38 protein-coding genes (1 of these 38 running past the window's edge) are annotated in these 57,671 nt (G+C 63.2%); 21 read left to right on the forward strand and 17 right to left on the reverse strand.

The window, feature by feature from the left end:
* Positions 1–131 precede the first annotated feature (131 nt).
* The 3 genes from GGR38_RS21480 to GGR38_RS21490 all read left to right on the forward strand — a co-directional run bounded on the left by GGR38_RS21480 (position 132) and on the right by GGR38_RS21490 (position 3,338).
* Positions 132–452: a TolC family protein gene (locus tag GGR38_RS21480; RefSeq protein ID WP_281379482.1), complete on the forward strand. Its 321-nt coding sequence runs from the start codon at positions 132–134 to the stop codon at positions 450–452.
* A gap of 2 nt (positions 453–454) precedes the next feature.
* Positions 455–892: a PaaI family thioesterase gene (locus GGR38_RS21485; RefSeq protein ID WP_183628640.1), complete on the forward strand. Its 438-nt coding sequence runs from the start codon at positions 455–457 to the stop codon at positions 890–892.
* Between the two features lie 385 nt (positions 893–1,277).
* Positions 1,278–3,338 carry an alpha-glucuronidase family glycosyl hydrolase gene (locus tag GGR38_RS21490; RefSeq protein ID WP_246405160.1) on the forward strand — a complete coding sequence of 687 codons (2,061 nt, stop codon included), beginning with the start codon at positions 1,278–1,280 and terminating at the stop codon, positions 3,336–3,338.
* A gap of 130 nt (positions 3,339–3,468) precedes the next feature.
* On the opposite strand, the gene GGR38_RS21495 is transcribed toward GGR38_RS21490, so the two are convergent.
* The gene (locus tag GGR38_RS21495; protein WP_183628642.1) at positions 3,469–6,420 is read right to left on the reverse strand and encodes a TonB-dependent receptor plug domain-containing protein; all 2,952 of its coding nucleotides are present in this window, start codon (positions 6,418–6,420) and stop codon (positions 3,469–3,471) included.
* 289 nt (positions 6,421–6,709) lie between these two features.
* Between GGR38_RS21495 and GGR38_RS21500 the strand changes: the two genes are divergently transcribed.
* A complete protein-coding gene (locus tag GGR38_RS21500; RefSeq protein ID WP_343059195.1) occupies positions 6,710–7,972 on the forward strand; it encodes an MFS transporter in 1,263 nt (420 codons plus the stop codon).
* On the forward strand, positions 7,969–9,633 hold the full coding sequence (locus tag GGR38_RS21505) for a glycoside hydrolase family 43 protein (protein WP_183628644.1): 1,665 nt from the start codon (positions 7,969–7,971) through the stop codon (positions 9,631–9,633). The genes GGR38_RS21500 and GGR38_RS21505 overlap by 4 nt, the downstream gene beginning before the upstream one ends.
* On the opposite strand, the gene GGR38_RS21510 is transcribed toward GGR38_RS21505, so the two are convergent.
* Both GGR38_RS21510 and GGR38_RS21515 read right to left on the reverse strand, forming a co-directional pair.
* Positions 9,588–10,634, reverse strand: a complete 1,047-nt coding sequence (locus GGR38_RS21510) for a LacI family DNA-binding transcriptional regulator (protein WP_172342746.1) — start codon at positions 10,632–10,634, stop codon at positions 9,588–9,590. The genes GGR38_RS21505 and GGR38_RS21510 overlap by 46 nt on opposite strands.
* A gap of 81 nt (positions 10,635–10,715) precedes the next feature.
* Entirely contained in the window at positions 10,716–13,229 is a 2,514-nt protein-coding gene (locus GGR38_RS21515; protein ID WP_183628646.1) for a glycoside hydrolase family 9 protein, read from the reverse strand.
* A 182-nt stretch (positions 13,230–13,411) separates the two neighbouring features.
* Here GGR38_RS21515 and GGR38_RS21520 point away from each other — a divergent pair, with 182 nt between their 5' ends.
* The 7 genes from GGR38_RS21520 (at position 13,412) to GGR38_RS21550 (ending at position 22,239) form a co-directional block, all read left to right on the forward strand.
* Entirely contained in the window at positions 13,412–14,512 is a 1,101-nt protein-coding gene (locus GGR38_RS21520) for a glycoside hydrolase family 43 protein (protein WP_343059196.1), read from the forward strand.
* A 4-nt stretch (positions 14,513–14,516) separates the two neighbouring features.
* Positions 14,517–15,968 (forward strand): xylulokinase, encoded by a 1,452-nt coding sequence (gene xylB / locus GGR38_RS21525; protein WP_183628650.1) that lies wholly within the window; start codon positions 14,517–14,519, stop codon positions 15,966–15,968.
* The gene (gene xylA, locus GGR38_RS21530) at positions 15,968–17,275 is read left to right on the forward strand and encodes a xylose isomerase (protein WP_183628652.1); all 1,308 of its coding nucleotides are present in this window, start codon (positions 15,968–15,970) and stop codon (positions 17,273–17,275) included. The genes xylB and xylA overlap by 1 nt, the downstream gene beginning before the upstream one ends.
* A gap of 261 nt (positions 17,276–17,536) precedes the next feature.
* Entirely contained in the window at positions 17,537–18,226 is a 690-nt protein-coding gene (locus GGR38_RS21535) for an acetylxylan esterase (RefSeq protein WP_183628654.1), read from the forward strand.
* 29 nt (positions 18,227–18,255) lie between these two features.
* Positions 18,256–19,698 (forward strand): family 43 glycosylhydrolase, encoded by a 1,443-nt coding sequence (locus tag GGR38_RS21540; RefSeq protein ID WP_221227203.1) that lies wholly within the window; start codon positions 18,256–18,258, stop codon positions 19,696–19,698.
* Positions 19,699–19,746: 48 nt separating this feature from the next.
* On the forward strand, positions 19,747–21,438 hold the full coding sequence (locus GGR38_RS21545; protein WP_183628657.1) for a carboxylesterase/lipase family protein: 1,692 nt from the start codon (positions 19,747–19,749) through the stop codon (positions 21,436–21,438).
* Between the two features lie 66 nt (positions 21,439–21,504).
* Entirely contained in the window at positions 21,505–22,239 is a 735-nt protein-coding gene (locus tag GGR38_RS21550) for a FadR/GntR family transcriptional regulator (RefSeq protein WP_425497080.1), read from the forward strand.
* A 40-nt stretch (positions 22,240–22,279) separates the two neighbouring features.
* Here GGR38_RS21550 and GGR38_RS21555 read toward each other — a convergent pair whose 3' ends face one another.
* The gene (locus tag GGR38_RS21555) at positions 22,280–23,416 is read right to left on the reverse strand and encodes an aldose epimerase family protein (RefSeq protein ID WP_183628661.1); all 1,137 of its coding nucleotides are present in this window, start codon (positions 23,414–23,416) and stop codon (positions 22,280–22,282) included.
* A gap of 188 nt (positions 23,417–23,604) precedes the next feature.
* Between GGR38_RS21555 and GGR38_RS21560 the strand changes: the two genes are divergently transcribed.
* Positions 23,605–25,941, forward strand: coding sequence for a glycoside hydrolase family 95 protein (locus tag GGR38_RS21560; protein WP_183628663.1), 2,337 nt, complete (start codon positions 23,605–23,607; stop codon positions 25,939–25,941).
* A gap of 76 nt (positions 25,942–26,017) precedes the next feature.
* On the opposite strand, the gene GGR38_RS21565 is transcribed toward GGR38_RS21560, so the two are convergent.
* The 3 genes from GGR38_RS21565 to GGR38_RS21575 form a co-directional block, all read right to left on the reverse strand.
* On the reverse strand, positions 26,018–28,681 hold the full coding sequence (locus GGR38_RS21565) for a glycoside hydrolase family 3 C-terminal domain-containing protein (protein WP_425497081.1): 2,664 nt from the start codon (positions 28,679–28,681) through the stop codon (positions 26,018–26,020).
* Positions 28,682–28,738: 57 nt separating this feature from the next.
* Entirely contained in the window at positions 28,739–30,283 is a 1,545-nt protein-coding gene (locus GGR38_RS21570) for a tryptophan halogenase family protein (RefSeq protein WP_183628665.1), read from the reverse strand.
* A 73-nt stretch (positions 30,284–30,356) separates the two neighbouring features.
* Positions 30,357–33,209: a TonB-dependent receptor gene (locus tag GGR38_RS21575; protein WP_183628667.1), complete on the reverse strand. Its 2,853-nt coding sequence runs from the start codon at positions 33,207–33,209 to the stop codon at positions 30,357–30,359.
* A 368-nt stretch (positions 33,210–33,577) separates the two neighbouring features.
* Between GGR38_RS21575 and GGR38_RS21580 the strand changes: the two genes are divergently transcribed.
* The 4 genes from GGR38_RS21580 to GGR38_RS21595 all read left to right on the forward strand — a co-directional run bounded on the left by GGR38_RS21580 (position 33,578) and on the right by GGR38_RS21595 (position 38,440).
* Positions 33,578–34,261: a SapC family protein gene (locus tag GGR38_RS21580; protein ID WP_183628669.1), complete on the forward strand. Its 684-nt coding sequence runs from the start codon at positions 33,578–33,580 to the stop codon at positions 34,259–34,261.
* Between the two features lie 2 nt (positions 34,262–34,263).
* Positions 34,264–35,286 carry a cupin-like domain-containing protein gene (locus tag GGR38_RS21585; protein ID WP_183628671.1) on the forward strand — a complete coding sequence of 341 codons (1,023 nt, stop codon included), beginning with the start codon at positions 34,264–34,266 and terminating at the stop codon, positions 35,284–35,286.
* Between the two features lie 176 nt (positions 35,287–35,462).
* Positions 35,463–36,536: an alpha/beta hydrolase gene (locus tag GGR38_RS21590; RefSeq protein WP_183628673.1), complete on the forward strand. Its 1,074-nt coding sequence runs from the start codon at positions 35,463–35,465 to the stop codon at positions 36,534–36,536.
* Positions 36,537–36,559: 23 nt separating this feature from the next.
* Positions 36,560–38,440, forward strand: a complete 1,881-nt coding sequence (locus GGR38_RS21595) for an NPCBM/NEW2 domain-containing protein (protein ID WP_183628725.1) — start codon at positions 36,560–36,562, stop codon at positions 38,438–38,440.
* 132 nt (positions 38,441–38,572) lie between these two features.
* Here GGR38_RS21595 and GGR38_RS21600 read toward each other — a convergent pair whose 3' ends face one another.
* Entirely contained in the window at positions 38,573–40,147 is a 1,575-nt protein-coding gene (locus tag GGR38_RS21600; RefSeq protein ID WP_246405154.1) for an alpha-N-arabinofuranosidase, read from the reverse strand.
* A gap of 316 nt (positions 40,148–40,463) precedes the next feature.
* Between GGR38_RS21600 and GGR38_RS21605 the strand changes: the two genes are divergently transcribed.
* Complete coding sequence (locus GGR38_RS21605; protein ID WP_183628675.1) at positions 40,464–41,516, forward strand: LacI family DNA-binding transcriptional regulator; 1,053 nt, start codon at positions 40,464–40,466, stop codon at positions 41,514–41,516.
* A 9-nt stretch (positions 41,517–41,525) separates the two neighbouring features.
* Here the strand turns inward: GGR38_RS21605 and GGR38_RS21610 are convergent, their stop codons facing one another.
* Positions 41,526–43,439, reverse strand: a complete 1,914-nt coding sequence (locus GGR38_RS21610; protein ID WP_246405156.1) for a sialate O-acetylesterase — start codon at positions 43,437–43,439, stop codon at positions 41,526–41,528.
* 323 nt (positions 43,440–43,762) lie between these two features.
* On the opposite strand from GGR38_RS21610, the gene GGR38_RS21615 reads away from it, so the two are divergent.
* Complete coding sequence (locus GGR38_RS21615; protein WP_183628677.1) at positions 43,763–45,703, forward strand: glycoside hydrolase family 127 protein; 1,941 nt, start codon at positions 43,763–43,765, stop codon at positions 45,701–45,703.
* On the opposite strand, the gene GGR38_RS21620 is transcribed toward GGR38_RS21615, so the two are convergent.
* The 6 genes from GGR38_RS21620 to GGR38_RS21645 form a co-directional block, all read right to left on the reverse strand.
* Complete coding sequence (locus tag GGR38_RS21620) at positions 45,685–47,004, reverse strand: spinster family MFS transporter (protein ID WP_183628679.1); 1,320 nt, start codon at positions 47,002–47,004, stop codon at positions 45,685–45,687. The two genes, GGR38_RS21615 and GGR38_RS21620, sit on opposite strands and share 19 nt — an antisense overlap.
* The gene (locus tag GGR38_RS21625) at positions 47,001–47,924 is read right to left on the reverse strand and encodes a TauD/TfdA family dioxygenase (protein ID WP_183628687.1); all 924 of its coding nucleotides are present in this window, start codon (positions 47,922–47,924) and stop codon (positions 47,001–47,003) included. Before GGR38_RS21625 ends, GGR38_RS21620 begins: the two co-directional genes overlap by 4 nt.
* Positions 47,921–49,549 (reverse strand): thiamine pyrophosphate-requiring protein, encoded by a 1,629-nt coding sequence (locus GGR38_RS21630; protein WP_183628689.1) that lies wholly within the window; start codon positions 49,547–49,549, stop codon positions 47,921–47,923. The genes GGR38_RS21625 and GGR38_RS21630 overlap by 4 nt, the downstream gene beginning before the upstream one ends.
* Positions 49,546–50,523: a TauD/TfdA dioxygenase family protein gene (locus tag GGR38_RS21635; protein ID WP_183628691.1), complete on the reverse strand. Its 978-nt coding sequence runs from the start codon at positions 50,521–50,523 to the stop codon at positions 49,546–49,548. The genes GGR38_RS21630 and GGR38_RS21635 overlap by 4 nt, the downstream gene beginning before the upstream one ends.
* A 75-nt stretch (positions 50,524–50,598) precedes the next feature.
* On the reverse strand, positions 50,599–53,031 hold the full coding sequence (locus GGR38_RS21640) for a TonB-dependent receptor (RefSeq protein ID WP_183628693.1): 2,433 nt from the start codon (positions 53,029–53,031) through the stop codon (positions 50,599–50,601).
* Positions 53,032–53,153: 122 nt separating this feature from the next.
* Complete coding sequence (locus GGR38_RS21645; RefSeq protein WP_183628695.1) at positions 53,154–53,930, reverse strand: IclR family transcriptional regulator; 777 nt, start codon at positions 53,928–53,930, stop codon at positions 53,154–53,156.
* A gap of 83 nt (positions 53,931–54,013) precedes the next feature.
* Here GGR38_RS21645 and GGR38_RS21650 point away from each other — a divergent pair, with 83 nt between their 5' ends.
* On the forward strand, positions 54,014–54,421 hold the full coding sequence (locus GGR38_RS21650) for a YybH family protein (protein WP_183628697.1): 408 nt from the start codon (positions 54,014–54,016) through the stop codon (positions 54,419–54,421).
* A complete protein-coding gene (locus GGR38_RS21655) occupies positions 54,418–55,767 on the forward strand; it encodes a spinster family MFS transporter (RefSeq protein ID WP_183628699.1) in 1,350 nt (449 codons plus the stop codon). Before GGR38_RS21650 ends, GGR38_RS21655 begins: the two co-directional genes overlap by 4 nt.
* Here the strand turns inward: GGR38_RS21655 and GGR38_RS21660 are convergent.
* Both GGR38_RS21660 and GGR38_RS21665 read right to left on the reverse strand, forming a co-directional pair.
* On the reverse strand, positions 55,752–56,213 hold the full coding sequence (locus tag GGR38_RS21660; protein WP_183628701.1) for a DUF3237 domain-containing protein: 462 nt from the start codon (positions 56,211–56,213) through the stop codon (positions 55,752–55,754). The genes GGR38_RS21655 and GGR38_RS21660 overlap by 16 nt on opposite strands.
* A protein-coding gene (locus tag GGR38_RS21665; protein WP_183628703.1) for a CocE/NonD family hydrolase crosses the window boundary here: on the reverse strand, positions 56,210–57,671 show its 3' portion. 224 nt of this gene lie beyond the right edge of the window; only the last 1,462 of its 1,686 coding nucleotides appear in the window; the start codon falls outside the window, past its right edge — the gene reads right to left on this strand; it ends in the stop codon at positions 56,210–56,212. Before GGR38_RS21665 ends, GGR38_RS21660 begins: the two co-directional genes overlap by 4 nt.

Here is a 57,671-nt window from a genome sequence, read left to right on the forward strand (position 1 = left end):
CCAGCTTCTTGCGCCGCACCGCCCATGCGATGATACCCCGCACTTGGTTGTAGCGCGGCGTTTGATAGATGGCGGCGTGGCCACCCTCGACCGGCAGAATCGCGGGCAGCAGTTTAACCCCCATATAGGGCGTGAAGATCACCGCCTATCGCCTTGCCGTCCTGCGGGCGTCTCAGGATGTCGAGGACGCTTTTTCCACGCTGGTGCAGCAGGAAGCGCGCGCGGCATCGCTCCATGATGGCGAAGCCTCGCTGACGCGGGCGCGCGACGCCTCGATGGCGGCCTATAAGGGCGGGATGGTCAGCCTGATCGAGGTGCTCGATGCCGACCGGCGCCTGCTCGAAACCAGCGACGGCGCGCTTCAGGCTCGGGCGGCGGCAACGCGCGGCGCCATCGCCTCGTTCCGCGCGCTGGGCGGCGGATGGACCCCGCCCGCAACTCCGGAGACATAACCATGACCAAATCACCAACCGGCCTTGAGCAGGTGCAGGCCCTGCTGGCGGCAGGTAAGCAGCCGCCGCTGGGCGAAAAGTTGGGCATCGCGCTGGTCGAAGCCGGTCATGGCCATTGCATCTTCGAGGCCACACCCGACGGCAGCGCCTATAATCCGATGGGCACCGTGCATGGCGGTTTTATCGCCACCATGCTCGACAGCGCCTGCGGCATTGCCGCCCACACAGCGCTGCGGCCCGGCTATGGCTATACCACGCTGGAGCTCAAAGTGTCCTATCTGCGCCCGCTTCATGCCGACAGCGGGACGGTCTGGGCCACCGGACGCCTGCTCTCGATGGGGCGGCGCGCCGGTTTTGCCGAGGCCACGCTTCACAATGCCGAAGGGCAATTATGCGCAACCGCAACGTCCACATTGCTGCTTTTCGAACAGAAAACCTAATGGCCCACACCTAACGTCAAAAGCCGGAAAATAACTTAGATTGCTCGGCAGTCCTCGATTATCCTGCGCGCCCTCTGGTGGCCTCTTTCGCCCGCCCAGCATTTATTGGAACGGCATCCTGATCGGGAACAACGGGGTTCCGAAACCCCCTCCCCATCCCTGCCGATGCCATGGTGAAACAGCAATCCAGACGACGGAAGAAGATGCTGGCAACAGCGCCATGATAGCGCTATCTACCAGCCGGGAGAGCAAAGCCTGACGGCATGGCCAAGGTCATGCGGCGCCATTTTGCTCATTCTCCTTGTTCAAACATGCAGGCTCTTTCATGATCCTTCGTATGCCCCTTGGCCTGAGCGCCGCCCTGTCCGCCATAACGCTGTCCGCCATGGCCATGCCCTCCATCGCCCGCGCCGAAGACGGCCATCAGCTTTGGCTGCGCTATCCCCCGGCCACCGGCACGCCCGACCGCGCGGTCACGATTACCGCGGCTGATCCGCTAGGCAGGCCGCAGCTCAAACTGGCCATTGCCGAACTGAAGCGCGGCCTGGCGCCGCAAGGCGTCCAAGGCCCGTTCCGTCTGATGACGCCCGCCGACGGTTCATGGCCCGCCCGCTATGACCATCTGGGCGCCGAGGGCTTTGCCCTCTCCAGCCGCAAGGTGGGCGACCGCATAGACACACAGATCGCGGCCAAAACCGATCTGGGCCTGCTCTACGGCGTATTTCATTACCTCCGGCTTGCTCATAGCGGGGCGGATCTGGCCCGGCTGGATGTGGTTTCCTCGCCCCGGATCGCCCTGCGCGTGCTCGATCATTGGGACAATCTGGATGGCACAGTCGAGCGCGGCTATGCCGGGGCCTCGATCTGGGATTGGTGGCGCCTGCCCGACTGGCGCGATCCGATCTATACCGACTATGCGCGGGCCAATGCCTCGGTCGGGATCAACGGCGCAGTGCTCAACAATGTCAACGCCAAGGCCGACAGCCTGACCGCACCCTATATCGCCAAGGCGGCGGCGCTGGCCGATGTGTTCCGGCCATGGGGGATCAAGGTCTATCTCTCGGCGCGCTGGTCGGCGCCCATCGAACTGGGCGGGCTGAAGACGGCTGATCCGCTCGATCCGGCGGTGGCCGCATGGTGGCGGGCCAAGGCCGATGAAATCTATCGCGCCATCCCTGATTTCGGCGGTTTTCTGGTCAAGGCCAACAGCGAGGGCCAGCCCGGCCCGGCCGACTATCATCGCACCCATGCGCAGGGGGCCAATATGCTGGCCGCCGCGCTTAAACCCCATGGCGGCGTGGTGATGTGGCGGGCGTTTGTTTACGCTCATGACAATCCCGAGGACCGCGCCAAACAGGCCTATAATGATTTCAAGCCGCTGGACGGCCAATTTGCCGACAATGTGCTGGTGCAGGTCAAAAACGGCGCCATCGATTTTCAGCCGCGCGAACCGTTCCATCCGCTGTTTGGCGCCATGCCGCGCACCAATCTGATGATGGAATTCCAGATCACCAAGGAATATCTGGGCCAATCGACGCATATGACCTACCTCGGCCCGCTGTTTTCCGAAGCCTTGCAGGCCGATACGCTGGCGCAGGGCAAAGGCTCCACCGTGGCGCGCGTGGTGGACGGTTCGCTGGACGGACATCGGCTGACGGGGATCGCGGGCGTGGCCAATATCGGCGCGAACCGCGACTGGTCAGGCTCGATCTTCAATCAGGCGGACTGGTACGCCTTTGGCCGTCTGGCGTGGAACCCCGATCTCTCGCCCGAGAGCATCGCGCGCGAATGGGCGGCGCAGACCTTCTCACCCGCGCCCAAGGTGGTGGAGGCCGTCACCGCGATCATGATACCCTCACGCGAGGTGGCGGTGGACTACATGACCCCGCTGGGCCTTGCCCATCAGATGAGCGTCTATGGCCATTACGGCCCCGGCCCATGGGTGAACACACTGGCCCGGCCGGAATGGAACCCGGTCTATTACAACCGCGCCGATGCGCAGGGCATCGGCTTTGACCGCACCGCATCGGGCAGCAAGGCCATCGCCCAATATTCCCCCGCCATCGCGGCCAGACTGGCACGGCCCGAAACCACCGATGACAAGGATCTGCTGTGGTTTCACCATCTGCCCTGGACCTATCGCATGAAGGATGGGGCCACGCTGTGGGATGATCTGGTGCGCCATTATGATCGCGGCGTGTCCGGGGTGGAAAACATGCAGGGCCAATGGCAGGCGCTGAAACCCGCAATCGACGCGGAACGTTTTGAAAAGACAAGCGTGTTTCTGACCATCCAGCGCCGTGATGCGCAATTGTGGCGCGATGCCTCGATCGCCTATTGGCAATCGCTCAACCACCTGCCCCTGCCCGCAGGCAGCGCGCCGCCCGCGCATGATCTGGGCTGGTACAAGGCGCTGACCTTTCCCTACGCTCCGGGCAATCCCTGAAGCCCAAAGGACGCCATGACGCAAAGGACGGCAAACCTTTACGCCATGGCGCCTTTTGGCGGGCGGAAACCGGCTCGCCCGCCGCGTGATCCGGCCCGAAGGGAGGAGGGGCAGACCGGATATCGGATCGTCAGTATTTGAAACGCACGCCCGCGCGGAACACCCGCCCGATCTGGTCATAGAGCGCGGGATTGTTGAAGATGTAATTGCGTGCGGGCGTGCGGTTGGTCAGATTGTCGACCTTGAAATAGGCCGTAATCCCCTTTGTAATGTTCACCGATCCGCCCATATCCAGATAGAAGGCTCCGGCCATGAAATTCTGGTCGATGGTGGGGTTGTTGGCGGTCGATACAGGGCAACTGCCGGGGTTGCACACCACGTAGTTGTTGGCAAAAGTGCCGTCGCTGAACCAGCGCTCCTGCACCATCAGCGAGAATTTGTCATTGTCATAGCTTTGCACCGCCAGCCATTTCCAATGCGGCGTGTTGCCCAGATTGGACCCCGCGCTGTCGATGGGGATCGTGCCCGGCAGGCCGGTGTCGGTGATATAGTTGATCACATGGGTGGCCAGCGCGCGCAGCGTGAAATTGCCCGGCAAGCCCAGCGGGTTGCGCCAGCGATAGCTGGCCTCGATGTCAAAGCCCTCGGTGCGGATCGAGGCCAGGTTGAAGGGCTGGACATTGATGTAATTGCCGCCCGCCGGATTGTTCAGGTTGAAGGAGTTGCAGGTCTGGGGCAGCACGTTCTGATAGCAATATTGCACCATGTCATTGGCGCTGATCGAGGAGATCACGCCGTTGAGCTTGAGCTTGTAATAGTCGAACGAGATGTTGAGCCCCGGCATCCATGACGGATTGGCCAGCGCCACGCCAAAGGTGGTGTTACGCGCGATTTCCGGCTTCAGGTTGGGGTTGCCCACCACGCTCTGGATCACCAGCGTGGTCGTGTTGTGGAAGGGATCGAAGAAATTGGGCAGCGTCGTGGTGACGGGCGCGGCAAACATTTCCGACAGGTTGGGGGCGCGCACATCGCGCGATGTCACCCCGCGCAGCCGCAGGCCATCGATGGGCAGATCCCATGTGCCGCCCACTTTCCACGCTGTGACCGTGCCCGATGTGCTGTAATTGGTAACGCGCACAGCGCCATTGACGCTGGCATGGCCCATGGCGTCGGAATTGATGACTGGCAGGTTGGCCTCAAAAAAGCCTTCCTTCACGCTATAGGCGCCGCCGCCATTCTTGTAATTCCCCGCATACCAGTTGTTGCCCCCGGCCACCAGAACCGGATCGACCGGATAATTCCCCCCGCCGGGCGTATTGGCAAAGCCCGCGCCATAGGGATCGGCCGCCACACGATAGAATTCATGGCGGAATTCGCCGCCAAAGGCGATGGAGAGCGGCCCGGCCCACAGTTCCACCGGCGAGCCGGAAAAGCTGATGCTGGCCACATCCTGCGTCTGGCGGGTGCGCTGATAGGGGCCATATTGCGGCACGACATAGGCCAGCGCCGCAGCCGAAGGCTGTCCGCCCAGAATGTTGAGCGGTTGGCATCCATTGGCCCGCGCCACCGGATCGCGGCAGACAATCGCACCATTCAGCGTGATCGCGTCAATCGCCTGATTGAAGCGCTGGGTGAGCAGAATGTTACGCACATCGACATCGCTGTAATTGGTGCCGTGTTCGCCATAGATGTCGTATTTCCAGTCCTTGCCCGCCAGCGTGAAGGCCCCCTTGCCGCCCAGCACAAAGCGATACTGCCGCCTTTCGGTATAGACCTGTGTATTGCCCAACGCCGCATTGCTGGTGCCGAAGACGAAGCTGGCGATCCCGGCATTGGTGCAGGCATTCTGCACCAGAGCGGGCACAAAGGGGTTGGCGCACTGGATGGTCAGGCCCGGCTTGTTCATCCCGTTGACCGGCTGGTTATGGGTGTTCACCTTGCCGATATTGACGGTCAGATAGATCTCGTTGCGATTGTCGAGTTCAAAGCCCACCCGGCCATAGGTGTTCAGGCGCTCGATGCTGGATTGCAGCGAACGGCCCGTATCGACATTGCCCGACAGATCACCGCCCAGACAGTAGCCTGGATAGCAGCCCGCCACCGTGCCTGCCTTGTCATGCTGAGGCACGCCTCCCGAGCCGTATTGGAACTGGAACGGATTGCCGCGCGCGTCAAAGGCGATGCCCTGCAGCGGCCCCGCAGTGATCAGGCCGTATTTGGTGAAAGAGATCGATTGGGCCAGATCGCGCACGATATATTGCGGCGATCCGTCATTCAGAACGCCGCGGTTGATCTGCGTCGTCTGTGCAAACCAGTCGCGGCCATTGGCCAACCCAATGCCGAAATTCCCGCCGCCGATGCCTGCCTCATTGCTGTATTCCACGCTGCCGACCACATGCAGGCGGTCCTGAAGGAAGCTGGTGCCTCCGGCCAGTTGCACCTGATACTGCGCATCGTCGCCATAGGTGGTGATGCCGCCCTGCACATTGCCCTTCAGCCCCTTGAAATGCGCGTCGGTGATGAAATTGACGACGCCGCCCACCGCATCGGAACCATAGGAGGCCGATGCGCCGCCATTGACCACATCGACCCGTTGGAGCAGCAATTGCGGAAACAGGCTGATATCGGGAACGCCGGTGACATTGGCGCCCACCACGCGCTGTCCATCCAGCAGGGTCAGCGTGCGGATGGCGCCCACGCCACGCAGCGAGAAGGAGCTGAGCCCTTGCTGACCGCTGGAGGTGCTGAACGTATTGACCTGGGTGCCGGTCGAGCCCTGAAGCGAGGGCAGTTGCGCAATGGTGGTAAAGACATTGGGCTGGGCATTGGCGGCAAGACTGGTTGCATCGAGAATAGTGGTGGGCGTGGGCGCCTTGAAGCCGCTGGCGGTGATGCGGGTGCCGGTGACGATGATCTCACGGTCGCCTTTGGCCGCATCGGGCGCCGAATCGGAAGGCGCGGCCGGGACCGCCTGCGGATCGGCCATAGCCGCAACCGGCGACAGGCCGATGGCAAGCGCGGCCATGCGCAAGGCCGTGCCGCACAAGAGTGTATTGTGACGCTTCGCTCTTTTCAGGCTCATGTACCCCTCCAAGTCATTTATTTTTTGCTGATGGTATTTGGACGAACGTTGTGCGCGGCGCCGTGAGAATGGATATTCCAGCCTCTCTTGACACCCCAAGATAGTTAACGTTAACATTATTCGTACCGCGCAAATTTATGGCTGTCAACCAGGCGAATTTTGCGTTGTATTTTGGAAAAATCTCTCGATAAGGGAAAGTGATATCGCCATATAAAGGACGAAAACGAGAGGAACTGAGGAATTTTATGTTTACGTTATCAATCAATCTGGCAGCAGAGAAGCCAAGGCCGTGATTCCCGCCCTGCTCCGCAAATCGGCATGGCGCAAAACGCGCTGGATGGTGCTCGCCCTGTTTGTGGGTGCGATGATCATCAACTATCTCGCGCGTTCGGTCATGGGCGTGGCCGCGCCTGTCGTGCTGGCGCAGCAGGGCATATCCAATGCCCAATACGGATGGATCACCGGCGCCATGCAATTGGGCGTCATGCTGCAACCGATCGCGGGCTTTGTGCTGGACCGGTTGGGGCTGAAGCTGGGTTTTGCGCTGTTTGCGATTGGCTGGTCCATCGTTACGCTGGGCCATATGCTGGCGCGCGGCTGGATCGGCTTTGCCGCGCTGCGCCTCGTTCTGGGCTTTACCGAAGGTTCGGCCCAGCCTGCCGGGCAAAAGCTGGTGGCCGAATGGTTTCCCGCGCGCGAACGTGGCCTTGCCGGCGGCATCTACAATATCGGCGCCTCGTTCGGCGCGGTGCTGGCGCCGCCGCTGGTGGCATGGGCGGTCTATGCGGGCAGTTGGCGACTGGCCTTTGCCGTGGCGGGGGGGCTGGGGCTGATATGGTCGCTGCTCTGGCTGCACTGGTATGCGCCGCTGAGCCGCCATCGCGGCGTCAGCGCGCAGGAACGCGCCGCCATTGCCGAAGGGCAGGAAGCCCACCTGCAGTCAGACGCCCCGCCCGCCCCCATTCGCCAGCTTCTGGCACGCCGCAATCTGTGGGGCATTGCCCTGCCGCGCCTGCTGGCCGATCCGGTGTGGGGCATGCTTTCGCTGTGGCTGCCGCTTTATCTGGCGCGCGAGCGCGGATTTGACATGGCCCATCTGGCGCTGTTCGGCTGGTTGCCCTTTCTGGCCGCGGATCTGGGCTGCCTCTTCGGCCCGGCGGTGGCCAGCCGGCTGCAGCGGCGCGGCATCGCCCTGATCGATGCGCGCCGCCTCACCTTTACGATGGGCGCGCTGATGATGACGGGCATCGGTTTTGTCGGCCTTGTCGCCAATCCCTATGCGGCCGTGGCGCTGCTGTGTCTTGCCGGTTTCGCGCATCAGACGCTGTCGGTCACCATCATCACCATGGCCTCTGACCTGTTTCCCCGCAACGAGGTTGGCACGGTGGCCGGTTTTGCCGGTCTTTCGGCCAATCTGGGTGTGCTGATCTTTTCGCTCCTGCTGGGCAGTCTGGTTGACCGGCTCGGCTATTCCCCGTTTTTCATGCTGCTTGGCTGCCTTGATCTGCTTGGCGCCGGGCTGCTCTGGACTTTGGTACGCAAGCCATCATGAACAGCTTTGCCAATCCCGTGTTGCGCGGTTTCAACCCCGATCCGTCCATCCTGCGCGTAGGCCGGGATTTCTATATCGCAACCTCCACCTTTGAATGGTTTCCCGGCGTTCAAATCCACCACAGCCGCGATCTGGTCCACTGGCGCCTGGCCAGCCGCCCGCTTTCCCGCGCCAGCCAGCTCGACATGCGCGGCAATCCCGATTCCTGCGGTGTCTGGGCGCCGGACCTGACCTATGCCGACGGGCGCTTCTGGCTGGTCTATACCGATGTAAAGCGCTACGGCCTGACCACGGTGAACGGGGCGCATGGCGCCTCGATGCGCGATTTTCACAATTATCTGGTCGTCGCGCCCAACATCGATGGGCCATGGTCCGATCCAGTCCATCTCAACAGCAGTGGGTTTGATCCGGCGCTGTTCCATGATGATGACGGGCGCTGCTGGCTGCTCAACATGCTGTGGGACCACCGGCCCGACCGGGGCCGTTTCGGCGGCATCGTGCTGCAGGAAATCGACAAGGAAACGTTGCGCCTGAAGGGCGAGCGGCGGCTGATCTATCGCGGCACGGAGCGCGGCTTTACCGAAGGGCCGCATCTCTACAAACGCGATGGCTGGTATCACCTGCTGGTGGCCGAAGGCGGCACGGGATGGAACCATGCCGTGGTCATGGCGCGCAGCCGCTCGATCGGCGGACCTTATGAAACCCACCCTGACGGCGCGGTGCTGACGGCGGCAGGGCGGCAGGAAGGCGCGATCACCCGCGCGGGCCATGGCGATCTGGTCGAGCTGGAGGATGGCAGTCCGTGGCTGGCCTATCTCTGCGGGCGGCCTCTGCCCGGACTGGCGCGCTGTCCGCTGGGGCGCGAAACGGCGATCCAGCCGATGCGCTGGGACGAGGATGGCTGGCTGCGCAGCGTGACGCCCGGCGCGCAGCCGGACCCCAATCCGCCATTGCCCTCCCTGCCGCCGTGCCCCTGGCCGGAGCAGCCATGGGACGGCCAATTTGCGCCCGGCCCCCTGCCCGACGATCTGCAATGGCTGCGCAGCCCCGACAGCGGGCGACTGTGGAGCCTCGATGCGCGTCCGCATTGGTTGCGGCTTTATGGACGGGAATCGATCAAGAGTCATTTCGAGCAGGCGCTTGTCGCACGCCGCTTTCAGCATTTCCGCTTTACGGCCTCCACCTGCATCGATTTCGATCCGGCCCATTTCCAGCAGAATGCTGGACTGGTATGCTATTACAACAGCACGAAATTCTACTATCTCCACCTGACCCGCGATACGGGCGGGCGCGAATTGCGGATCATGTCGGCCATTCCCGGCACCGGCGCCCATGACAGTCTGGTCGCCTCCGAATTGCCCGCCGGGCCGATCGAATTATGCGCCGAAGTGGACCACCAATGGCTGCGCTTCGGCTGGCGGGCGAAAGGTGCGGATGCATGGGAATGGGCGCCGCAAAGGCTTGATGTCAGCGTGCTTTCCGATGAGGTCTCGCTGCCCGGCTATCCCAATTTCACCGGCGCCTTTGTCGCCATGGCGTGTCAGGATCTGTCGGGCGCGGGGCGCCATGCCGATTTCGCCTGGTTCCGCTATGATGCGCGGGATGACGCGCCCGATCAGTCCGGCTCCGCCACCGAAATGCGCGCGGTGGAATCGCGATAGACGATTGAATGATCCAGCACACAGTCGCTGACCGCGCCCGGCCTCAACAGGGCCGGGCCGGCCTCCTGCGCCACATAGGCCAGCGCCTCGGCGGCCAGACGGCGCAGCGGCTGATGCACTGTGGTCAAGGTCGGCCACAGGGTGACGGCGGCGGCCGTATCGTCAAACCCCACCACTGTCAGCGCGCCGGGGACATCAATCTGGCGGCGGTGCGCCACCGATACCACGGCGGCGGCCATATCGTCGTTGCTGGCGAAAATGGCCGTGGGCGGCGATGGCGCGTCGAGCAGCAGCTCGCCTGCAGCAAGGCCCGAAGTATAGCTGAAATCGCCCTGCGCCACCCGCACCTCGACCCCGCCTATTTCGCGCACGGCGGCATAGAATCCGGCCATGCGCTCGGCGCTGGCGGCCTGATCGGGGTTGCCCAGAATAAAGCCCAGCCGACGGTGGCCCAGATCGAGCAGGTGATGCGTCATTTCATAAGCCGCGCGGTGATTGTCGATCCGCACACAGAGCGCGTCCGAAATCTTGTAGGCCCCCACCGCCGCAATGGGCCGCCCCAACGGTTCGAGCACCGAGAGGATCTTGCGCGATTCGCCCAGCGGCGGGGCAAGGATAAAGCCCGAAAGCCCCGCCGCAGCGAATTGTTCGAGGGCCTCAGGCCCCGGCGCCTTGCCCGCCTCGCCCTTGAGCAGCGAGAGGCGGGCGCCGCGAATGGAGGCCTCCTCAAAAATGCCGGTCAGAAACTCGCTCATAAAGGCGGCGCTGGGGTTGGAATAGATCACCCCCACTTGCAGCTCGGTCGAGGTGACCAGACTGCGCGCGGCGACATTGGGCGTATAGGACAATTCCCGGATCGCCTTTTCCACCGCCTCGCGCGTTTCGGACCGCACGCCTTCCCGGCCATTGATGACGCGCGAAACCGTCATCGCCGAAACACCCGCAAGGCGGGCAACGTCGATGATCGTGGCGCCTCCACCGGAACGATCAGACCTTGCCATGCCAAACCTTTCTACCCGCTATCTGACAAGATCCTTTAAGTAAGGTTCAGCCCTTTTGAAAGCCATCTTGAGCGCCCGGCCTCACTCCTTCGCGCGCAGGCGGTCGGCGGCATTGACCAGTTCGATCCAGGTCGCCCCTTCGGGCACGACATATTCGTTCTCGCCCCAGAAAAAGGGCCAGTCCTCGTGGTTTTCTGGAAAGTCGGGCTTGATGATCAACACGCCCGGCACCACGCCCCCCGCGATATAGGAAAAGTCGGCCCGGTTGTTGCCATAGGCCACCTCCTTGGACACCGTGCCCACACCCGAGACGAAGGAAATGTCCGAGCCGGGATGATGGCCGGTGATATAGGCCACCCCGCGCCAGACCGCATCGCGCCCGACGATTTCGGGAAAAGCTCCATGCAGCGCATCGGCCACCAGCGCATAGGCCATAACCGTGCTGGCCCCGGCCCATCCCCCGGTCGTGATCGGCACGCCAAAGGGATTGGTGCGGGCGATGCGGTCGCTTTCCTCTTTCCATTGGCGCACGGTCGGGATCATCGCCCGGCGATAGGCCGCAGGCATATAGGGCAGCGCGGCCACCGCCGTCTGCGCATTGGGGGCAAAGGCCCCGGCCACCTTGGGCCAGAGCGCCATCACAGCATCGGCATAGGCTTTTTTGCGCGTGGTCTTGAGCAATTCTACGGCTGCGGCAAATTTCTCCCAATCCAGCGGGCCACCCGTCGTGTTGCCATGCGAAAAGAGGTCGGGCGCGTGGGACTGCTCCTCCTGCCAGACGCGCTCGGCCGTGGCCAAAGCCTTGGTCGAGAGCGCATCGTCCTGTCCCTTGAGCACCCTGCCGGCCGCCGCCAGCGCCGAGAGCGATCCATAATTAAGCGCCGAAACCTTGCTGGTAAAAGCCCAGCGATCATCGGGCGTGCCACTGCGCCCGTCGTGCATTTCGCCGGGCTTGAGCGCCGGATCATAGGGCAGACCATCGGTCTTGTTCACCGCATCGCCCAGATGCGTGTATTGCGCCACATCGGGCTCGACAATGCCGTGGATCGCATGGCCCACCGCGTCGAACTGGGCCAGCAATTGCAGCGTGCCATGGGCCACCTGCTGCACCACATCGGGCCGCCCGTCGGGCACATGGATCTCGACATGGCGCCGCGTCTCGTCCACGCTGACCGTGTCGCGATCCAGCCCGAAACGCTCGCGCGAGGCGGCCAGCGAGCGCACCACCTGATATTGCGACTGGGTGCGAATGTCGAAGTCGCCCGCATCGAACCATCCGCCCACATTCAGACCCGGAATGGGCTGGCCCGGCTGAAAAGGCGTGTCGGTGGTCGGCCCCTGACGATAAAGGTCGATATGTTCGTGATTGACCGGGGCCTGCCGCGCATCATCGCGGTGGGAATCGCCGTGCCACACACGATAGGCCTCATTCACCGAGACATGATCCATCGCCACCGGGAAATAGACATCATTGGTGGCATGCCAGGCATCAGCATAGACATCATCGGCAATACGGAAAGGCGCGGTGCGCACATCGCCATATTCGAGTTGATAAAGGCCCGGCTGCTTCACATCGCTGAAGTCCATCTGCAGATAGTGATAGCGCAGATAATCGCCCCATTCGCGTGGCTGCTCGGACCGAACGGTGGTTGGTGCGCCATCCGCGCCAATACGCAGCAGGCGCAGCGGCAGGCGGCGTTTGTCATTGGCATCCAATTCCACCGTGGCCAGTTTGGAGGCCGCAGGCGCATAGCCCAATTGCGAATGGGCGATCACCGGGCGGCGCAGCCATCCGGGGCTGGTCTGGGGCCGGATCGTCCATGTCAGCACCGCCCCGCTCTTGCCCGCAGGCAGCAGCGAGCGCAGCACGAACCAGCCGTTCTGCGCCTGATTGCGGCCATCAAAGAGCATGATGGGCGCATTGCCCGTGATCCTCACCCGCCGCGCCGGATCTTCGGGCGCAAGGACGAAATCACGCCCGTTGGCCATGGGCAAAGGTTCGGCCCCCGGCCCTTCGCTGCGCCCGCTGGCGGCATTGCGCTGATCGGTCTGAACCATGGCGCCAACGGGATGGAGCGGGAAACTGCCCGCCACGCCATCGGCCATAAAGGCATGATGGAAATAGGCCGAGGGTAGGAATTCCAGATTGAACCCGGCCTTGCCCACCAGAGCATCGGGAACCGGACGGTCGAGCAGGATGCTGACCACCACGCCGTCACCCTGCTGCTGCGCGCGGATCGTATAGGCCCAATCGTAATCGGCATAGCGCAGGCGCGTTTCGATCACGCCCGCCGCGCGGTCCACCTTGCGCGTGACCATGGCGCCGATCGGGTCCCACTGGCCCGGCGTGGCCGAAAGGCGCACATCGCCATTGGTGGCATTGCGCAGACCCTGCTGGATGATCTCGACGCCGCTGATCTTGGAATCGGCAAACAGCCCGTCATACCAATTGGAAAAGGCCAGCACATTGACCCCAGCCGCCTCGTAATAGCCTTTATCACCCAAGGACAGGGCATCGGGCGCATTTTGCGCCCATGCCGGGGCGCCGACGGCCAACAGACCAAGGCAAAACAGCAATCTGGACTTTCCGGGCATGGCCCCCTCCAATGTTTGCGCTATCATTTATCAAAGGAAAAACGCGCAGTCCACCGCCTCATCCTGCAAATTAGCCTGCGTCGAATGGCGATTTTCGATTGATGATAGCTAACGATAGCGCTATCAAAGAATCATCGTGATGGCCCGCCTCAAGAGGGCCACAGCAAATGAGGATGTCGAACGTGAAGGGAAAGATTTCCACCCTTGGCGCTGCCGTTGTGCTGGCCGCGCTACTGCCCACCCACGCCTTTGGCGCCGAAGATGCCCCCGGCGCCCCTGCCTCAGCCTTTCGCGATCAACCGCTGGTGACCAGCATCTATACCGCCGACCCTTCGGCCCATGTGTTTGGCGGCAAGATCTATGTCTATCCCTCGCACGATATCCCGACGGACATTCCCAATGACGATCTGGGCAACCAATACGCGATGCGCGACTATCGCGTGCTGCGCATGGACCGCATCGGCGGCAAGGTGACGATCGGGCCGGTGGCGCTGGATGTGAAGAATGTGCCCTGGGCCAGCCAACAGATGTGGGCGCCCGACGCGGCCTACAGGAACGGCACCTATTACCTCTACTTCCCCGCGCGCGACAAGACCAAGGACAAGAACGGTCTCGGCACTTTCCGCATCGGCGTGGCCACATCGAAAAGCCCGATGGGGCCGTTCAAGGCCGAACCCAAACCCATCGCGGGCAGCTATTCGATGGACCCGGCCGTCTTCACCGACACAGACGGCAAGAGCTATATGTATTTCGGCGGCATCTGGGGCGGCCAGCTTCAGCGCTGGGCCGGCGGCAAGTTCGACCCCAATGGTTCGGACACCGACCTTGGCCGGAATGACCAGCCCGCGCTGTCTGGCAAGGTGGCGCGCATGGGCGCCGATATGAAGAGCTTTGCCGAAAAGCCGCGCGATGCGGTGATTCTGGACGAAAATGGCAAGCCGGTCCTGACCGGCGACCATGAGCGGCGCTTCTTTGAAGCATCATGGATGTTCACGCGCGGCGGCAAATATTACTACACCTATTCCACCGGCGACACGCATTTCCTGAACTATGCGATCGGCGACAACCCTTATGGCCCGTTCAAATATACCGGCCATATCCTGAAGCCGGTTCAGGGCTGGACCACCCATCATTCGATCATTCAGGCCAACGGTAAATGGTGGCTGTTCTATGCCGATACCCAGCTTTCGAACAAAAACCATCTGCGCAATGTGAAGGTGACCGAGCTGACCTTTAACGCCGATGGCACGATCCAGACCATCGATCCGCTGCAGGCGCGCTGACCCCATGTTTCTGGGCATAGATATCGGCACCAGCGGGGTGAAAGCCGTGGTGACCGCCAGCGACGGGCGCGTCCTTTCGCAATGCAGCGCGGCGCTTTCGGTTTCGCGGCCGCAGGAATTGTGGTCGCAGCAGGCGCCCGATGACTGGGTGGATGCCACGCATCGCGCGGTGCTGGGGCTGGATGCAGGATTGCGCCGCGCGGTGGCGGCCATCGGCCTTGCAGGGCAAATGCATGGCGCCACCTTGCTGGGCGCCGATGACCGCCCCTTGCGCCCCGCGATCCTGTGGAACGATGGGCGCAGCCATGCGCAATGCGCCGCGCTGGAGGCCGCCGAGCCGCAAAGCCGCGCGATCACCGGCAACATTGCCATGCCCGGCTTCACCGCGCCCAAGCTGCTCTGGGTGCACGAACATGAACCGAAAGTGTTTGCCGCCACCAAAACGGTGCTGCTGCCCAAGGATTATGTCCGCCTTGCTCTGACCGGCGAAAAGGCCAGCGACATGTCGGATGCCGCCGGGACGCTGTGGCTCGATGTGGCCCGCCGTGCCTGGTCAGAGGCCATGCTGGGCGCCACCGGACTGACGCTTGATCATATGCCGCGCCTGTATGAAGGGCCGCAGATCACCGGCCATCTGCGCGCCGAAGTGGCTGCACAATGGAGTATGGAGACCGTGCCCGTGGTGGCGGGCGCGGGCGACAATGCGGCGGGCGCCTTGGGCGTGGGCGTGACGGGCGAGGGGCAAGGCATGCTCTCGCTGGGTACATCGGGCGTGATCTTTGTTGCGGGCGATGCGTTCCGGCCCAATCCGGCGCGCGCTGTCCATGCCTTTTGCCATGCCTTGCCCGGTGTGTGGCATCAGATGAGCGTGCATCTTTCGGCCGCCTCCTGCATCGACTGGGCAGCGTCGGCCTGTCAGGTGCCCGGCCCGGCGGAATTCTTCGCCCTGGCCGAAAGCGCGGGGCCATGCGCAGGGCCGGAACTGTTCCTGCCCTATCTTTCGGGCGAACGCACACCGCATAATGACCCGCATCTGCGCGCAGGCTTTGTCGGGCTGAGCCATGAGACCACCACCGCCCGCCTTGCCGCCGCCGTGCTGGAGGGCGTGGCTTTTGCCCATGCCGACGGCATCGACGCCCTGCGCGAGGCGGGTACGCAGATCGAGGAACTGGCCGTGATCGGCGGCGGTTCGCGCTCGCTCCATTGGGGCCATATTCTGGCCAGTGTGCTGGGCGTGCGCCTGCTCTATCTCGAAGGCGGCGAAGTCGGCCCGGCGCTGGGCGCGGCGCGCCTGGCCCAACTGGGTACGGGCGGCGATCCGGCCTCCATCTGCACCCGCCCGCCGATCCGCGCCGCCATCGAGCCGGACCTCGATCTGGCCGCCCGCCTTGCCCCTCAGCGCCAACGCTTTCAACGCGCCACATGGGCGCTGCGTCAACTTCAGGAGAAATTTTGATGTCTGCCGCCTATTTCGCCGAATTTGACACGGTCCGCTATGAAGGCCCCGATGCCGCCAGCGATCTGGCCTACCGCTGGTATGACAAGGACCGCATGGTCTTTGGCAAGCGGATGGAAGACTATCTGCGCTTTGCGGTCTGCTTCTGGCACACCTTCTGCTGGCCGGGCAGCGATGTGTTCGGCGCGGGCACGTTCAACCGTCCATGGCTGATGGGCCCGGAGGATGAGGCCGCCGCCCGCGCCAAGCGCGAGGCCGCCCTCGCCTTTGTCGAAAAGCTCGACCTGCCCTTTTACTGCTTCCACGATGTCGACGTGATGGCGCCTGCCGACAGCATCGGGGATTTCCGCAAGAGCTTTGCTCTGGCCGTCGATCATCTGGAGGAATTGCAGGCCAAGCATGGCCGCAAGCTGCTGTGGGGCACGGCCAATCTGTTCAGCCACCCGCGCTATCTGGCGGGCGCCGCCACTTCCCCACGCCCCGAAGTCTATGCCTGGGCCGCCAGCCAGGTCCGCGACGCGCTGGAGGCCACGCATCGTTTGGGCGGCGCGAATTACGTGCTGTGGGGCGGGCGCGAAGGCTATGACACGATCCTCAACACCAATCTGGCAGTGGAGCAGGAGAATTTCGGCCGCTTCCTGCAACTGGTGGTCGAACACAAGCACAAGATCGGTTTTTCCGGCACGATCCTGATCGAGCCCAAGCCGCATGAGCCCACCAAGCACCAGTATGATTTCGACACCCAGACCGTGTACGGATTCCTCAAGCGCTTTGGCCTTGAGGGCGAGGTGAAGGTCAATATCGAGGCCAATCACGCCACGCTTTCGGGCCATACGTTCGAGCATGAAATCGCCATGGCGGGGGCGCTGGGCATCCTTGGTTCGATCGACGCCAATCGCGGCGATCCCCAGAATGGCTGGGACACCGACCAGTTCCCCAACTCGGTCGAGGAACTGACGCTGGCCTGTATCGAGATCGAGCGGGCGGGCGGCTTCACCACCGGCGGCTTCAATTTCGACGCCAAGGTGCGCCGTCAGTCGGTGGATGCGGCAGACCTGCTGCATGGCCATGTCGGCGGGGTGGATGTCATCGCCCGGTCGCTGCTGCGCGCCGAGGCGATCATCAAGGACGGCCGCCTCGACGCTTTCCGCGCCGAACGCTATGCCGGCTGGAGCAGCGATCTGGGCAAGAATATCAAGGGAGGTGATCTGGCCTCGATTGCCGATATGGCCGTGGCGGGCAATCTGGCGCCCCAGCCGGTTTCCGGGCGGCAGGAATGGCTGGAAAACCTGATCAACCGTTTCTGACCGGGCCGGCTGTGATTCCAAGGGAAAGGGGGCCTATCGCCTCCTTTCCCTCTGCGGTCACGCGGGCAGACAATTATTTTATCATCAGACTATTTAAATCTTCGGGATCGGCGCTCATCGTGTTTGAATATCCCGAAATTCAAGCCATAATTTCACAGTCGCCATTAGAATTCCATTTTTGAACGCATAAAATGATAGCGTGAACATCGATTCTCTGGCATTTAATCAGACCAATAAAAGAGCCCTTTCCAGAGGATTGCCATGAAACGAATATCCTGCGCCGCCGCATTTGCGGCCTCGCTGCTGCTCGCCCCGCTCTGCGCCCGCGCCGCGTCGGTTTCTACCCCGCTTTCCCCCTATTTCGCCCCGGTCGCCACCCCCTCCGCCAGCCCTGATCAGGACGGTTTCCTGCACCGCTGGCTGGTGCTGGAACCGATTGCCAAGCCAAACCGCAGCAATCAGGGCTTTACCAGCGCCTATGTCCGCGACGCCTTTGCCAAGGCCGCCCTGCCCGGCGGCGCGACGGCCATCCCGCGCGATGGACAGACGATGCGCATAGGCGGGCAAAGCCTGCAATGGCATGCGCTGGACGCTGGCCTGTTTGACGCCAAACTGTTCTATCTGGCGCAAGGACTGGGCAAACCGACCTATGGCGTGATCTTCTGGGCCACCACCATTATCGAAAGCGACCGTGAGATCGCCGACGCGCATCTGGCGGTGGGGTCGAATTCGGCCTCAATGTGGTGGCTGAACGGCGCGGAAACCGCCGCCCTGTTCGGCGACCGGCGGATGGTGATGGATGATGCCGTCTCGCCGCGTGTCACGCTGCACAAGGGGCGCAATATCCTGCGCGGCGCGATCATCAACGGGCCGGGGCTCAGCGATTTCTGCGCCCGCTTTGTTGATGATGCGGGTCGCCCGATCACTGATCTGCGGATCACGACGCGCTGATCGCTCCCTTTTATTACGGAATGATCGTCATGAAAAAACACCTGATCCCCGCGCTCTGCCTTGCCGCCCTGACGGCGGGCGGCGCCAAGGCCCAGCTTGAGGGCGAACCCTTTATCCACGACCCTTCGACCATCGCTTTTTCGGACGGCCAATATTACACCTTCGGCACGGGCGAAGGCGGGCTGGTGTCGGCCGACGGCTGGACATGGCACAAGGGCGGCGTGCGCCCCGGCGGCGGCGTCGCGCCCGACACGATCAGGATCGGTGATCGCTATTACGTCGCCTATGCCGTGGGCGGCGGGGGCATGAACGGCGGCCATGCCAGCAATGTCAAAGTGATGTGGACCAAATCGCTCGATCCCAAATCGCCCGATTTTGCCTATCATGACGTGGGTATCGTCGCCTCCAGCGACGGCAAGGAACCTTGCGACGCCATCGACCCGGCCTTCCTCTATGCCGACGGCCATCTCTGGCTCAGCTACGGCACCTATTTCGGCTATATCCGCATGGTCGAACTGGACCCCGCCACCGGCCAGCGCGTCGCGGGCAACCAGCCGGTGGACATCGCCATCGACCTTGAAGCCACCGCACTGATGCATCGCGACGGCTGGTATTATCTGCTGGGCACGCAGGGCACCTGCTGCGACGGGCCGAATTCGACCTATAACATCCGCGTGGGCCGCTCGCGCAATCCGCTGGGCCCCTATGTCGACAATTTCGGCGTGCCTATGCTCAAGGGCGGCGGCAAGCTGGTGTGGGGCGCACATGGGCGGGGCCTTGGCGCGGGCCATTTCGGTCTGGTCGATCTGGGCGACGGGGTGGAGAAATTCTCCTTCCATTGGGAAGCCGACATGGACCGTTCGGGGCGCAGCGTGCTGGCCATCCTGCCGCTGACCTGGAAGAATGGCTGGCCGGTGGGTCAGGAAAACCTGCGCCCCGGCACTTATGAGATCCAGTCCGAACGCGGCGGCGCGCTGGAACTGGCGGTGGACGAGGTGCGCCTGCCCTTCGATTTCCGCAAAAGCTGGTTCCGCAATCCCGCCGACGGGCCGGACAAGCCGCTGCCCGATCAGACGCTGGAGGAAAACAGCAAGGTTTGGCCCAAGGGCCCCATTGCGGTGGACATGGGCGATTATATGGTCCGCCCGCATCAGCATTGGACCATCAGCCCGGTGAAAGAGGCGGGCGGCTATATGGGTGCGCCCTATGTAAAGATCACGATTGCCGGGACCGAGCGCGCGCTGGCCGCGACGCCTGCGGGCGAGGTCATCACCGTGCCCGCTTTCACCGGAGCGTCCGAACAGCTTTGGCGCATCGACCAGCTTTCCGACGGCACCTATCGCATCATCCCGCGAGGCACGCCTGATCCGCGCGCGCCGCTGGTGCTGGCCGCCGCGGGGCGCAGCACGGCCCGTCTGGTGCGCTTTGCGCCCGACAGCGATGCCGGACGCTGGACCTTCCGCCTGCCCTGAAACCCACAAGAGGCCGCGAGAGAGAATGGCCCGACCGGAGAGGATATCATGACCCAAACCGCATCAGACAGCATCATCACCGACCGGCGCGGCGCTCTGGCCGCCGCCGGGCTCGGCATCAGCCTTGCCGCCTCGCCCGCCATCGCCAAACCGGCGGCAAAAGCCCCCGCCATCCACACCAGCGGCGATTGCTCCACCCCGCATTCCGCCATCGTCCCCACCCGCTATGGCAAGGTGCGCGGCTATGTCAGCGACGGCGTGTTCACCTTCAAGGGCGTGCCCTATGGCGACACCACCGCCGGGGCCAACCGCTGGCTGCGCCCCCGGCCGCCCAAGGTGTGGGAGGGGGAATATCCCGCCCTTGCCTATGGCGCCAATTGCCCGCAGACGCTGCACAGTTTCCGCGCCATCGAGCATACGTTCATCCAGCAATGGACCGACGGCTTTCTGGGCGAGGACATGCTCAAGCTCAACATCTGGACCGGATCGCTGTCGGGGTCGAAACCGGTGATGGTTTATCTGCACGGCGGGGGATTTTCCTTCGGCTCCTCCTATGAACTTGCCTCGCATGATGGGGCGCAGATGGCGCGCCATCATGATGTGGTGCAGGTGTCGGTCAACCACCGGCTCAATGTGCTGGGCTTTCTCGATCTGGCCGAATTTGGCGGTGATGCCTATGCCGATTCCGTCAATGTCAGCATGCTCGATCTGGTCTTTGCGCTGGAATGGGTGCGCGACAATATCCGCGCCTTTGGCGGCGACCCGGACCGCGTGACGATCTATGGCCAATCGGGCGGCGGGTCGAAAGTGACCACGCTGATGGGCATGCCCGCGGCCAAGGGGCTGTTTCACCGCGCCATTGTGCAATCGGGCGGCGGGGGCAATATCCCTTCCGCCGAGCAGTCGCGCGATTTCTCGCGTCAGGTGCTGCGCGAACTGGGCGTGGCGCAGGGAGACATGGCGGCCTTGCAGAAGATGGAATGGCAAAGGCTGTTCGAGGCGGGAAATAGCGTCGCCACGCGGATCAATGGGCCGATGCGCCCCGGCGTGCTGCAACCGGGCGGCAGCGCCAGCCCCACCCCGCGCATAGGCTGGGCGCCGACGATGGACATGCGCAACATCACCTGCCGCTCGTTTCACGATGTGGCGCCGCCCGCCGCGCGCGACATCCCCGTCATCATCGGCAATGTCAGCGAGGAAGGCACCAGCCTTGGTCGCAATCCCAGCGAGGCCGAATGGCGCGCGCAACTGGCCGAGGCGCTGGGCGGGGCCAAGGCCGATGCATTGATCGCCGCGATGAAAAAGGCGCATCCGGAAAAAGCGATACGCACCCTCTCCTATGGGGTGGGCGGCCTGTCAGGACGCAACAATGTGAACCGCATGGTCAAGCTGCGCCATGATGCGGGCGGTGCGCCAGCCTATCAATATCTGTTTCAATGGCAAACGCCGATCCTCGATGGCATTCCGGGCGCATGGCACACGGCCGAACTGGCCTTTTGCTTCGACAACACAAAAATCTGCGATCAGGCCACCGGCAACACGCCCGAGGCCCAGAGCATAGCCCGCAAAATGGCCGGGGCATGGGCCGCCTTTGCCCATACCGGCAGACCCGATCAGCCGGGGCTGGCCTGGGCGCCCAGCGATCCGGTGCATTGCCGGACCATGGTATTCGACACCCAATGCCGGATGGAGAACGACCCCGAAGGCGCGGTGCGCCGCCTCCTGCTGACCCAGGCCTGACGGGGGCGCTCTGGACAAAGGCAGGAAAACCGCCATAGGCTGCGCCCTGCGGGAGGGCCCTTGGCGGTGAAGCAAAAGCCAGTGCAGGAGTATCAGGCAACGGAACGGGTGGATAAAGCGCTGCGAATTCATGGCTCTATTGCCCGCGATTTGGGCATTGCCATTGTCACCGGCCATTATCCCCCCGGCCATATCCTGTCCAGCGAAGTGAATTTTGCCCAGCAAAACAACATCTCGCGCACAGCCTATCGCGAGGCGATCCGCATTCTGGCCGCCAAGGGGCTGGTGGAAAGCAAGCCCAAGACGGGCACGCGCATCACCGATCCCTCGCGCTGGCATATGCTGGACCCTGATGTGCTGGCCTGGACCTTTGAAGGCGAGCCGACGCAGAGCTTTATCGACGACCTGTTCGAATTGCGCATGGTGATCGAACCGGCAGCGGCCGAACTGGCCGCCCGGCGCCGCAATGGTCAGCAACTGGCGCAAATGGGCCATGCGCTGGAGGAAATGGCGCGCCACGGTCTGGCCACCGCCGCCGGACAGGCCGCCGACCAGAGCTTTCACAGCACCTTGCTGAGCGCCACCCGCAATGCCTCGCTGATCTCGCTGGCCAGTTCGATCGGCGCAGCGGTGCGCTGGACCACTATCTACAAGCAGCGCAAGCGCAAACTGCCCCGCGATCCTGTGCCCGACCATCGCGTGCTCTTCGATGCGATTGCCGATGCCGATCCGGCCGCCGCCCGCGCCGCCATGGTGCGGCTGATCGAACTGGCGCTCGAGGACATCGGCCTTTCGATTTAGGCCGGGATGGCGGCGCCCGCCCGGCGCCGCCATCTGCCGCTTATTTCGTTATCGACACGCGATAGATCATCGTATGGGCATAGGGGTGCTGCGCATCGATGCGCGCCGAACCAAAGGCGGGCTGGTTGGGCGTATCGGGGAATTTCTGCGGCTCCAGCGCGATGCCGTCGCCCATGCGATAGATGTGGCGGTTCTTGCCCAGCATCGTGCCATCGATGAAATTGCCGGTATAGAACTGGACCCCCGGCTCGGTCGAAAGCACCTCCAGCACCCGGCCCGAGGCCCGGTCGGCCAGAAGCGCCAAGAGCTTGGGCGCCTTGGTCAGCCCAGCGTCGATGGCGAAATTGTGGTCATAGCCGCGCGCGATCGCCAATTGCTCGTCATGCCCGTCACGCAAGGCCTGACCCACCACGCGCCCCTTGCGGAAATCAAAGGGTGTGCCCGCCACCGCGCGTAATTCGCCGGTGGGGATCAGCGCGGCATTGACCGGCGTGTAATGGGCCGCAGGAATGGTCAGCACCTCGTCCATGGCATCACGCGGGCCGCCCTCGCCCGCCAGATTGAACAGGGCGTGATTGGTCATGTTCACAATGGTCGGCTTGTCGGTTTTGGCGGCAAAGGCGATGGTCAGATTGCCCGCCTCGTCCAGTGAATAGGTAACCGTCGCATCCAGCGTGCCGGGATAGCCGCTGTCGCCGTCGGGGCTGATATGGCGCAGCACCACCGAGGCCACCTTGCCCGAAGTCACGCTTTCCACCTTCCACAACTGGCGGTCGAAACCCTTGCCGCCGCCATGCAGGCTGTTCACCCTGTCATTGAGCGGGAGCTGGTAGGTCTGCCCGTCCAGCGTGAATTTGCCGCCCGCGATCCGGTTGGCATAGCGCCCCACCGTAACGCCGAAAAAGGATTGGCGCGCCTCATAGGCCCCGGCGTCGGGCAGGCCGATGACGATATCCGCCGATTTGCCATGACGGTCGGGCGCCATGAATTTCTGCAGAGCGGCGCCATAGGCCAGAATGCGCGCCGAAACCCCATGACCATTGGCCAGCGCGATCGCCTCGACTGCGCGCCCGTCGGCCAGCCTGCCGCCATCCTCGCGCCGGGCCGTGGCGGCCTGCGCCGAGCCCGACAGGGTTGCCGCCACCATGGCCGATCCGGCCCAATGTTTCCAATTCATCGCATGCTCTCCATGGCTATTTTGCCTAATTTATAATCATGCTATATCAAAACTCAATAAGAGCCGATAAAATTCTATTTATTTCATAATATTGTTATTTTATATTTATTTATTCAATAAATTTATGCTGGATGATCTTCAAAATCAGCGTTATATAATTCGACTTATTACAATAACGGGACCCGAGGATGACCTTCAGCCGCCGCGAATATCTGGCCGCCAGCGCTTCGTTGCTGGGCCGACCCGCCATGAGCGCCCTGCCCCGCAGGGCTGCGCCCGCCCCCATCCCCGAAGAGCACCGCCTGTGGTACACCGATCCGGCCAAGGTCTGGACGGAGGCGCTGCCGGTCGGAAATGGCCGGATCGGCGCCATGATCTTTGGCGGAACGCGCCATGAGCGCCTGCAGCTCAACGAGGATACGCTGTGGAGCGGCGGCCCCTATGACCCGATCAATCCGCAGGCAGCCGAAACCGTGCCGCAGGTGCGCGCGCTGATCGCGAAGGGCGACTATGCCGCCGCGCAGGCGCTGGCCAATGCCGCGATGATGGGCCGCCCGCTGCACCAGATGGCCTATCAGACGCTGGGCGACCTGTTGATCGACATGCTCTTTGACGGCCCGACCGATGCCTATCGCCGCGAACTGGACCTTGACGCCGCCATCGCCACCACCCGCTTTGCCGCAGGCGGCGTCGCTGTCGAGCGCGAGATCTTCGCCTCGCCCGCCGATCAGGTCATCGCCCTGCGCATGTATGCCAAGGGCGGTCTGATGCCCCCCATGACACTGCGCCTGCAAAGCCCGCAGGTGGCCAAGGCCGAGGCGCAGGGCGACAATATTCTGCTCTCCGGCCAAGGCGGTGCAGCCGAGGGCATTTCCGGCGCGCTGCGCTTTGCCGCCCGCCTGCGCATCATCGCTCCGGGGGCCACATGGCGCGCGCAGGGCGATGCCCTTCATGTCGATCCCGCCCGCGAGGTCATCCTGCTGCTGGCCATGGCCACCAGCTATCGCGGGCCCAAAGACGTATCGGGCGATCCGCAGGCCATCACCGCGCATCAGATCGCCGCCGCATCGGCGCTGCCCTTTGCCGCCCTGCGCCAACGCCATCTGGCCCAGCATCGCCGCCTTTACCGCAGCGCCGCGCTGCAACTGACACGGGGCAAGGGTGCGGCCCTCCCCACCGATCAGCGCATCGCGGCCAATGAGAGCGAAGACGACCCTGCGCTGGCCGCGCTCTATTTCCATTATGCGCGCTACCTGCTGATCTGCTCGTCCCGCCCCGGATGTCAGGCGGCCAATCTGCAAGGCATATGGAACGACAAGACCAACCCGCCATGGGGATCGAAATATACGATCAATATCAACACCCAGATGAATTACTGGCCCGCCGATCCGGTGGGTCTGGCCGAATGTTTCGAGCCCTTGCTGCGCCTGACGCGGGAATTGGCGCAAACGGGCAAGGAAACGGCGCGGCGCATGTATGGCGCGCGCGGTTGGGTGGCCCATCACAACACCGATCTGTGGCGCGCGACCGCACCCATCGACGGCGCGGCATGGGGCCTGTGGCCGATGGGCGGCGCATGGCTGTGCAACATGCTGTGGGATCGCTGGGACTACGGACGGGACCGGGCCTATCTGGAGTCCATCTATCCGCTGCTGCACGGGGCCTGCCTGTTCTTTCTCGACACTTTGCAGCCCTCGGCCCAAGGGCTGGTCACTTCCCCTTCGATCTCGCCGGAGAACCAGCATCCCTTTGGCGCCTCGGTCTGCGCCGGACCGGCCATGGACCGCCAGATCCTGCGCGACCTGTTTGCGCGTACGATCAGTGCGGCCGGGGAACTGGGCAAGGATGCCGATTTCGCCGCGCAATTGGCCAAGGCCCGCGCCGCGCTGGCCCCGGATCGCATCGGCAAAAGCGGGCAATTGCAGGAATGGCTGGAGGATTGGGACGATGCCGCCCCCGAACCCAACCATCGCCACGTCTCGCACCTCTATGCCCTCTATCCCAGCCAGCAGATTGCGCCCGACACGACGCCCGATCTGGCCCGCGCAGCCCGTGTCTCGCTGGAAAAGCGCGGGGATGAATCGACCGGCTGGGCCACGGCATGGCGTATCGCGCTGTGGGCCCGGCTGGGCGATGGCGAGAGGGCGCATCGCATTCTGCGCTTTCTGCTGGGCCGGGGGCGAACCTATCCCAACCTGCTCGACGCTCACCCGCCGTTTCAGATCGACGGCAATTTCGGCGGCTGTGCGGCCATGGCCGAAATGCTGATCAACAGCCGTGAAGGGATGATCCATCTGCTGCCCGCCCTGCCCTCGGCCTGGCGCGAGGGCGCGGTCAGGGGGCTCATCGCGCGTGGCGGGGTGCGGGTGGATCTCGTCTGGCGGCAGGGGATGCTGGCCGAGGCGATCCTGACCAGCGCGCGGGCGCAGGACTGCAAGATACGGCTGGGCGACGTGTCGCGCGGAGTCCGGCTGACGCCGGGGCGGATGCTGCGGCTCAAAGGCCCTCATCTGACGCCTGCCTGAAAAAGGGGGCCGGCAGCATTGCGCTGCCGGCCCTTCAGTCGTCCCCCCTGGGTCGCCGGGGGATTGAGCGGGGGGATCAAAGCGGAAGATCGGTCGATTTGGCCACATCGAATTCGCCCGCAACGCCGGGCAGGCCGCTGTCGGGCTGGCCGCCGCCAAGGGTGAGCTGGTAATGCCCGGCAAGCACCTGACGCCGCCCATCGGCCGTCACCGCCGACAGATCGCGGGGCGAGAGGTCCAGCGTAATCTGGCGGCTTTCACCGGCCTTGAGCGAAACGCGCTGAAACCCGCGCAGGGCGATGCGCGGCGCGCCGGGCAATTGCGGAACCTTGAGATAAAGCTGCACCACCTCGTCGCCATCGCGCGCGCCGGTGTTGCGCACCTGCGCGGTCACGCGGATACCCTTGGCGGCCTCGCCATCCACCGGCGCGATCTGCGGCGCGGAATAGGCAAAGCTGGTATAGCTCAGCCCATAGCCGAAACCATAGACCGGGGTGCCGGTGAAATAGCGATAGGTGCGGCCCTGCATCGAATAATCGTCAAAGGGCGGCAGATCCTTGACATCGCGATAGAAGGTCAAAGGCAGACGCCCCGCCGGATTGGCCGCGCCCGACAGCACGTCGGCCACCGCCAAGCCGCCCGACTGGCCCGGATACCAAGCCTCCAGAATGGCATTGGCATTGTCCTTGGCCCAGCCCAGATTGATCGGGCTGCCGTTCATCGTCACCACGGCCAGCGGTTTGCCCCAAGCCTTTGCCCTGGCCAGCAATTCGCGCTGATCGGCGGGCAGTTCGAGCGAGGTCTTGTCGCCCCCGTCAAAGCCCTCGATCTTGATCGGCATTTCCTCGCCTTCCAGCTCAGCGGTCAGCCCCACCACGGCCAGCACGACATCGGCATCCTTCACCGCGCGGGCCATGTCGCCATAGGTGTCATGCGAAATCCGTTTCCAGAACATGCCGGGCGAGGCCGCGCCGCCGCCCTCCATGTCGAAATGCATTTTATAGCGCTGACCCTTTTTCAGATCGACATCGACAAATTCGGGCCGCTCGCCCCACAGCGAGTAGCGGTCGGATTTGACCGTCGGCTTGCCGTCGATATCGATGGCGCCCTTCACCGCCGTGACGGCAAGGCGATAGGTGCCGGTGTCCGGCGCTACGAAATAGCCGTCCCATACAACCTTGTAGGCGTCGGCCACCTGCTTCAGTTCCGAAGCCTTGGTCGACAGGTTGGTCTCGATGCGGGTCACCACCGGCTTGGCGGCGAATTTGCGCTCGCCGCGCGGGGCGTTGGGGTCCATTACATTGTAATAGGCCGCGCGCAGGCCCGGCTTGCCGTCGGGCGTGACGAAATGGCCATCAGGCACCAGATCGCCATCGGTGATCGAGGACGAGAACGGCACATGGACAATGGTCGCCTTGGGGAAAGCGCGGTGCAGGCCGTCCAGCACCGAGACCGGCGGAGCGCTGGCCGCCGAGGAATAATTGCCGCGCAGCACACGCGTGGCATCGGCCAGCGGCCCCACCACCACGATTTTCGAATTGGGGCGCAGCGGCAGCAATCCGTCATTCTTGAGCAGCACCATGCTCTGCGTCGCCGTTTTCAGCGCCAGCGCGCCGTTTTGCGGCGTACCGATGGCGCTGACCGGCACCATCGAGAGCTGGCGCGCGGCAAGGCCCGGCAGGTCGCCATTGCGATAGCGGGCCGAGAACAGGCGGACCAGCGCGCGGTCGAGATCAGCTTCGGTCAGCAAGCCCCGCTTGAGCGCGGCCATATAGCGATCACCCAGCCCCTTGGCCTCGCCGATGGTGCCGGTGTGGCATTCATTGTCGACGCCGGTGCGGAAAGCCGCCGCCACGCCTGCGGCCGGATCGGTGGCATATTTGTGATGGTCGGCAATATCGACCACCGCATCGCAATCCGAAACAACATAGCCGGTAAAGCCCCATGCCCCGCGCAGATGGTCCTTCAATAGGTCATTGCTGGCGCAGGCGGGCTGGCCGTCGATGCGGTTATAGGCGCACATGATCGAGCCGGCGTGCCCCTCGACAATCGCGGCGCGGAAGGCGGGCAGATAGGTGTCCTCAAGATCATGGCGCGAGACAAAGACATTGGCCGCATGGCGCGTGGATTCCGGGCCGGAATGCACGGCAAAATGCTTCGGCGTGGCCACCACATCGGGCAGGTCGGGATTGTCGCCCTGCATCCCGGTGACAAAGGCAACGCCCATATGCGCGGTCAGGAACGGGTCCTCGCCATAGGTCTCCTGTCCCCGGCCCCAGCGCGGATCGCGATAGATGTTGATGTTGGGCGACCAGGTATCCAGCCCGGTGCCGATCTTGCCCAGATGGCCGGTTTCGCGGCCCAGCGTGTGGAGGGCGCGGACCTCGACGCTGATCGTGCGCGCCACATCATGGATGAGCGGCGCGTTGAACGTGGCGGCAAGGCCGACAGGTTCGGGGAAATTGGTGGTGGGTACCGCGCCGATCGCGCCATGCAGGCTTTCCGTCCACCAGTTATAGGCCGGGATATTCAGGCGCGGGATCGCCGGGGCCACATTGACCAGTTGCGCCACCTTTTCCTCGGTGGTCAGCTTGCCCACCAGATCAGCGGCCATTTTGTCGGCCTGCGCCACCGGACTTGCGCTTTGGGCCAAAGACGTCTGCGGCAGGGCCAGCAGCAGGGCGGCGGCAAGAGTGGCGCGCGAAACGGGCACGCGCGAGGCATTCAGAAAATTGGACACACAATTCTCCCCTGAGGCATGATCGGATGGCGGGGCGCCGACATGGCGCCCGGGCGATCACACCGGCTGAAGTCCGTATTGGGCTATCTTTTCAATCAGATCGCGATGGCGCGGCAGGCGCGAAAGCAGCTTTTGCGTCATATCGCGGTTTTCGCGCAGCGCGCGCGCGGCCTCGTGCGCCTCGGGCCGCAGATGCCCGCGCTCGACCTCACTGCGGAAACCCATGCCATAGAGGACATATTGATAGGAGGCAGGCGGGAACACCTCGTCCACCCGGTCGAATTCGTCATGGAACCACGGCGGCTGATAGCGCCAGAGACGCAGCAGATCCTGCAACCGCTGGGGGATGCTGGCCGGGTCCATGTTGTCGCGCCAGAAAGCGGTGTCGCGCCGCTTGCTAAGCACATAATGGAGTTTCAGGAAATCGATGATCCGGCCCCAGCGGTAATGGGTTTTTTCATTGAACCTGTCGGCCACAATGTCCATCACCTCGCGGTTGGCGGGCATCTGTTCGGCAATCAGCTTGGCGGACAGCTCGATCAGCATGATGGCCGAAGCCTCCAGCGGTTCAAGGAAACCCGCCGCCATGCCCACGGCCACGCAATTGCGCTTCCAGAAGGTCTCGCGATGGCCCGCCCGGATCCTGATCTTGCGCGCGGGCAGATCCTTGCCCTGTGGCCCCAGATAGGCGCGCAATTCGGCCTCGGCCTCATCATCGCTGATATGGCGGCTGGAAAACACATGACCCACCCCGCGCCGCGTCGGCAGGCCGATGTCCCAGATCCAGCCCGCCGACTGGGCGGTGGAAATCGTGTGGGTGGAAATCGGCGTATCAGGCGCGGGATAGGGCACCTGCACCGCCAATGCCGTGTCGCAAAACAGAATATCGCTGCAATCGCGGAAACCCACGCCCAGCGTGCGGTCCAGCAGGAGGCCATGCGTGCCGGTGCAGTCGATGAAAAGATCGCCCTCGATCTCGCCCGCCTGCATCGTCACAATGGATTTGATATCGCCGTTTTCATGCTGGATCACATCCTGCACATCGGCGGGGACATAACGCACGCCCAGCTTTTGCGTGCAATGGCGCTGCATAAAGGGGGCGAATTTGCCCGCGTCCAGATGATAGGCGTAATTGGTCAACGCCTCATATTCAGCGGTGCTGACGGTCTTGGGCGCAAGACCGTGATCGCACACCTGCCCCTGCGGACAGACCGCGTCGCAAAAGCTCTCGTTGCTCTCTGCGGCCAGCCAATGGGGCACCAGATTCATCTGGCCAAAGCGCTGGGGCAGGACGAGCGGATGGTAATAGGCGTCATCCGGGGCGCCGGTGGTCCATTTGGCGAAAAGCGCGCCCTGTTTGAAGGCGGCGTCACATTCGCGGAAGAAGTCGGTTTCCGAAACACCGACCTTTTTCAGGGTCTGGCGCATGGTCGGCCATGTGCCCTCGCCCACGCCGATGATCGGGACATCCGGCGATTCCACCAGCGTCACGGTGAAATCTGCGGGTATCCGCCCCTGATGCCGGGCGGCAATGATCGCGGCGGTCAGCCAACCGGCCGTGCCCCCGCCCACAATCACCACATTGCGCACCGCGTGAACCATTCCCCTGCTCCGATGCTTGTTATGATGGCGGGCGGCGCCGGAAACCCCGGCGCCGCCTTTGCCTTATGTCCGATTAATAGTGGAAGCGGGCGCCGAAAACAAACCGGCGGCCATAGGACCACGTATCAAGCGGCTGGTTCGACCAACGGCCATAGGTGCTGTAGGTCGAATTGTTGAGGTTGGTGCCCTCGACAAAGACCGTCACCTGTTTGGTGAAGTCATAGCTGGCGCTGGCATCGACCTGAACTTGCTGGTTCACATTGACCGGTTCGGCGCCAAAGGTGCCGCCCTGCGTCTGGCCCAGCGTCAGCAGATAGCTGTCGCGCCAGTTGACGGCCACACGGGCCTGAATGCCATGCTTGTCATAGAAGCCGACAAAGTTGGCCGAATTGGCAAGGCCGGTGATCGCAAAGGCCGCACCCGAAATATCGGATGTGTCGAAATTGCGATTGGTCTTGACCAGCGTGGCATTGGCGTTGAAGCCGAAGCCGCTATCGCCGAACACGTGCTGCAACGCGATTTCCACCCCCTTGACCACGCCGTCCGGCCCGTTGATCTTGCCGTTGACTTGGAACTGGGCAGTCTGCCCGGTGAAGGGATCGGTCACGCCGTTGATCGATTGGGTGCTGACCCCGCCCACGATGAAGTTCGAGATATACTTCAGGAAGCCGTTGACCGCGAAATACGAGTTCTTCTTGTAGTAATACTCGGCCGCAACGTCGAAATTATCCGACAGATAGGGCTTGAGGCTGGCATTGCCGCCCGATGCGGCAAGGCTGCCCTTGCGCATCGTGCCCAGCGTGATGTTCGGCTTGAGATAGCTGAGCGCAGGGCGCGTGAGCGTGCGCGAGGCATCGGCGCGCAGCGTCAGCTTGGAGGTCACCTCCAGCTTGGCATCGAAACTGGGCAGCAGATAGTTGTAGTTGGTGGTCTTGATGATCGCCTGCTGCGGCGTGTACGAACCCACCGTGATCAGCGTGGGGTCGGTCGTCACGGTGATCAGATTGGCCGGCAGCGTGCCGATGGCCGAAGCCTCAAGATGGGTGAATTCATCGCGCAGGCCCGCCGAGAAGTGGAACGGCATCCCGGCCAGTTCGGCATCCATCGCCACCTTGAACCAACCGGCCCACGTCTGTTCCTTCACGCCCAGCACCGTGCTGGGATCAAAGGCGGGCGCCGTGCCCACACCCGTGGGATCAAGCAGCTTGTAGACCGCATAGGGGTCATACTTGATGAGCGCGGGCGCCACATTGCCCGAATAGCCGGGAATGAAACCCGAAGTATTGATCAGCCCCTGATAGATGCTGGCAGGCAGCGGCGCGATCGAACCGGTGCGGCCCGAGGGCGCGCCATAACCGGCATAGCGGGCGAAAGTGCCGTTGACGAAGGTGTTCTGGCTTTCCTGATGGAACTTGTCTTCCGAATAGCGGATGCCGAAATCAATCTTCAGATTGTCCTGCTGCCACCTGCCCCCGGCTTTGAACTGCTTGACCAGATCGGTGTAATAGTTCGCGCCGCGCACGATCACGTGGTTGCCGATAAGAGCCTGATTGGTGAAGGCCGCCGCATTGCCCGCCGGGCCAACATCATGGATGCTGGGCAGGTAATTGGCGCTGCTGCCCATCATGGTCGCGCCGGTGTTGGCGCCCAGAATGGTGGAATAGCGGGTGCAGACGCCATTGGTGCAGGGCGTGGACACAAAGGAGCCATTCGGATCGACATTGCTGCCGCCATAGCCGATGTCCATATTGTCATTATAGCCGTTGTTGCCCGGATTCAGCACCGAGCGCGACAGGGCGGCGTCAAAGTCGAACTTCAGATTGTCGGTCGCTTCCCACTTCAGGTTGGCGCCCACCATGTTGGTCTGGTTGATCGTGCGCTGAATGCCCGCGTTGAAGTCCATCGGCGTGCCGAACTGGTTGAAATCGGTGACTGTGCCGTTGGCATCAAACTTCACATTGCGCAGGTCATCGCCGTTGAACCACGCGCCATAGCCATAGCTTTGCGAATGGATGACCTGACGGCTGAAATTGTCGTCAATGGTCAGCAGCAGCTTGTCATTGGCCTGCCACTGGAAGGCGATGCGGCCATCGATGCGTTCATCCTGCGTGGAGACCTGATTGGCGCCGATCTGCTGGGGGAACCAGCCCACCTTGCTCCAGTTGGCCGCATTGGAAAGCTGGGCATCTGTGCAGGCCGCATTGACCTGACAGGTGTTGAACTGCTTGCCGATCCAGCCGGGGATGAAGACCTGATTGGACGTAGTGTCGGCGCGGCGATAGGCCACATAGCCAAGCAGACCCACCTTATCATCGGCAAATGTATTGCTCAGCAACAGCCCGCCCGAAGGCACCACCTTGCCATTGCGGTCCTGCACCGAACCGGAGGCTTTGGCCGCCATCTGGAAACCGGTGCGATCAAACGGCTTGGGCAGGCTGACGTCCAGCGTCGCGCCGATGGCGCTCGATCCCAGCGTCACGTCGGGCGTCTTGTAGACGCTCATCCGGCTGACGAAATCGGAACCGATCGTGGTGAAATCCACCCCGCGATTGCCCGAAGCGGTCGACAGGTGGCGACCATCGAACTGGGTATCGTTAAAATCGCCGCCAAAGCCGCGAACGGTCACGCCATTGGCCTCGCCGCGCTGGCCCGAACGCTGGATCGAGATGCCCGGCAGGCGCTGGAGCGAGTCGGCCACGTTCGAATCGGGGAATTTACCGATATCTTCGGCCGAAATCGCGTCCACCACGCCCGATGCGGCGCGCTTGATATCCATATTGCGCTGAAGCGAGCCGCGAATACCGGTAACGATAATTTCGGGATCCGACGCATTGGGCTCTGCCGCATAAGCCGGCGCGGCCATGGCAACCGCCAGCGCGCCCATGCCGCCGGCGATCAACCACTTTGAAACTAATGTTTTTGCCATATCCTCTCCCCTTGAAGTCTGTTCTGGCGGCTCCCCCGCCCGGGGCGATGACACCTGCGCATTTTCCCGCCGACCCTCTTGCCGGATTGTCTGCGGATTCCTGCTGAATCATGGACACAGCCGTTCGACACGGCCTGCTTGCCTGGCAATTCACTCTCCAGCCGGTGCTGTATCGTCACCTTGCACTCTGCCTCTAGCGAAGTTAGGTAGCGCTATCAAGCCCAATTAGTCTGGGTAATCGTCGAGCGTAGATGGTGTTGCGAATTACACACACATAAAGCGAGCAAAATGGGCATAACTGCAAAGTCTGCTTGCCCGATTGCACCGCTTTCCCGCATAGTTAGCGTAAACGAAGGGAGAGGAAATTGGTGGAAAAACTTGAAGCGCTCAACAGCGTGGCCCATCGCGATCTGCGTATTCATCCAATGACAGGAGCCCATCCCCATTTTGTCCAGATTACGTTGATTGAAGCAGAAAAAGCGGCTTCATGTTGTCCGCTCTTCTTTGCCAAAAGCCCCGAAACTGGCCGGTTCGGACTGGGCGCCCTTTTCGGCTTTGCCGCAGGCGAAGTGCTGGTCGAAGGGGCCAATGAAGCCAATGCCGCGTTTCTGCCCTGCAATATCCAGCGTCAGGGCTTTTTTGCCGATAATACTGATATTGTGGTGGATTTGGCAGATCCCCGCTTTGCGCCGGGCGGCACGATCTCGCTGTTCGACGCCGATGGCAACCCCAGCGACGAAATGCGCCTGATCCAACGCGCGGTGGGTGTGATGGTGCAACAAACCCCACCAACACAAGCATTTATCGATGAAATGCTGCGGCTGCACATCATCGAACCGGTCGATATCACGCTCAATTTCGACGATGGCGCCAAGGTGTCGCTTGAAGGGCTCTATACGATCAGCGGCGACGCGCTCAACGCTCTGGCCGATGAAGATATCCTCCGACTATTCCGCAAGGGCTGGCTGCAGGTCGCCTTGACCATTCGCGGCTCGCTGCAACAGGTGGCCGTGCTGGCGCGCCGCCGCAACGAACGACTGGTGGGCGCCTGAGCATGGCGGCCCGGTTGCGCGAATGGGCCGCCGAAGACCCTGCCTTGTCCGACCCGGCGCGGTTTCGCGAAACGGTGGCGATGGCCGGAGAACCGGTGGTGATTCGCGGCTATGCTCAGGACTGGCCGCTGCGGCGCGCGGCCCGGATTTCCGACCTTGCCGCCTGCGACTATCTGCGCCAGCATGACGGCGGAAAGCGACCGCAGGTGATGCTGGGCGATCCGGCCATCGCAGGGCGTTATTTCTATCGCGACGGCCTCGACGGGTTCAATTTCGAGCGAGTCGAGATGAGCATCGACGAAGCCCTGCAGCGCATGCTGGACTGCGCGGCCGATCCCGCCCTGCCCTCGGCCTATCTGGGATCGCTGGTCGCCCCGGCCTATTTGCCCGGCATGACTGCCCAGCATCAGCCCGCTCTGGTGCCGCAGGGCGTGGCAATGCGGCTTTGGATCGGCAATGCCTCGCATGTGGCATGTCATTATGATGGCTATGAAAATTTTGCCTGTGTACTGGCGGGGCGACGACGCTTCACGCTTTATCCGCCCGATGCGATCGGCGATCTTTATGTCGGCCCGATTGATTTCACACTGGCGGGCCAGCCAGTGAGCATGGCGGCCGGGGATTGCAATCACCCCGAACGCTATCCCCGCTTTGCCCGCGCCGAGTCGCGCAAACTGGTGGTGGACCTGGAGCCGGGCGATGCGCTCTATCTGCCCAAATTATGGTGGCATCAGGTCGAGGCCACCGCGCCTTTCAACATCATGGCCAATTTCTGGTGGGACGCCTTTGCCATAGGGCCGGATGCGCCGATGCTGGCCATGCTGTTTGCCATGATCACGCTGGGCGAGAGGCCGCAGGCGGACCGGGAAGCCTTTCGCGCCTATTTCGACCATTTCGTGTTTCGGCCCGACGGGCATCCGCTGGCCCATTTGCCGGAGGAAAAGCGGGGCGTGCTGCGCGATCTGGCCGGGGGCGGCTATGGCCAGATCCGGGCGATGATCATGCGCGCCCTGCGCGGACAATAAGCATCCGCTTGACAGAAGCGCGTCGTTATTTAGTCTGATTATAAATCATCCGTATTCGCCTTTGCCGATGCCGATACCGCGATGATTCGCCCCCACTGCCTTTATTCTCATCATTCTATTGGGATGACGTCGGGCGGGGCACAAAAAGCACTAAACAGACAAATCGGGAGAAGCCCATGAAACGCTCCGCCCTGCTGTGCACGCTCGCGCTGATGACGGCGCCCGTGCAGGCACAGGTCAATACCGCCGCCCCGGCAGCCATCGCCGGCGCCCCTGCCACCACGGTGCAGACCATTACCGTACACGGCCCCGCGCTCGAACATGCGCTGGAAGGCGATAGCGCCGAGCGCGAAGTGCTGGTCGTGCTGCCGCCCAGCTATGGCCGCGACAGGAACCGGCGCTATCCGGTGGTCTATGCGCTGCATGGCTATTCCATCGGCGCGCGCCAATGGACCGGCGAAATCCATGTGCCGCAGGTCATCGAAAACGCCTATGCACAGGGCGCGCAGGAGATGATCTTCGTCTTTCCCGACAGCAAGACCGCGCATAATGGCTCGATGTATTCCAGTTCGGCCACCACGGGCGATTTCGAGACCTTCATCTCGCGCGATCTGGTCGCCTATATCGACGCGCATTACCGCACCATCGCCCGACGCGAAAGTCGCGGCCTGATCGGCCATTCGATGGGCGGCTATGGCGCCAGCCGGATCGGGATGAAACATGCCGATGTGTTTGGCGCGCTTTATCTGATGAGCCCCTGCTGTCTTTCGGCGCGCGGCTTGTTCGGCGTCTCGCCCGAGGCGATGCAGGCCTATGCGACCATGAAATCCCCGGCGGATTCGGCGGGTCTGCCCTGGGCCCAGCGCGGCATGCTGGCCGCCGCCGCCGCATGGTCGCCCAACCCCAAAAATCCGCCGCTCTACCTCGATCTGCCCATGGCCGCCGGTCCGGCGGGCGACTACAAACCGCGCGAGGATGTGTTGGCCAAATGGGCCGCCAATGCCCCGCTCTCCTTTGTGGATCAATATATTGGCCAGTTACGCCGCTATGCCGCCATCGCCATGGATGTGGGCGACAGGGACGGTCTGAAGGCCGACACAGCCCGGCTGCACGATGTGCTGGACAGCTATGGCATCGCCAACAGTTTCACCATCTATGAGGGCGATCACACCAACCGCGTCGCCTTCCGTTTTCAGGAGCAGGTCGTGCCCTTCTTCAGCCAGCATCTCGTGTCCGGAAAACGCCCGTGAGCCGCGCGGTGAAAACCAGCCTGATGCTGGCCGCCAGCCTGATTGGAACCGGACTCCACGCAGCCCCGGCCCGAACCGATCCCTTGGCCCCGACGGGGCAATGGAGCGTCACCGCGCGCGGTCAGGCCCCCCTGCCCCCGATGGGCTGGAACAGTTGGAACGCTTTCAACAGCGATATTGACGAGGAAAAGCTGATGGCGGCGGCCAAGGCGCTGGTCGATAGCGGGCTGGCGGCCAAGGGCTATCGCTATGTTGATATTGACGATGGCTGGTGGCTGAAACGGCGCCAGAGCGACGGGCGCCTGCTGATCCGCACCGCCGCCTTCCCCTCGGCGCAGACGGGCGATGGCAACACCAGCTTTCGCCCCCTGACCGACCGGCTGCATGGGATGGGGCTGAAGGCGGGCATCTATTCCGACATTGGCCGCAACTCCTGCGGTCAGGCCTATACCGCCGATTTCAAGGGCCAGCCCGAGGGCAATGTGGCCGAGCGCGAAGTGGGCCTTTACGATCATATCGATCAGGACATCGGCCTGATGATGGGCGAATGGGGCTTTGATCTCATCAAGATCGACGGTTGCGGCATCCGCGCCATGTCACCGGAAAACAAACTGGTCTCCTCGGGCCAATATCGCGCGCTGGGGCCGCTGGTGGATTATGAAAACCTCTCGCGCACCGATATTCCGGCTGTGCGCGATCTGTATCGGCGGGTGGGTCTGGCGCTGGCACGCACACGGCCTGCCAATGATTATGTGCTCTCCATCTGTCTGTGGGGCGCGGCCGATGTGCGCAGTTGGGCCAAGGAGCTGGGCAATATGTCGCGCACCAGCGAGGATATTTCGCCCAATTGGGAGCGGATGCTGCACAATCTCGATTCCGCATCCCGGCGCGAGCTTTACGCTCATCCCAACAGCTGGAATGATCCCGACATGCTCTATGTCGGCACGGGCGAGTTCGACACGGGACATATTCAGGAGGCCCGCTCGCATATGGCGCTTTGGGCGATGCTCAACGCGCCGCTGATCATCGGCTATGACATGCGCAAGGCAACGCCAGAATTGCTCTCCATTCTGGGCAACAGCGCGCTGATCGCGCTCAATCAGGATGCGGGCGGTAATCAGGCCGTGCTGGCCTATGATGGCGACACCGCGCAGATTTTTGTGAAAACTCTGGCCGATGGCGGCAAGGCGGTCGCGCTGCTCAACCGCACGGGCGGGCCGATTGATGTCAAACTCACCGCCGCCCATCTCAAATTGCGCGAAGACAGCGGGATCGACCTGACCGACCTGTGGACCGGGGCGCAGAGCCGTTTCACCAAGGAGGTCAACCTTCATCTGGCCGGGCATCAGACGCTGGTGTTCCGGGTTTCGGGTGCAAGGGCGCATCCGGGCGGCCTCTATCTCTCCGAAATGCCGGGCAGTGTGAACCCGGCGGTGGACGGCATTGTCGAACCGATGGCCGACCCGATGGTGCATCGCGGCCTGCTGCCCTGGCGGAACACGCGCGGCGATGGCGAACATCCGATCTATGGCGGATGGGGCGGCGCGCGGGCCGATGCCACGCCCTATGGCATGAGCCTGCGCATCGGCGGGGTCAATTTCTCCAGCGGAATCGGCGCTCTGGCCAATTCGCGGCTGGAGGTGCGCAATGCCGGTTATCGCAGCTTTGCGGCCAGAGTGGGCGTCGATGATTCCGCCCTGTCACCCGGTGCGCGCGTGCGTTTCGAAGTCTTTGCCGATGGCCGCAGCGTGGCGCGCAGCGGATGGATGAAGCGCGGCGACCAGCCGGTGGCCCTGAACGCGCAGGTGGAAGGCTCGCGCATCATCGAACTGGTGGCGCGGGGCGATCGCGGCGATCTGCAGAATGTAACGGTAACATGGGGCGCGGCCGCGCTTGAGCACTGATCCTTTGGCCCAATCCGAAAAAGGCCCGATGCGCGGATCACGCATCGGGCCTTTCCTGTTATTGCGGCGGCCACAGGTGAGGGAAGCGCAGCCGCCGCAGGCGTGGACCCAGATCCACGCCTATTCCTGTCCTCAATCCAGCCGCACCACCGTGACCGAACGCGCGGGCAGCTCCAGCGTCAGACCGCCAGCTCTGCCCTTCACCGAAACCGGCTTGGGCGCGACCACGGCGGGCGCGTCAAACGTGTTCACACTGTCCACCTTGGGCGCGGTCAGGACATCGCCCGTGGCCGACTTATAGCCCGACAAATGGATGCTGGCGGACGCTTCGGGGTCGATATTGACCAGCGAAAGCCAGAGATGCCCCTGCGCATCGCGCGCCGCCATCACGTCCAGTTTCGGCATGGCGACCGCGCCGCGCACATATTCGCCCGCGGCAAATTTCACCGGCACAAAGCGTGCATCCTGAAACGGCACATACATGCGATAGACATGATAGGTGGGCGTCAGCACCATCTTGGCGCCATCGGTGAAGATCATGGACTGGAGCACATTGATCATCTGGGCGATATTGGCCACCTTTACCCGGTCGGCATGACGGGCAAAGATATTGAGGTTGATCGCGGCCAGGATGCCGTCGCGCAAACTGTTCTGCTGCATCAGGAAACCGGGATTGGTGCCCGGCGTGGGCGTCAGCCACGCGCCCCATTCGTCCACGGCCAGAAACACTTTCTTGGCCGGATCATATTTGTCCATGATGGCGGTCTGCGTGGTGATCAACTGATCCATCCGCAGCGTATCCTTGATGACGGCGGCATAGTCATCCAGCCCGAAGCCTGTGGCCACCCGATGCGGCGGCCATGCTCCGCCGATGGTGTAGCTGTGCAGCGAGATGCCCTCGATGTCCCAGCTGTAGACATGGCCCTTCCACGCCTTCATCACCTCTTCGGTGTAATCCAACTTGCCCCCATCCCAGCCCACGGCGATGCGCTTCATCTTGTCCTTTTCGCGCTGGGCCGGGTTGAAATTGCGGATGAAGTTGGTGAATCGCTTCATTTCCTCGACATAATGGTCGGCCGACATGGCCCCGCCGCAGCCCCAATTTTCATTGCCAATGCCCAGCAGCGGCAATTTCCACGGCGCAGCATGACCATTGGCGGCGCGCTCCTTGGCCAGCGTGGTGTCTTTTTCGGCGGTCATATATTCCACCCATGCCGAAGCCTCGGCGGGGCTGCCCGATCCGACATTGACCGAAACATAGGGGTCGGCGCCGATCTGCTCGGCAAAATCCATGAATTCATGCGTGCCAAAGGCATTCGATTCGGGCACGCTGCCCCAATTGGTGTTGACCTGAACCCGGCGCTTGTCGGCCGGACCGATGCCGTCGCGCCAGTGATATTCGTCGGCAAAACAACCGCCGGGCCAGCGCACATTGGGCACCTTGATGGCCTTGAGCGCGGCCACCACGTCGGAGCGGATGCCGCGCACATTGGGAATGGGCGAATCCTTGCCCACCCAAATGCCGCCATAGATGCCCGAGCCGAGATGTTCGGCAAACTGGCCGAAAATATTGCGATCGATGACATCTCCCGGCCTGGCGGCCTCCACCGTCACCTCCACCGGCGCACCCGCCATGGCCGGGCCTCCCGCCATCAGAGCCGCGCCCGCCCCGGCCAGAAAGGCTGAGCGCAAAGCGGCGCGCATCATGGTCTTTTCCACAAGCATTCTCCCCAAAAGGACTTTTGATTTTTTGGCTCGGCGCCCAATCGGCACGGGCCGACAAAGCATTATGCAATCAAGGATCGCTCTCTTTCGCAAAACGCCATGCTCATCTGCCCATGCTGCTGCGCAGCTATGCCTCTCAGTATTTGCCGATGTCGGCCAGTGTCGTTTCGTCCGACTATTGATAGCGCTAACTTTAACAAAACCCTCCGGCGGCGCAAGCCCCAATCGTGCCGGTCGTGCATCTCATGTTGCATTGCGCGAGGGCTCGCGCCAAATATCCCGAAAGGATAAGTATGACATGAAAGAACCTCGCCTGCGCCGCCGCCAATCCGGCCGCCCCACTGTCAATGACGTTGCCCGTCTGGCCCAATGTTCGCCGATGACCGTCAGCCGCGTCATCAATGGCAGCAGCGGCGTGCGCGAGGATACGCGGGTGGCCGTCGAGGCCGCGATCAAGGAACTGGATTATGCGCCCAACAAGGCCGCGCGCAGTCTGGCGGGCGTGTCGCAGATCCGGCTCGCGCTGCTCTATGTAAACCCTTCGGCGGCCTATCTGACCGAATTGCTGATCGGGGGAATGGACGCGGCCAGCCGTCTCGACGCGCATCTTGTGATCGAACGCTGCGATGTGGGCGAGGACAAGGAAGCGCTGATCAACAAGCTGACCGCCAGCGGCATTGACGGTTTCATCCTGCCGCCGCCGCTCAGCGATGATGCCGAATTGCTGGCGCTGCTGCGGCGGCTGCGGGCCCATGCAATGCTGATCGGCCCGGGCCAGGCCGCCGCCCATCACGGCGCGGTGATGATCGACGATTATCAGGCCGCGCTGGACATGACGAAATATATTCTGGCGCTGGGCCATCGGCGCATCGGCTTTATCATCGGCAATCCGGCGCAATCGGTCAGCGCGCTGCGTCTGGCCGGTTTCCGCGACAGTATGCTCAATGCCGGGGTGCCGGTGGATGAGGCGTTGATCCAGCAAGGGGAATTCACCTATCGTTCGGGCATGGATGCGGCCGCCAAACTGCTGGCGATGAAGGAGAGGCCCACCGCGATCTTTGCCTCGAACGACGATATGGCCGCCGGTTGCGTAGCGGCGGCCCATCGCATGAGGCTGGATGTGCCGGGCGACCTTACCGTATGCGGCTTTGACGATACGGCGCTGGCCTCCACCATCTGGCCCGAATTGACCACCATCCGCCAGCCGATCCGCGAAATGGCCGAAAACGCCATCGACCTGCTGGTGCAGGGCATCCGGCTGGAGCGCCAGAAACAGCCGCGCAAGCCGCGCCATGTCTCGCTGGACTATACGTTCATCCAGCGCGAATCCGACGGCCCTCCTCCTGTCTGACGCCCCCTTTCACGGCGCAACGGGCAGGGCAAAGCCCGGCACCGGGATCTGGCGCACGTCAAACAGGTTGACCACCGGACTGTCGGCCCAGGCATAGCGCACCTGCGCCACCGGCTTGCCATCATCGGCCAGAACCACACTGTCGCCATCCGTGCGCGCGGCGGCATAGCGGCATTGCCCCGCGCCATTGCACAGTTCGAAACCAATCGGGCCGGGCGCGCTCCATGCCTGCAACCCGCCCTCGATGCCGGAAAAACGGATGCGAAGGCCGCCCGCCTCGCGCCGCGCCTCCACAGGCATGGGCATCGCCACCCCACGCGCGGCCAGAGCCAGGCGCTTGCCCAGCAAGGGTTTGTTGGCGGGGTGAATATCGGTGCGCTCGCCAATATCGATGGCGCTGACCAGAGAGGCCTGCGGATCATCGGCGGCGACGCGACGCTGGTCATCGCGCAGCGCGGCCCATGTTGACGCGCCGGGCGTCTGGCGCACCGGGCCGTAATTGGCCAGTTGCACAATCTCGACCGCCAATTTCGCGCCAAATTGCCGCCGCCATCCCGCGATCAAGGCTTTCAGGCGATCGGCATAGTCGGGCGTATCGACATCGCTTTCCCCCTGATACCACACCGCACCTTTCAGCGCGAAAGCGCCAAGCGGGGCGATCATTCGGTTGTACATCACGCCGATGCCCGCATTGGCGTCCCATGGGGTGCGCGGCGGATTGGCCCCCGCGCTCGAAATACTAAAACGCCAACCCTCGCCCAGCGGCATGGTTTGCCCACCCGCGATGCGCAGCGCCAGCCTGTCCGCGCTGCTGGCAAAGCCGCCATTGCCATAGGTGTTGGTCACGGCCACCATGATCTCGTTGACGCCTTCGTGCAGATAAGCGGGCGGCAGACGATATTCGCGCTGATAATCCCAGCCGAAACTGTTGCCCACCACGCGCCCGTTCACATAGGTCACATCCATGTCATCCAGCACGCCCAGCGCCAGCACAGCCCCGGCGGCGGCCTGCTCGCGGGTGAGGGTCACCTGACGACGCAGCCAGACCGTGCCGAGCGGCTGGGCGGCCAACGGTGTGCCTTCCCATGCCAGCCAGCCCTGGATCGAGGGGACCGGCTGCCAACTCAGCGTGTCGGGTTGCAACCATGGCTGACCGCCCCCGGTAGCGCCGCGATACCATGCTTCCCAGCGCGGCGAGAAGGCGGTGACGGCGGCCAGAGGATCGCTTTCAAAGCGCTTGATCGAGGCCATCTCCGCGCTGCCGTAAAGCGCCAGCCCGGCCTCGGGGCTCAGCCATGGGCGGATTTGCGAACCGCCCCAACTGGAATGGATCGCCCCCATCGGCACTTTCAGCGCCTTGCGCAGATCGCGCAGCATGAAATAGCAGGCGGCGGAAAAGCCGGTGACGCTCTCGCGATCGGCCGATTGCCATGCCACGGACCGGGCAAAATCACCCTGCGGGGAAAAGGAAATGGCCTGCGGGATGGTCAGCAGGCGCAATTGCGGGTCGCGGGACATCGCGGCCTCAACCCCACCGTTCAGCGCCCGCGCCACGGGGAATTCCATATTCGACTGCCCCGAACACAGCCAGACATCGCCCACCAGCAGATCATGGCGCACAAGCCTTTCGCCGCCCGCCTCCACCGTCAGATCGACCGGCACCTCCGACGCCTCACGCGCGGGAAAGGTCAGGGCGAAATGGCCGGTCCTGTCGGCGCGGGCCTGCGCCTGCGCGGCGCCGAGCGATGCCTTGACCGTGGCACCGGGCATGGCGGTGCCGCCGACCACCACCGGCGCCTCGCGCTGGATCACGCCATGGTCGCTCCACACCGGCGACAGGGTGAGCGAGGCCGCCTGCGCCGCGCCGCCAGCCAGCGCCGCCCCAAGGATCACAGTCAGCCGCCCATACCTAGCCATTTTCATCGCATCATCTCCGTCAGGGAGGAAAGGCTGTCGCGGCGCGGTCAGACGGGCACAGGCCGCCATCCGACACACAATCTGCACCCATTCACCGCTGACCCGCGAAACTGCGGCAAAAACCGGCCTTCCGGCAAGCCGCGGGCGCATCAGACATCCGCTCCACCATTTTTGATAACGCTATCTTAATAAGGTCCCCCGCGAACAGCAAGGGAGAAAGCAATCATTTTCGGGCTTGGCGCCCATTGACAATCAGGGTCTTGGAGCCATCGATTTTCCCTGATAGGATAACGCTAACTTTGCATAATCAAGAAACAAGGGGGAGAGCCTTGACCCATCCGACCTGCTGCACCGGACATTCCCGGCGAGAGATACTGACCTCGGCCGCCACATCGGCCATTGCACTTGGCCTCTTGCCGTCAGGGGCAGGCGCGGTGAGCAAACCTGCCATACCCGCACCCGGCAAAGCCCGTCTGCGCCCCTTCGATCTGGCCGATGTCGAACTGGGCGAAAGCCCCTTTCTGCATGCCCAGAAGATGACCGAGGCCTATCTCCTGCGGCTTCAGCCCGACCGGATGCTCCACAATTTCCGCGTCAATGCCGGATTGCCGCCCAAGGCGCCCGCCTATGGCGGATGGGAATCCGAGCCGATGTGGCAGGACATCCATTGTCAGGGCCATACGCTGGGCCATTATCTGTCCGCCTGTTCGCTGGCCTGGCGCTCCACGCGCGATGTCCGTTTCCGGCAAAGGGTGGACCATATCGCCGCCGAACTGGCCGAATGTCAGAAAGCATCCGGCACAGGCCTTGTCTGCGCCTTCCCGGAAGGGGCCGGGCTGGTCGCGGCGCATCTGCGCGGGGAAAAGATCACCGGCGTTCCGTGGTACACGCTGCACAAGGTCTTTGCCGGATTACGCGACGCCGCGCTGCTGGCTGACAGCGCCCTTGCGCGCGACGTGCTGATCCGTCTGGCCGACTGGGCGGTGATCGCGACCCGCCCCTTGTCCGATACGCAGTTCGAGGCGATGCTGGACACCGAACATGGCGGCATGAACGAGGTTCTGGCCGATCTCTATTTCATGACCGGCAAAGAGGATTATCGCCTGCTGGCCCGGCGCTTTTCGCACAAGGCGATCCTGACGCCGCTGGCCGCCGGGCACGATCAGCTCGACGGGCTGCACGCCAACACGCAGATCCCCAAAATCGTCGGCTTTGAACGGGTTTATGACGCGACCGGCGACCAGACCTATCGCGATGCCGCCCAATTTTTCTGGAATACGGTGGTCAATAACCGCTCCTTTGCCACCGGCGGCCATGGCGACAATGAGCATTTCTTTCCCATGGCCCATTTCGACCAGCATGTGTTTTCCGCCAAGGGTTCGGAAACCTGCGGCCAGCATAATATGCTCAAGCTGACGCGGGCCTTGTTCCTGAACGATCCCTCGGTCGATTATGCCGATTATTACGAGCGCACGCTTTATAACGGCATTCTTGCCTCGCAAGACCCCGACAGCGGCATGGCCACCTATTTTCAGGGCGCCAGACCGGGCTATATGAAACTATACCACAGCGCTGAGGATTCCTTCTGGTGCTGTACGGGCACAGGCATGGAGAACCATGTCAAATATCGCGATTCCATCTATTTCCACGATGGTCGCGCGCTTTACGTCAATCTGTTCATCCCATCCGCCCTGCATTGGCACGAGCAGGATGCGAAACTGGTTCAGACCACGAATTTCCCTGAAAGCCCGGTGACCCATCTGCGCTGGAAACTGAAACGCCCCGCAGCCCTGAGCCTCAAATTGCGCCATCCCGGCTGGAGCAGAACCGCCGCCGTGCTGGTCAATGGCAAACAGGTGGAGTTCTCGACCACACCGGGCCGCTATATCGAAATTGCCCGCACATGGCGCGATGGCGATGAGGTCGAACTGCGCCTGGTCATGGAGCATGGGACACAGAGCGCCCCCACCGCGCCCGATATCGTGGCCTTCACCTATGGCCCGCTGGTTCTGGCCGGGGCCTTGGGGCGCGAGGGACTTGCCCCCGGCGCCGATATTATTGTCAATGAAAGGAAATATGGCGAATATAACAACACTGCCTTTGCATTGCCCACCATCGGCGGCCCGGCGGAAACCCTGCCGCACAGGATCAGCCCCGGCGCCGGGCCACTGGAGTTCACGATTGCGTCAACCCGGCAGCAGCCCCTGCGCCTGATCCCCTATTACCGCATCGCGCATGAACGCTATGCGACCTATTGGCGGCTGGGATAGGGCATGGCGCGGGGCCGGGCGGACTCTGACGGCAAAAAGGCGGCGCGCAGGAAACACAGGCCCGCCAGAACCGGCGTGACCGCGATGATCAGCATCGAATAGCGCACCGCCAGAGGGCCATATTCCGCCGCCAGCCTGTCATTGAGCAGGCCGACAGCGCTCGGCCCCACGACATTGCCCAGAAAGCTGGCCCCGAACAGGATCACCGAAATCGCCAGCGCGCGCTGGCCCGACCGGACGACATTCATTGTCGCTGCATAGATCGGCCCCTGATGGATCAGCGAAAGAAAGCTGGTGGCGACAAAGCCGGAAAGCCAGAGAGAGCGGGCATCGCCCAGCAGGAACAGCGCCTCGGCGGGTCCGGCCAGAATGCAGGCGATGGCGGGAATGGCCATGCGCCAGCTGTCGCGATGGGCCGGCAAGCGATCGATCAGGAAACCTCCCGCCAGCACGCCGGCCGCACCGACAAAGCCGCGCACCGGCCCCACCGTCCCGGCCACCTCGGCAAGGCCCATATGATGCACGCGGGCAAAGAAGGTGGGCGTCCACGCCCCGGCCGCCCAGACATTGGCCCCCATCAGCGTGACACCCAGAAACACCCAGCCAAACCAGCGGTTGCGGAACAGGTCCGCCACATCGCCAAGGATCGCCCCGCCCGTCATCGCCCCGCCGCGCGGGCGGGCATCGCCGCCATGGTTCTGCCGCACAGGCTCGCGCACCGTGGCGATAAAGAGCAAGGCCACCAGCATGCCCGGCGCCCCCATGGCCAGAAACATCGCCCGCCAGCCGTAATGCTGGGCCACCCATCCGGCGATGGGAAAGAAGATGATGAAGGCCAGCGAATTGGCCGTGCCGAATATGGCCATGGCCAACGGACGACGGCGGGGCGGGACCAGATCGGCGATGATCGAATTGGACGGCGGCATGGCGCAAGCCTCGCCCGCGCCCATCAGAAAGCGCGCCATGGCCAATTGCCAGACCGAGCCGACAAAGCCGGTCAGTGCGGTCATCAGGCTCCAGAAGGTCAGGCCGAAGGTGATGATGTTGCGCCGGTTATAGCGATCCGCCAGCCAGGCGATAGGCACGCCCAGCACCGAATAGAGCAGGACAAAGGCCACCCCCGTCACCAGCCCCAGCACGGTATCGGACGCGCCGAACTCGCGCTTGACCAAGGGCAAAGCCAGCCCAAGTAAGGCCCGGTCGAGATAGTTGAAAACCGCGATCAGCGTGAGCAGCGCCAGCGGCCAGCTCGCTTTCCACGGCCAGCCTGCCTCTTTCTCCTGAGCAATGGCTTCGCTCATGGCCTCTCTCTCCCCATTTGAGCCGTCAGTCGGTGATCTTCATCCATGCGCAGCCCCAGTTCAAGCAGGCCCGGATCGGCGCGCGGGGCCAGCGCGGAGCGTATCCACAGGCGGAAAAGCAGGCGGGAATGCCCCGCCCGGTCGGCAAAGGGCATGCGGCCATGCAGCCAGCTCCAATTGTGCCAGAACAGCATATCACCCGGCATCAGGTCAAACAGGCTGCGCCCGGCCAGCCGACCGGCCACCGCCTCCATACACTCAATCGCGGCGGCCAGCACGGGCGGCAGATCCTCGCCCCGCTCATGGGCCGCGCGACGCAGAAAATAGCCGTTGAAGGCCACCTGCGCCCCGCGCCCGCCTTGGGGCATGAACAGCATCGGCAGGCGGGGGCGAAGCCTTTGCCGCGAGGCCAGCGCCGGGTTGGTGCTCCAATAATAGCCCTTGGCCAAGGCGGGAAGATGCTGCGGCGCCTCATCCAGCATCGCGCCATAGAGATCGCGGGCCGACAGCAGCAGGCTTTCCCCGCCCGTCGCGGCCGCTCGAAAGCAGCCAAGCACCAGAATATCATGCAGATCGGTATGGGGCCGCAGTTCAAGGTCGGAATGGGTTCCGCGCGCGGCCGGATCATCGCCCCGGCGCTCCACACGGGCCAGCCTTTCGCCCCGTGGAGACTGGATCGCAGGCGTACCCAGCCAGCCGCCGATCCGCGCAAGGACCGAGGCAAAGCGCGCCTCGCCAAGCGCAGCAGGGTCAAGCCCGCGCAACAGGATAGCGCCGGGACCGCGCGCGAAATTGGCCGTCATATCATCACGCAGATCGGCCAGATCATCGTCCCGCCCATCCAGCAAAGCCTGCACCTCCCCGGTGGTCAATGGTCGGATGGGCGGGCGCTCCGCTTGCGGGGACAGAAGCCCTGTCACAGCCGCGAAGCTCTTGTTTCCTTGGCGGTCATGAATTCCAGCAGCGCAGGCTGGCCCGCCTGCGTGGCGGCGATCCCGCGCCGGATCGCATCGCCAATCTGCGCGGGGTCGGTGATCCTCTCGCCATAGCCGCCCAATGCGCGGGCAAAATCGGCATAATGGCCGGAAATGGCGGTGGCGTGATAGCGCTGCGTGGCCACGGGCATCTGGTCCAGCTCGATGGCCATGGCCGAATTGTTGAGCAGGATTGAAAGGATCGGCAGGCGTTCGCGCACGGCGGTTTCAAAATCCATGCCGGTAAAGCCGATCGCCGCATCGCCCCAGACATTGATGCACAGCCGGTCCGGGCAGGCCAGTTTTGCCCCCATCGCCAGCCCCAGCCCATAGCCAAGCTGGGTGGATTTGCCCCAGCCGATATAGCTGAGCGGGGTGATCGATTTCCAGAAAGGGGTAAGCTGATCGCGCGGCGACCCGGCGTCATGGGTGATGATCGTACCCGCCACATCCACCGTGCGCTGCAATTCCCACAAGACGCGATAGGGGCTGATCGGCGCATCATCACTTTCCAGCAAAGGCAGCCATTGGGCCATCCAGGCCTGCTCCACTTTGGCGATTTCCTCGGCCACGGGGGCCATGTCGCGCGGGGCGGGCAGCAGCGCGCGCACCGCCTCGACCAGCATGGCCAGCGTCAGTTGCGCATCCCCGATCAGCGCCGCCTCGCAAGGCACGCCTTTGTTGATGTCGGCCGGGTCGAGCGTTGCATGGATAATCGGCACATGGCCGGGCATGGCAACGCCAAAGGCAGTCTGGGCAAAGCTGCAACCGATGCCGAAGATCAGATCGGCATGGTCGAGGAAATGGCGCAATTGCCCCGGTATCGCCGCCCCGCCCGAACCCAGCGCAAGGGGATGCGTCTCGTCAAAGGCGCTCTTGCCCTCAAGGCTGGTGGAAACGGGCGCGGCCAGCAATTCGGCCAGTTCGCGCAGTTCCTTATAGGCATTGGCCCAATGCACCCCCTGCCCGGCATGGATCACCAGCCGGGGCGCGGCTACCAGCCTTTGCGCCACAGCCGCCACCTGCGCGGGATCGGGACCATAGCGGGTGGAAACCACCGGCGCGTAATCCAGCGGCTCGCCTACATCTTCCACCAGCACATCCCACGGCATTTCCACCAGCGCGGGCCGCCGCCGCCCGTTGCGCAGGGCGGTAAATGCGCGGCGCAGGATGGCGGGCGTATCCTGCGCGCGCAGGATCGGCTCGGCGGTCTTGGTGATGTCGCGCATGGATCGGCAGGCGTTGTAATTGTCGGGCACATGGGCCAGCGCCCGCGCATAACCCTGCGGCAGCACCAGTACCGGCACGCTTTCGGAAAAAGCCTGCGCCACGCCGCCATAGGCGTTTTCCGTGCCCGGCCCGTGCTGCATGGCAAAGACGCCCATCTTCGCCCCCCGCGTCATGCGCGAATAGGCATCGGCCATATGCAGCCCGGTGCGTTCCTGCCGCACGATGACGGTGCGGATATCCTCCTTGGCGGCGGCCTCCAGCACCGCATTGCGCGGATAGCCGAAGAGGACATCGACGCCCTCGATCTTAAGGATGCGCGCAATCGCGGTGCCAACCTTCATGCCCTTTCCCCCGCCGGGCGCGCGGCCAGATCGGCAATGCCCATGGGCCGCTCGCCGATCACGGTGGTTCGGATCAAATGGCGCCGCTCATGCTTGAAATCATGCACGCCGCGATGGAGTGTGAAGCGGTTGTCCCACACGATCAGCGTGTCTTTGCGCCATTTGACGCGGCAGTGGTAATGCAGATGCTGGGCAAGGCTTTGCAGATAGTTGAGCAGGGCGCGGCTCTCCTCCTCGCTCCAGCCGACGAAATGGCGGAAATAGGCGGTGGTGGCGAAAAGCGCGCGGCGGCCGGTTTCGGGGTGGACGCGCACCGCGGGCTGGATGTTTTCCAGCTGATCCTCGGTAAACCCGTGGCTCTCGCGCAGGCGCAGGCGCTTTTCCGGGGGCAGCTTATCGTTTTTGCTCCACACATCCTTGGCCGAATAGAGCACCTGCAACCCGTCGAGCAGCGCCTTCATTCCGTCCGAGAGATGCTCATAGACCAGATAGGCGTTGGAAAAGGCGGTGTCGCCGCCCCATTGCGGGCAATCGAGCGCGCGCATCACGATGCATTTGGGCGGCTGGGGCAGAAAGGGGCTGTCGGTGTGGAAATGCTCAAAGCTGGGCACGACATTGACCGGCTCCCACGCCTCGCGGCGGACTTCCTGCATCAGGTTGTCGCCATTATAGGTGGGCGCCTGGGGCAATTCGGTCAGTTCGCCGAAATAGCGCGAGAAAGCCTTGTGCTGTTCCGGCGTCAGATCCTGATCACGAAAGACGATGACGAGGAAATGCTGAAAGGCCAGCATGATCTCGTCGAGCACTTCGGGCCGCAGGGGCTGGCGCAGGTCAACCCCGCCGATCTCGCAGCCGCAGGCCCCGCTGATCGGTTCAACCGTGATATGGCGAAATTCGGGCATGGGCAGACCGGCGACAATGGGCACGCCGGGGGCCGCACCAGATGCCGTTTGGCTGGAAAAGGAAGTGGCCATAAGGGATCCTCCCGCAAAATGGGATAAAGGGATGGTGGCATTGGAGGGCGAGGCGCCGATCACGGCGCCCCGGTTTCAGAAGCGGCGCTTGACCGTCACCGCCCATGTGCGCGGTTCGGCAGGCGTGCCCTGGATCGAATTGGTCGATCCGCGATTGTCGAAAATATCGGTGTAATAGAGCTTGTCGGTCAAGTTGCGCCCTTCCACGGCCAGCTCCCATTCCTTGCCGGCGGTCTGATAGGCGATGCGGGCATTGACCAGCGTATAGCCCGGCACCTGACCGAAAATGTCCTTGCCCCCGGTGGCGGCGTCGACATTGTTGGCATTGCGGTTGAAACTGTCGATATGGTTGACATCGACGCGCGGGGTGATGGTCCCCATGCTGCCAAGGCTCCAGTCATATTGCACGGCAAAGCTCCATTGCCATGGCGAGATATACTGGCCCTTGTCTTCTGTGCCGATGCCGGAGGTGACGGCGGCGGCGCTGACAGAATCATATTTGAAATCAAGATAGGCGAGCGAGGCTTCGATGGTCAGGCCCGGCACCGGTTGCAGCCGCATTTCGGCCTCCAGCCCCTTGATCGTGGCATTGCCCGCATTGATCGGCAGCGAACAGGGCGCGGCCGGAACGCCGGGCAGCGGGCAACTGGCCACCGTCACCAGAATATCGGTATATTTGTTGATGAAGCCGGAGAAATTCATCCGCAAGCGGCGGTCGAACAGATCTGTTTTCAGGCCCACTTCATAGGCATTGAGCTTTTCCGGACTGTGCGGCAGGGCTTGGGCGGGAAAGAAGGGGCGAGGGTTGATGCCGCCGCCACGAAAGCCGGTGGAGAATTGGGCATAGCCCATCACATCATCGTTGAAGCGATATTGCAGCGCGGCGCGATAGTCGAACCGGCTGCCGCTGAAACCCCCGACCAGCCCGTTGAGCGCCGCCAGCGAGGGAGGCACCGCGCCGCCCGTGGATGATCCCGGCACGCCAAAGCGGCCGTAATAAAACGTCTTGGACTGATCCGTATAACGGATGCCGCCGATCACGGTCAGGTTCCTGATCGGGCTGATATCGGCATTGGCAAAGATCGCCTTGCTGGTGGCGGGGATCGAATCATCCTCGATGAAATTGAGCGTGGTCAGCTCGATCCGCGCCTGATACCGGCTGCGCTTGTAGAAATAGAAGCCGCCCACCGTCAGATTGGCCAGATCGCCGAACTTGGCCGACAGGCGCAATTCCTCGCTGAACTGCTTGTTATAGATGTTGTTGGCCTGAAGCGAGGGGTTGAGCGGCGAACCGTCGCCGGTGGAATAGGTGCCGTCGAACTGGCGATAGGCGGTGATCGAGGTCAGCTTCAGATTGGGCGTCAGCGTGGCGCTGAGCGTGCCCGAAATGCCCCATGTGTTGAGCGCGGCCTTGAGCGGCGCCTGCCAGGGGGCCGAACCGTCGCGCGGGGCGGTGTCGGTGTAATTCTCGTAATTGATATAGGGGCTGCTGCTGAACGTGTCCTGCGCATAGGCGCCAAAGGGCGAATAGCTGACGAAGGGCGATCCGGTGGCATTGCCATAGACATTGCCGTTGAGCACATAAGCGGCCGCAGGCGGGCTGGCGATGCCGGTCAAGGTCGAGCCCGGATTGGCGTTGCGGCCCACATAGAGCAGGGTCGATGGCGTGGGCTCGCTATTGTCGCGGGTGATGTCCACGGCAATGTCAGCGGTCAGGAAACTGGCGGGTGTCCAGCGAAAGGCCGCGCGGCCCGCGACATAATCTTTGCCCCCTTCGGTGCCCAGTTTGCAGCTCGATCCGGTGACGGAGCTGGGCACTGTGCTGCCCGGATGGGTGCAGGCATAGTCATAGCGGGTGACATAACCGTCTTTGTGAACCCCTACCCCGGTCAGGCGCATGTAGAGCTTGTCGGGCGCGATGGTAAAATTGGAACCGCCCCGGATTTCGACGCGATTATAGGCGCCATAGGTGGCCGAGAGATAGGCGTCGGGATTGCCGTCGGGCTTCTTGGAATAGAGCTTGATCGCCCCGCCGATCGAATTCTGACCCGCAAGCGTGCCCTGCGGCCCACGCAGGATCTCCACCCGGTCCAGATCGACCAGATTAAGCAGCGATCCATGCATCGTGGGCAGATAGACATCGTCGATATAGAGGCCGACCCCCGGCTCCAGCGCGAAATTGGTGTCGCGCTGGCCCACGCCGCGAATATAGGCGACGACCGAGGGGCCGAAACTGGCTGCCGCAGGGCGCAGCGTCACGTTGGGTGCGCTGGACCCGATATCGGCGATATTGGTGGCCCCGCGCTGCTCCAGCATGGCCGAATTGACGGCGGTGATAGCAATCGGCACATCCTGCAGCTTCTGGCTGCGAAATTGCGCGGTAACGACGATTTCGGGCGCATTGTTCTTGGTGGCCTGCTCTTCGGCATGGGCCGCGCCGCCGAAAAGCGCCATGGCCAGAGCAGCCGACGAAGTGTAAACGAGCACCTTCCCCTTGCGGTAGTTCATTGCCCTCTCCCATTTTTCCCGGCTTTTTTGGCGCCGGGTTACGAGGAGAGACGATAATGTTGAGCAATCAACTTTCAAGCATCTTCCATCTTACAGAACCACTATTCCGTATTTTGGAATTCTTACCCCACCCCGCCCTGCCCCATTGACGCCGCCGCGCTCAGGCTCTGCCCCGCCTCGCGCACGGCCAGCACCAGATCATCCTCGGCATGGAGCAGATAGCGTTTGGACGGCATGGTCACGCCAATACAGCCCAGCACCAGCCCTTCGGCGCCGAACACCGGGGCGGCAATGCCCGCGATCTCGATATCGGGGTCGTAAAAGCGCGAAACGCCCTCTTCGCGCACCTCGCGCAGACCTTTTTCGATCTCGCTGCGCGGATCGCGCGGACGCCCGGTCAGCGGGCCAAAGCGCGTTTCGCGGATAATCGCCTCCATCTCTCCGCCCGACAGAAAGGCCAGAATCGCCCGCCCCAGCGAGCCCCAGGGCAGGAGAATCTCACCCCCCCTTTCCACCGCAAAGCGCAGCGGATGGGGCGTCATGACCACATCGGCAATGGTCGCGCGGCGGTCGGTGGGGTTATAGGTGCACAGCACCGCCGTCTCGTGCCAGCGCTCGACCAGCCCCTCAAGCAAGGGCCGCGCCGAGCGGATGACATCGAAACGCGCCACCAGTTGCGAGGCCATTGCATAGAATTCGCGGCCCGGCCGATAGGTCTGATGCGTCCCGCGTTCGACCAGCCCGGCCCGCACCATCACCTGCAAAAGACGGTGGACCGTGCTGGCGGGCAGGCGTGCGCGCCCAGCCAGATCGCCAAGACTGAAGCGGTCCGGCCCATGGGCCACCAGTTTGAGCAGATATGCCAGCCTGTCTGCACCGCCGGATGGAACCTCGCGCATCGTGCCTCCGAGAATTATGTTGATCTATCAACTTAAGCGGTCAAAGATGGTTCGACAAGAATGCTTTGGGAGAGCAGATCGCCATGCAGCCACATGCCATCATGGAGAACTACATAGCCGCCTTCAACCGGGGCGATGAGGCCGCCTATGGCCGATTCTACGCGCCCGATGTCGAGTTGCGCAATGGAACCGGCATCATTCTGCGCGGCGCGGAAGCGATTGTGGCCTATTATCGCAAGGCGCGGGAGGATTTCCATCGGATGATGACGCTGCGCGCCGCTCTGGCCGGGGATGGCGCCATTGCCGCCGCGCTGGCCTCGGTCTTCACGGCAAGGCGCGACGGTGTCGAACTCTCCGGCCGTACAATGCGGGCGGGCGACACCTATTCCATTGAAAGCATGGCCCTCTACCAAATGCAGGATGGCCTGTTCCGCAGGATCGAGGCCGTCACCCTGTCGCGCCGCCATCGCCCTGTCGGAGAACCGGCATGAGCGCGCCCGCAGCCCCGCGTCGCCGGGTCCTGCTGGTGCTGTTGCTGCTCACCTGCACGCTCAATTTCGCCGACCGGGCAGTGTTTTCCGCGCTGGCGCAGACGATCAAGGCAGATCTTCTGCTCACCGATCTGCAATTGGGCCTGTTGCAGGGGCTGGTCTTTGCCGCGCTCTATGCGCTGGCCGGATTGCCGATCGGTCTGCTGGCCGAGCGTTTCTCGCGCAAGCGGATCATTGCCTCCTGCACCATCATCTGGTCGCTGGCCACGGCGGCCACCGGCATGGCGGGCAGCTTTGCCGCGCTGGCCGCCAGCCGCCTTGGCGTGGGCATGGGCGAGGCAGGCTTTGTCCCGCCTACCGCCTCGATGGTGGCCGATATCGCCCCGCGTGAAAAGCGCGCCTCGACCTTTGCGCTGGTGATGCTGGGCACGCCCATCGGCACGTTGCTGGGGGCCATGCTGGCGGGGCATATTGCCATGCTCTGGCATTGGCGCACGGCCTTTCTGCTCTTCGCGCTGCCCGGCTTTGTGGTGGCGGGCCTGCTTCTGCTGCTGGCGCCCGAACCCGAACGAGGGCGCTATGACGCCGAAGCAAAGGGCGGCAAGGCGCCCCCGGTCGGCGAATTCCTGCGCGAGGTGGCGGGCAATCCCACCCTGCTCTGCGTGATCGCCGGGGGCAGTCTGGCGGGCTTTGGCATGACCTCGATCTCGCAATTTCTGGCGGTGTTTCTGGCGCGCACCCATCATCTGGGCGTGCGCGAGGCGGCGGCCAATTTCGGCCTGATTTCAGGCCTTGCCATCACCTTCGGCCTGATCGTGGGCAGTTTCGGCACCGACTGGCTGGCGCGGCGCGATGCGCGCTGGCCCGCATGGGGCGCGGCCTTCGGGCTGACGCTGGCGCCGCCGATCTACTGGCTGGCCTTTCATGCCGCCTCGCTGGGCGCGGCCTTTGCGCTGCTGCTGGTGGCGGGCGCGTTCCTCCTGCTGTTTTACGGGCCGACCACAGGCATGATCCAGAACCTCCTGCCCACCCGTATGCGCGCCAGCGGGGTGGCGCTCTACACGCTGCTCTATACGCTGATCGGTTCGGGGCTGGGTCCGGTCTTTGTCGGCTTTGCCTCGGACCGGGCTGCGCGCATCGCTTATGCCGGCCCATATGGCGTGGATTGCCCCGCAGGCATGCCCGCCCATGGCGCCGGCGAGGCCATGGCCGCCGCCTGTCGGCAGGCTTCGGCGCAGGGGCTGCAAAGCGCGCTGTCGCTGGCGGTGCTGGTGTTCTTTGCGGCGGCGTTGTGTTTTCTGGCCGCCGCGCCGGGATTGCGCCGGATCGCTCAGACCAAGGCGTAATAGCGAAAGAGCGTGCGGTCCGGGTCGGATCGCCGCTCTCCCCCGCCCACGATCACCGTGCGGTTGAGCCAGTCATGCGACCCGACCGGCACCCGGAAATAGGGCGTCAGCTTGAAATAGGAAGGCTGGTCCTCGCCCGCGCGGGGGCGGACCAGATAGCCCAGATTCTGGATATAGATCATCGTGCCGTCATCGGCGCGCAGCAGGTAATGGGCGCGCAGTTCGATGGTGCCGTCCTCACGCGCGGTGGCATAGTCGGCGCCCGAATGGGGCACCACACTGCCCGTCAGGCGCGGTCCGGTGATCGTACCGCCGATGGCAGGCGTATAGCCCTGATGCCCGCCGCCGGGCAAAGGACCAAACAGCGTGCGATCCGCCCCAAACAGCACCTCGATGTCAAACACATGCTCAAGGCGGCAATCAGCAAAATTGGGCTGCAATGTCATGGATGCTCCGATGCGGGAATAAAGGGCAGGATCAGCAGCGACGCCATGGCCCCGCCGCCATAAAAGACATGATGGCCCGCATTGCGCGTGTCCTGATGCTGGGGGAAAGGCAGCATGGCGCCCGGTTCAGGCCGATAAATATCGTGGCCCGCGATCACCAGCCGCAGACTCTCGCCCGCCTCGAACCGCACCGAGAAGGGCCATAGTTCGATCTCGACCGGAACGATTTCGCCCGGTTGCAGCCTTTCCTCGCGGCGGTGGCGGTGCACGGGGCGTTCGGGCGTGGAAAGCGCCTCATCCAACGCGCGATGGCTGGCCCTTTGCCAGCCCAGCGCGATCGGCCCGTTTTCATAAAAGGCATAGAAGGTAAAGCCCACCTCTTGCCCAGCGGCATCCAGCTTTTGCAGCGCGATGAACAGATCGGCATCATCGCTGCCCTCGGCCTCCACCCAAAGGCGCAGGGCGGCATGGCCCGTGATTTCGGTGTGCCGGTCAAAAGCGATGGTGAAATGGGCCTCGCCATGGACGGCGTCCTGACGCAGGCTTGAGGGCGGGGGCACGGCATCACACAATGCGCCCAGCGCCGGATCAAGGAAGAGTTCGCGATAGGCCGTATGCGCGGGCGGCCATGCCTGCTCGGCCCGTTCCTGCTGCGCGCCATGGTGCTCGCGTATCTCGATCCGCACCGGGGGCCATGCGGCCAGAACGGTGGGGCGATCAAACAGGAAATGTTCGAAAAAGGCGGCCTGCCGGGCGCGGCTTTCGGGGCAATAGTAATGCGCCCATTTCTTGCGGCCATGGATGTCCAGCCACTTTTGCGGGCTGCTCATCCGGCGCCATGCCTCGATCGTTCCGCGCAGATGCAGCCCCTGATCCGACCAACTGGCCACGACATAGGCGGGCTGGGTGATCGCGGCCAGATCATAGGATTTCGACAGCCAGTAATCGTCGATCAGCGGATGGGCGCGGACATTTTCCAGCGTGTCCTCGGTCCGCCCCAGCGAGAAGCGGATATTGTCCGAGGCGCGCGGCAGGAAGCCGGTTTCGGGAATGCCGCCATGATAGGCAAATTCGCGATACCAGTCGGAAAAGCCTTCCCATGGATTGATCGCGGCCAGCGCGGGCGGATGCAGGGGCGCGACCAGATACTGTATCGCAGCAAGATAGGACACGCCCGTCATGCCCACCCGCCCGTTGCACCATGGCAAACCGGCCAGCCATTCGATCACATCGGCGCAGTCCAGTGCCTCTTGCGCGCCATTATGATGAAAATCGCCGCCCGAAAGCCATGCCCCGCGCGGATCGACCACCGCCACGCCGACCCCATGCCCGGCCCAGAACAAGGGATCGGGCGCCTCGAAAGCGGTAAGATCGGAAAGCCAATCCGGGTCCACCCCGGAGCGCGGCCAGAACACACGATTGGTCAACGCATGTTTGCCGTAAGGCCCCCATGCCAAC

It is taken from the genome of Novosphingobium sediminicola, from assembly GCF_014196525.1.
GTDB classification, from domain to species: Bacteria; Pseudomonadota; Alphaproteobacteria; order Sphingomonadales; family Sphingomonadaceae; genus Novosphingobium; species Novosphingobium sediminicola.

Bases quoted from the DNA above. Each gene is read 5' to 3' on its own strand.
- GGR38_RS21485 (WP_183628640.1), top strand. From the start codon at position 455: ATGACCAAATCACCAACCGGCCTTGAGCAGGTGCAGGCCCTGCTGGCG.
- GGR38_RS21490 (WP_246405160.1), top strand. From the start codon at position 1,278: ATGGCCATGCCCTCCATCGCCCGCGCCGAAGACGGCCATCAGCTTTGG.
- GGR38_RS21495 (WP_183628642.1), bottom strand. From the start codon at position 6,420: ATGAGCCTGAAAAGAGCGAAGCGTCACAATACACTCTTGTGCGGCACG.
- GGR38_RS21505 (WP_183628644.1), top strand. From the start codon at position 7,969: ATGAACAGCTTTGCCAATCCCGTGTTGCGCGGTTTCAACCCCGATCCG.
- GGR38_RS21510 (WP_172342746.1), bottom strand. From the start codon at position 10,634: ATGGCAAGGTCTGATCGTTCCGGTGGAGGCGCCACGATCATCGACGTT.
- GGR38_RS21515 (WP_183628646.1), bottom strand. From the start codon at position 13,229: ATGCCCGGAAAGTCCAGATTGCTGTTTTGCCTTGGTCTGTTGGCCGTC.
- xylB (WP_183628650.1), top strand. From the start codon at position 14,517: ATGTTTCTGGGCATAGATATCGGCACCAGCGGGGTGAAAGCCGTGGTG.
- xylA (WP_183628652.1), top strand. From the start codon at position 15,968: ATGTCTGCCGCCTATTTCGCCGAATTTGACACGGTCCGCTATGAAGGC.
- GGR38_RS21535 (WP_183628654.1), top strand. From the start codon at position 17,537: ATGAAACGAATATCCTGCGCCGCCGCATTTGCGGCCTCGCTGCTGCTC.
- GGR38_RS21540 (WP_221227203.1), top strand. From the start codon at position 18,256: ATGAAAAAACACCTGATCCCCGCGCTCTGCCTTGCCGCCCTGACGGCG.
- GGR38_RS21545 (WP_183628657.1), top strand. From the start codon at position 19,747: ATGACCCAAACCGCATCAGACAGCATCATCACCGACCGGCGCGGCGCT.
- GGR38_RS21555 (WP_183628661.1), bottom strand. From the start codon at position 23,416: ATGAATTGGAAACATTGGGCCGGATCGGCCATGGTGGCGGCAACCCTG.
- GGR38_RS21560 (WP_183628663.1), top strand. From the start codon at position 23,605: ATGACCTTCAGCCGCCGCGAATATCTGGCCGCCAGCGCTTCGTTGCTG.
- GGR38_RS21570 (WP_183628665.1), bottom strand. From the start codon at position 30,283: ATGGTTCACGCGGTGCGCAATGTGGTGATTGTGGGCGGGGGCACGGCC.
- GGR38_RS21575 (WP_183628667.1), bottom strand. From the start codon at position 33,209: ATGGCAAAAACATTAGTTTCAAAGTGGTTGATCGCCGGCGGCATGGGC.
- GGR38_RS21585 (WP_183628671.1), top strand. From the start codon at position 34,264: ATGGCGGCCCGGTTGCGCGAATGGGCCGCCGAAGACCCTGCCTTGTCC.
- GGR38_RS21590 (WP_183628673.1), top strand. From the start codon at position 35,463: ATGAAACGCTCCGCCCTGCTGTGCACGCTCGCGCTGATGACGGCGCCC.
- GGR38_RS21595 (WP_183628725.1), top strand. From the start codon at position 36,560: ATGCTGGCCGCCAGCCTGATTGGAACCGGACTCCACGCAGCCCCGGCC.
- GGR38_RS21600 (WP_246405154.1), bottom strand. From the start codon at position 40,147: ATGATGCGCGCCGCTTTGCGCTCAGCCTTTCTGGCCGGGGCGGGCGCG.
- GGR38_RS21605 (WP_183628675.1), top strand. From the start codon at position 40,464: ATGAAAGAACCTCGCCTGCGCCGCCGCCAATCCGGCCGCCCCACTGTC.
- GGR38_RS21610 (WP_246405156.1), bottom strand. From the start codon at position 43,439: ATGAAAATGGCTAGGTATGGGCGGCTGACTGTGATCCTTGGGGCGGCG.
- GGR38_RS21620 (WP_183628679.1), bottom strand. From the start codon at position 47,004: ATGAGCGAAGCCATTGCTCAGGAGAAAGAGGCAGGCTGGCCGTGGAAA.
- GGR38_RS21630 (WP_183628689.1), bottom strand. From the start codon at position 49,549: ATGAAGGTTGGCACCGCGATTGCGCGCATCCTTAAGATCGAGGGCGTC.
- GGR38_RS21635 (WP_183628691.1), bottom strand. From the start codon at position 50,523: ATGGCCACTTCCTTTTCCAGCCAAACGGCATCTGGTGCGGCCCCCGGC.
- GGR38_RS21640 (WP_183628693.1), bottom strand. From the start codon at position 53,031: ATGAACTACCGCAAGGGGAAGGTGCTCGTTTACACTTCGTCGGCTGCT.
- GGR38_RS21645 (WP_183628695.1), bottom strand. From the start codon at position 53,930: ATGCGCGAGGTTCCATCCGGCGGTGCAGACAGGCTGGCATATCTGCTC.
- GGR38_RS21650 (WP_183628697.1), top strand. From the start codon at position 54,014: ATGCAGCCACATGCCATCATGGAGAACTACATAGCCGCCTTCAACCGG.
- GGR38_RS21655 (WP_183628699.1), top strand. From the start codon at position 54,418: ATGAGCGCGCCCGCAGCCCCGCGTCGCCGGGTCCTGCTGGTGCTGTTG.
- GGR38_RS21660 (WP_183628701.1), bottom strand. From the start codon at position 56,213: ATGACATTGCAGCCCAATTTTGCTGATTGCCGCCTTGAGCATGTGTTT.